47 protein-coding genes, 1 tRNA gene and 3 pseudogenes (1 of these 51 cut by a window edge) are annotated in these 57671 nt (G+C 65.0%); 24 read left to right on the forward strand and 27 right to left on the reverse strand.

The features are described from left to right. A protein-coding gene (locus Acy02nite_RS23235; RefSeq protein WP_203743852.1) for a tetratricopeptide repeat protein crosses the window boundary here: on the forward strand, nt 1-305 show its final stretch. The gene continues 1021 nt to the left of window position 1, outside the view; the window shows 305 of its 1326 coding nt (coding positions 1022-1326); its start codon lies beyond the left edge, outside the window; it ends in the stop codon at nt 303-305. Nucleotides 306-504: 199 nt separating this feature from the next. Here the strand turns inward: Acy02nite_RS23235 and Acy02nite_RS23240 are convergent, their stop codons facing one another. Next, nucleotides 505-933 (reverse strand): hypothetical protein, encoded by a 429-nt coding sequence (locus Acy02nite_RS23240; RefSeq protein WP_203743854.1) that lies wholly within the window; start codon nt 931-933, stop codon nt 505-507. Between the two features lie 272 nt (nt 934-1205). Here Acy02nite_RS23240 and Acy02nite_RS23245 point away from each other — a divergent pair, with 272 nt between their 5' ends. From Acy02nite_RS23245 to Acy02nite_RS23255, 3 genes are all read left to right on the forward strand, one after another. Then, nucleotides 1206-1646, forward strand: coding sequence for a hypothetical protein (locus tag Acy02nite_RS23245; RefSeq protein ID WP_203743856.1), 441 nt, complete (start codon nt 1206-1208; stop codon nt 1644-1646). A gap of 386 nt (nt 1647-2032) precedes the next feature. Continuing rightward, nucleotides 2033-2668, forward strand: a complete 636-nt coding sequence (locus tag Acy02nite_RS23250; RefSeq protein ID WP_203743858.1) for a hypothetical protein — start codon at nt 2033-2035, stop codon at nt 2666-2668. A 357-nt stretch (nt 2669-3025) separates the two neighbouring features. Beyond that, complete coding sequence (locus Acy02nite_RS23255) at nt 3026-3211, forward strand: hypothetical protein (protein WP_203743860.1); 186 nt, start codon at nt 3026-3028, stop codon at nt 3209-3211. 270 nt (nt 3212-3481) lie between these two features. On the opposite strand, the gene Acy02nite_RS23260 is transcribed toward Acy02nite_RS23255, so the two are convergent. From Acy02nite_RS23260 to Acy02nite_RS23280, 5 genes are all read right to left on the reverse strand, one after another. After that, nucleotides 3482-4564: a hypothetical protein gene (locus tag Acy02nite_RS23260; RefSeq protein ID WP_203743862.1), complete on the reverse strand. Its 1083-nt coding sequence runs from the start codon at nt 4562-4564 to the stop codon at nt 3482-3484. Nucleotides 4565-4577: 13 nt separating this feature from the next. Next, nucleotides 4578-4982, reverse strand: a complete 405-nt coding sequence (locus Acy02nite_RS23265; protein ID WP_203743863.1) for a hypothetical protein — start codon at nt 4980-4982, stop codon at nt 4578-4580. A gap of 33 nt (nt 4983-5015) precedes the next feature. Continuing rightward, the gene (locus Acy02nite_RS23270; protein WP_203743865.1) at nt 5016-5813 is read right to left on the reverse strand and encodes a hypothetical protein; all 798 of its coding nucleotides are present in this window, start codon (nt 5811-5813) and stop codon (nt 5016-5018) included. Continuing rightward, nucleotides 5810-6292 (reverse strand): hypothetical protein, encoded by a 483-nt coding sequence (locus tag Acy02nite_RS23275; RefSeq protein ID WP_203743867.1) that lies wholly within the window; start codon nt 6290-6292, stop codon nt 5810-5812. The genes Acy02nite_RS23270 and Acy02nite_RS23275 overlap by 4 nt, the downstream gene beginning before the upstream one ends. A 319-nt stretch (nt 6293-6611) precedes the next feature. Next, the gene (locus tag Acy02nite_RS23280) at nt 6612-6905 is read right to left on the reverse strand and encodes a hypothetical protein (protein ID WP_203743869.1); all 294 of its coding nucleotides are present in this window, start codon (nt 6903-6905) and stop codon (nt 6612-6614) included. Between the two features lie 159 nt (nt 6906-7064). Between Acy02nite_RS23280 and Acy02nite_RS46625 the strand changes: the two genes are divergently transcribed. From Acy02nite_RS46625 to Acy02nite_RS23300, 6 genes are all read left to right on the forward strand, one after another. Beyond that, a complete protein-coding gene (locus tag Acy02nite_RS46625) occupies nt 7065-7874 on the forward strand; it encodes a tyrosine-type recombinase/integrase (protein WP_239175115.1) in 810 nt (269 codons plus the stop codon). Then, the gene (locus Acy02nite_RS46630; protein ID WP_239175117.1) at nt 7859-8539 is read left to right on the forward strand and encodes a site-specific integrase; all 681 of its coding nucleotides are present in this window, start codon (nt 7859-7861) and stop codon (nt 8537-8539) included. The genes Acy02nite_RS46625 and Acy02nite_RS46630 overlap by 16 nt, the downstream gene beginning before the upstream one ends. An 85-nt stretch (nt 8540-8624) precedes the next feature. After that, nucleotides 8625-9158 carry a DUF7662 domain-containing protein gene (locus Acy02nite_RS47755; RefSeq protein ID WP_425548064.1) on the forward strand — a complete coding sequence of 178 codons (534 nt, stop codon included), beginning with the start codon at nt 8625-8627 and terminating at the stop codon, nt 9156-9158. Further along, nucleotides 9155-9364, forward strand: coding sequence for a hypothetical protein (locus Acy02nite_RS23290; RefSeq protein ID WP_203743871.1), 210 nt, complete (start codon nt 9155-9157; stop codon nt 9362-9364). Before Acy02nite_RS47755 ends, Acy02nite_RS23290 begins: the two co-directional genes overlap by 4 nt. Nucleotides 9365-9512: 148 nt before the next feature. Further along, entirely contained in the window at nt 9513-9869 is a 357-nt protein-coding gene (locus tag Acy02nite_RS23295; RefSeq protein WP_203743873.1) for a hypothetical protein, read from the forward strand. 290 nt (nt 9870-10159) lie between these two features. After that, nucleotides 10160-11185, forward strand: a complete 1026-nt coding sequence (locus Acy02nite_RS23300) for a DNA adenine methylase (protein WP_203743875.1) — start codon at nt 10160-10162, stop codon at nt 11183-11185. 50 nt (nt 11186-11235) lie between these two features. On the opposite strand, the gene Acy02nite_RS23305 is transcribed toward Acy02nite_RS23300, so the two are convergent. The 3 genes from Acy02nite_RS23305 to Acy02nite_RS23315 form a co-directional block, all read right to left on the reverse strand. Then, a complete protein-coding gene (locus Acy02nite_RS23305) occupies nt 11236-12597 on the reverse strand; it encodes a hypothetical protein (RefSeq protein ID WP_203743877.1) in 1362 nt (453 codons plus the stop codon). Nucleotides 12598-12659: 62 nt separating this feature from the next. Next, complete coding sequence (locus Acy02nite_RS23310; protein ID WP_203743879.1) at nt 12660-14660, reverse strand: helicase HerA domain-containing protein; 2001 nt, start codon at nt 14658-14660, stop codon at nt 12660-12662. Nucleotides 14661-15771: 1111 nt separating this feature from the next. Continuing rightward, nucleotides 15772-16224, reverse strand: a complete 453-nt coding sequence (locus Acy02nite_RS23315) for a Panacea domain-containing protein (RefSeq protein ID WP_203743881.1) — start codon at nt 16222-16224, stop codon at nt 15772-15774. Between the two features lie 593 nt (nt 16225-16817). Here Acy02nite_RS23315 and Acy02nite_RS23320 point away from each other — a divergent pair. Then, complete coding sequence (locus Acy02nite_RS23320) at nt 16818-18314, forward strand: hypothetical protein (RefSeq protein ID WP_203743883.1); 1497 nt, start codon at nt 16818-16820, stop codon at nt 18312-18314. A gap of 84 nt (nt 18315-18398) precedes the next feature. Here Acy02nite_RS23320 and Acy02nite_RS23325 read toward each other — a convergent pair whose 3' ends face one another. Continuing rightward, on the reverse strand, nt 18399-19859 hold the full coding sequence (locus Acy02nite_RS23325) for a hypothetical protein (protein ID WP_203743885.1): 1461 nt from the start codon (nt 19857-19859) through the stop codon (nt 18399-18401). A 139-nt stretch (nt 19860-19998) separates the two neighbouring features. On the opposite strand from Acy02nite_RS23325, the gene Acy02nite_RS23330 reads away from it, so the two are divergent. Both Acy02nite_RS23330 and Acy02nite_RS23335 read left to right on the forward strand, forming a co-directional pair. Next, nucleotides 19999-20925 (forward strand): hypothetical protein, encoded by a 927-nt coding sequence (locus Acy02nite_RS23330; RefSeq protein WP_203743887.1) that lies wholly within the window; start codon nt 19999-20001, stop codon nt 20923-20925. A gap of 147 nt (nt 20926-21072) precedes the next feature. After that, complete coding sequence (locus Acy02nite_RS23335) at nt 21073-22077, forward strand: PDDEXK family nuclease (protein ID WP_203743889.1); 1005 nt, start codon at nt 21073-21075, stop codon at nt 22075-22077. A gap of 240 nt (nt 22078-22317) precedes the next feature. Here Acy02nite_RS23335 and Acy02nite_RS23340 read toward each other — a convergent pair whose 3' ends face one another. Together Acy02nite_RS23340 and Acy02nite_RS23345 are read right to left on the reverse strand one after the other, a co-directional pair. Next, nucleotides 22318-23007, reverse strand: coding sequence for a DUF2290 domain-containing protein (locus Acy02nite_RS23340; RefSeq protein ID WP_203743891.1), 690 nt, complete (start codon nt 23005-23007; stop codon nt 22318-22320). 4 nt (nt 23008-23011) lie between these two features. Then, nucleotides 23012-25159, reverse strand: a complete 2148-nt coding sequence (locus Acy02nite_RS23345; protein ID WP_203743893.1) for a DEAD/DEAH box helicase — start codon at nt 25157-25159, stop codon at nt 23012-23014. Between the two features lie 848 nt (nt 25160-26007). Here Acy02nite_RS23345 and Acy02nite_RS23350 point away from each other — a divergent pair. Further along, nucleotides 26008-26370 carry a hypothetical protein gene (locus Acy02nite_RS23350; protein WP_203743895.1) on the forward strand — a complete coding sequence of 121 codons (363 nt, stop codon included), beginning with the start codon at nt 26008-26010 and terminating at the stop codon, nt 26368-26370. A gap of 619 nt (nt 26371-26989) precedes the next feature. Here the strand turns inward: Acy02nite_RS23350 and Acy02nite_RS23355 are convergent. Continuing rightward, complete coding sequence (locus tag Acy02nite_RS23355) at nt 26990-27751, reverse strand: endonuclease domain-containing protein (protein ID WP_203743897.1); 762 nt, start codon at nt 27749-27751, stop codon at nt 26990-26992. A gap of 71 nt (nt 27752-27822) precedes the next feature. Continuing rightward, nucleotides 27823-28566 (reverse strand): hypothetical protein, encoded by a 744-nt coding sequence (locus Acy02nite_RS23360; RefSeq protein WP_203743899.1) that lies wholly within the window; start codon nt 28564-28566, stop codon nt 27823-27825. A 269-nt stretch (nt 28567-28835) separates the two neighbouring features. On the opposite strand from Acy02nite_RS23360, the gene Acy02nite_RS23365 reads away from it, so the two are divergent. The 5 genes and pseudogenes from Acy02nite_RS23365 to Acy02nite_RS23380 all read left to right on the forward strand — a co-directional run. Next, a complete protein-coding gene (locus tag Acy02nite_RS23365) occupies nt 28836-29633 on the forward strand; it encodes a hypothetical protein (protein WP_203743901.1) in 798 nt (265 codons plus the stop codon). After that, nucleotides 29626-30807, forward strand: coding sequence for a helix-turn-helix domain-containing protein (locus Acy02nite_RS23370; protein ID WP_203743903.1), 1182 nt, complete (start codon nt 29626-29628; stop codon nt 30805-30807). The genes Acy02nite_RS23365 and Acy02nite_RS23370 overlap by 8 nt, the downstream gene beginning before the upstream one ends. A gap of 277 nt (nt 30808-31084) precedes the next feature. Continuing rightward, nucleotides 31085-31219: a zinc finger domain-containing protein gene (locus tag Acy02nite_RS47760; protein WP_425548068.1), complete on the forward strand. Its 135-nt coding sequence runs from the start codon at nt 31085-31087 to the stop codon at nt 31217-31219. A gap of 537 nt (nt 31220-31756) precedes the next feature. Further along, nucleotides 31757-31823, forward strand: a tRNA-Arg gene (locus Acy02nite_RS23375). 995 nt (nt 31824-32818) lie between these two features. Further along, nucleotides 32819-33628, forward strand: a pseudogene (locus Acy02nite_RS23380) (IS5 family transposase); the annotation flags it as partial. A 105-nt stretch (nt 33629-33733) separates the two neighbouring features. Here Acy02nite_RS23380 and Acy02nite_RS23385 read toward each other — a convergent pair. Continuing rightward, a complete protein-coding gene (locus tag Acy02nite_RS23385; protein ID WP_203743905.1) occupies nt 33734-34087 on the reverse strand; it encodes a hypothetical protein in 354 nt (117 codons plus the stop codon). 220 nt (nt 34088-34307) lie between these two features. Between Acy02nite_RS23385 and Acy02nite_RS23390 the strand changes: the two genes are divergently transcribed. Continuing rightward, on the forward strand, nt 34308-36122 hold the full coding sequence (locus Acy02nite_RS23390; RefSeq protein WP_203743907.1) for a vWA domain-containing protein: 1815 nt from the start codon (nt 34308-34310) through the stop codon (nt 36120-36122). Here Acy02nite_RS23390 and Acy02nite_RS23395 read toward each other — a convergent pair. The 3 genes from Acy02nite_RS23395 to Acy02nite_RS47235 form a co-directional block, all read right to left on the reverse strand. Then, nucleotides 36119-37090 (reverse strand): caspase family protein, encoded by a 972-nt coding sequence (locus tag Acy02nite_RS23395; RefSeq protein ID WP_203743909.1) that lies wholly within the window; start codon nt 37088-37090, stop codon nt 36119-36121. The genes Acy02nite_RS23390 and Acy02nite_RS23395 overlap by 4 nt on opposite strands. A gap of 2 nt (nt 37091-37092) precedes the next feature. After that, nucleotides 37093-37473 carry an effector-associated constant component EACC1 gene (locus tag Acy02nite_RS23400; RefSeq protein WP_203743911.1) on the reverse strand — a complete coding sequence of 127 codons (381 nt, stop codon included), beginning with the start codon at nt 37471-37473 and terminating at the stop codon, nt 37093-37095. Between the two features lie 86 nt (nt 37474-37559). Further along, nucleotides 37560-37685, reverse strand: coding sequence for a carbohydrate-binding module family 20 domain-containing protein (locus tag Acy02nite_RS47235; RefSeq protein WP_425548065.1), 126 nt, complete (start codon nt 37683-37685; stop codon nt 37560-37562). Between the two features lie 260 nt (nt 37686-37945). On the opposite strand from Acy02nite_RS47235, the gene Acy02nite_RS23410 reads away from it, so the two are divergent. Further along, complete coding sequence (locus tag Acy02nite_RS23410; RefSeq protein WP_203743913.1) at nt 37946-40387, forward strand: IPT/TIG domain-containing protein; 2442 nt, start codon at nt 37946-37948, stop codon at nt 40385-40387. Between the two features lie 60 nt (nt 40388-40447). Here the strand turns inward: Acy02nite_RS23410 and Acy02nite_RS23415 are convergent, their stop codons facing one another. The 5 genes and pseudogenes from Acy02nite_RS23415 to Acy02nite_RS23435 all read right to left on the reverse strand — a co-directional run bounded on the left by Acy02nite_RS23415 (nt 40448) and on the right by Acy02nite_RS23435 (nt 47277). Continuing rightward, entirely contained in the window at nt 40448-40639 is a 192-nt protein-coding gene (locus tag Acy02nite_RS23415; protein WP_203743915.1) for a hypothetical protein, read from the reverse strand. Between the two features lie 140 nt (nt 40640-40779). After that, on the reverse strand, nt 40780-41214 hold the full coding sequence (locus tag Acy02nite_RS23420; protein WP_203743917.1) for a P-loop NTPase family protein: 435 nt from the start codon (nt 41212-41214) through the stop codon (nt 40780-40782). A gap of 314 nt (nt 41215-41528) precedes the next feature. Then, nucleotides 41529-43460 (reverse strand): annotated as a pseudogene (locus tag Acy02nite_RS23425) (ABC transporter ATP-binding protein); the annotation flags it as partial. A 550-nt stretch (nt 43461-44010) separates the two neighbouring features. Continuing rightward, nucleotides 44011-46683, reverse strand: a complete 2673-nt coding sequence (locus tag Acy02nite_RS23430) for an ATP-binding protein (protein ID WP_203743921.1) — start codon at nt 46681-46683, stop codon at nt 44011-44013. Between the two features lie 228 nt (nt 46684-46911). Then, entirely contained in the window at nt 46912-47277 is a 366-nt protein-coding gene (locus Acy02nite_RS23435; RefSeq protein WP_203743923.1) for a hypothetical protein, read from the reverse strand. A 631-nt stretch (nt 47278-47908) separates the two neighbouring features. Between Acy02nite_RS23435 and Acy02nite_RS23440 the strand changes: the two genes are divergently transcribed. Next, on the forward strand, nt 47909-48916 hold the full coding sequence (locus tag Acy02nite_RS23440) for an ATP-binding protein (RefSeq protein WP_203743925.1): 1008 nt from the start codon (nt 47909-47911) through the stop codon (nt 48914-48916). Between the two features lie 120 nt (nt 48917-49036). Here the strand turns inward: Acy02nite_RS23440 and Acy02nite_RS23445 are convergent, their stop codons facing one another. The 3 genes from Acy02nite_RS23445 to Acy02nite_RS23455 form a co-directional block, all read right to left on the reverse strand. Then, nucleotides 49037-49438, reverse strand: a complete 402-nt coding sequence (locus Acy02nite_RS23445; protein WP_203743927.1) for a hypothetical protein — start codon at nt 49436-49438, stop codon at nt 49037-49039. 587 nt (nt 49439-50025) lie between these two features. Continuing rightward, on the reverse strand, nt 50026-50343 hold the full coding sequence (locus Acy02nite_RS23450) for a hypothetical protein (protein WP_203743929.1): 318 nt from the start codon (nt 50341-50343) through the stop codon (nt 50026-50028). 275 nt (nt 50344-50618) lie between these two features. Continuing rightward, on the reverse strand, nt 50619-51704 hold the full coding sequence (locus Acy02nite_RS23455; RefSeq protein ID WP_498063718.1) for a glycoside hydrolase family 16 protein: 1086 nt from the start codon (nt 51702-51704) through the stop codon (nt 50619-50621). A 38-nt stretch (nt 51705-51742) separates the two neighbouring features. On the opposite strand from Acy02nite_RS23455, the gene Acy02nite_RS23460 reads away from it, so the two are divergent. Both Acy02nite_RS23460 and Acy02nite_RS23465 read left to right on the forward strand, forming a co-directional pair. Next, entirely contained in the window at nt 51743-56311 is a 4569-nt protein-coding gene (locus Acy02nite_RS23460) for an RHS repeat-associated core domain-containing protein (RefSeq protein ID WP_239175139.1), read from the forward strand. 121 nt (nt 56312-56432) lie between these two features. Further along, the gene (locus Acy02nite_RS23465) at nt 56433-56912 is read left to right on the forward strand and encodes a hypothetical protein (RefSeq protein ID WP_203743937.1); all 480 of its coding nucleotides are present in this window, start codon (nt 56433-56435) and stop codon (nt 56910-56912) included. A gap of 85 nt (nt 56913-56997) precedes the next feature. Here the strand turns inward: Acy02nite_RS23465 and Acy02nite_RS23470 are convergent. Further along, nucleotides 56998-57288 (reverse strand): annotated as a pseudogene (locus Acy02nite_RS23470) (hypothetical protein); the annotation flags it as partial. Nucleotides 57289-57671 lie beyond the last annotated feature (383 nt).

Raw genomic sequence — 57671 nt, forward strand, 5'->3', positions numbered from 1 at the left:
CTGAACGCGCCGCCCGCGTGGAGCTGATTCTCCTGGCGGAGATGCTTCGCGTACGCCTGCGGCAGCGCAAACCCTTCGCCATCGCGGCCGTTCTAAGCCGAGCCGGGCGGGTTTATCTGACCGCCGAGGCCATTCGTTCGCCTAGGGCGTTCATTCGGCAGACCGTCGCGGTCGCCGACCGCGCCATCACATTTCTCCGGGTCAGGAAAGCTCCAACCGGCGCCGGCAAAGCGAGCCCCGACCAGGTCCGGTGCCCGTGCGGCGCCAAACACCACCGCTCCGACCGGCAGCAGGCTGACTCATAGCAGGCCGCACGATGGCCGCCGGCGTAACTAGCTACGGTGTGCGGTCCTGACTCGACATCTCCAGTGATCGCACCTGCTGCCGAGCCCATGAACAAGGCGTTCGCGTAGTCCGGGCACACTTCGCGATACCGACCAACCCGCGAGGCAGCCTTCCAAGCTGAGGCCACGGCAAGACGCTTCCTGGCTTCGCGACCGACGGTCAACCGCGTACGGCACCACCGCTGGCCGCGTCGCGCTCGTCGACGAGCTTCTCTCTTGCTTCGATGAGTCGCTGTAGGTGACGCCGTTGTTCTGCGCCCCAAAGGTCTCCGGAGACTTGGTGCTCCTTTTGGACTTGTACCGTCCAAACCTGACCTAGGAACGAAGCAGCGGCGAAGATTGAACCGACAACGAGCGCAATGCCAAGCTCTTTCGTTTCCTTTATTAAGGTTAAGGCCACGCCGGCAGCGAAGGCGAAAACACAGACACTGACGAGAACAAGGAACCAGCTCCTTGACGTCATTACTTTGTTGACCTTGACCGGTCCAATATGCACTTGCCACGTGGAGATGTCTTTCCAGGCCTCATTCAGCTGCCGCTCGACTTCACGTAGGTCTGCAACAACCTCACTCGGATCTCGTCGCATCACGGGGACAAGCGTACGAGCCTCCGGCAAGGCCCTCAGTCAGTTCTCGGCTCAGGGTGGCCGAGGGTAGATGGGTGACTAACTGGGTGGCAACCGCCGGTGACTACGCCGGACACCCATGGCCGATTGCGGGTTGAAGTTCGCATGTCAGCCCAGCGTCAATTACGCTCATTCAAGATCATGAGTTACTTGGGGGCCAAGGGGTCGACACGCGACCTAAGGCCTATATCGGACGTCCCTCGGTTCTTGTCACGTTCCGCGAGATCCTCTCCAGCATGAAGACCGCTGAAGTGCTGTCGATCATCGCGATCGGCATGAGCACCGTGTCGCTCGGCTGGCAGATTGTCTCGTGGCGTAGATCCGGTGCGCTGATTCGAGCTACGGTCAACCAGGCGCTGGTCGGTCATGAGGGCATCTGGTGTACCAACGTCACTGCTCGCAACTTAGGCCGTATGGCGGTCAGCGTGACCAACTGGGGTTACCAGTTGCCCGGTCGGAAGGCTGGCAACATCTTCATGACGCGCCCGCTACCGATCTCTCCTACGTTGCCCCATCGCCTGGAGGCCGGCGCAGAGGTGTCCTTCTACATGGAAACCGACGCGATTCAGCAGGTTTGCAAGCAGAAGGGCTTGCCGTATCAGCGGGTCCGCGCATGGGTCGACTTGGGTGATGGTCGCAGGATCAAGGCAAGGCGCCGGGGGATCGGACTCAAGTAGTTGCCCGGTTCGTCCGCCGATGGCTGCCTTGCTGGACATGATCCGTTTGCCGGACCGCGTGCCAGATCCGTGCCAGACAGACCGGTCGTTCGCGGTAGGCAGCGGGGAGCGACGGTACCTTGAACCGCGCCGATACAGGTCAGCGGCTTGCGGGTCAGCGATCTTGGCTGGGCACCGTCCTGGCAGTATGGGAGTCGATCCGCATATGGTCGATCGCAAAGCAAAGAAGTCGCTGCCGAATTCGTCTCTTCTGGATCAAGGTGCCGCGCGAGCGCGGCGCGGCCGGCCCGCTCGGCCTGCTGGCGGCCTCCGGCCGGCATCGGCCGGCGAGCCGGCCAGCACGGAAACCGTTCGGCGAGCTGGGCTGAGGCTGCGATCATCCGGCGATGGAGATCTGGTCCCACGGCGGCAACCGGTACGAGGTCATCTCGATGTACAGCGTCCCCGCCGATGCCTGGTACTACGAGCTGCGTGGCCTCGACGAACCACCAGGCGCCGGACCGAACCTCACCATATCGATTCCCGACGCGACCCCGGACGGACCGTTCACACCGACGCCGCCTGAGCATGTCGTGGTCTATGCCGATGGCGGCGTCCTGCCCTGGCGGATCCTCGGGAAGCTGATCCACCTTCTCGAATCCAGCGGCGACCTGGTGGAGGAGGGACGCGACCTGTCGAGCGAGGCAGTTGCGCTGCCCCTGACACTCAACACCTGGTCACACGACGGCCGGCGGTTCGAGGTCAACCAGTTCCACCACGGCGACGCCGACTCGTGGTGTTACGAGCTTTACGAGGTCGACCCGGACAACCCTGAGAACAACTACATCGAGGTCCGGATCCCCGACGCCTCACCGGAGTCCGGCCCGTTCGTCCCGATGCCCACCGATCACGTGACCCTCACCATGCACGGGCACTGGGCACTCCCCTGGTCCGTCTTCCGTCGGTTCCTCGACGCCATCCAGGCCGCCGGAGACATCGTGGAGCCCAGCGGCAACGAATCCCCACTCGCCGAGCGGCCCTGACGATCGCCGCGGGTGGTCACCGGCTCCGGTGCTTCCGGCGATCGGCTGCTGCCGCGCCGCTTCGCGGCTTGCCACCGGGACAGGTGGTCACCGGGAGCGGCAGGCCGACGGGCCGCAGGCAGCCGAGTCAGCCACGATCCCGGGCCATTAGCGGGCCAGTAACCGAGATCAACAAGGGCCGCGAGCGGGCACGGGCGGTCACTCAGTCACCCATCCTAAGTAGGCAATTCGCCTAGATCACGGCGCTGCGGGGCGATCTGGATCGACGAGGTCCTCATCGAGAACCGGATCGGGCAACAGACCGTCGACTACTACACCAACAACCTGCACTACTGGATCCTGCCCGCCATCGGCGACATGACCATTCGCGAAGCCACCGTCGGCCTGGCCGTCCGCCACGGGGCGCTCCCCGCTAACCCGGTCCGCGACGTCGGCCGACTACCGAAACCACGCAAGGCCGTCCAGCCAATGACTTTCGACGAGATCCGGCTGCGGTCGCTGATCGGCTTCGCTTTCCTCGCCATCTATTTCGGCGGGCCCTAAAGACTCGAAGTCGCCAGGCCGTCGCTGCAGACCCGCGTTCGTCCGTACGCGTCCGCCAACGGACAGAGGATAAGACAACCATGGTGAACCATGGACAAGTAACAGTCTGCAGGAGTACTTTGTGGAGGAAGCCGAGTGCCGAGGAGCGGCCGTCAGCGCTACCCCGCCCGCTGGCCACGGCGTTGGGGGTGACTAGCGGCGACGATCGGAGGAGGTGCGCACAGAAAGTCCGCAGATGTCAGCTTCGGCCCTGCCGCCGACGGCGGTGCGTCAGCGGTCGTAGAACACCCCTCGCACGGTGTCGATATCAGCGCCGGCCAGTGCGGTGAATTCGCGCGGTGATGGGACCAGCAGCATCTGGCGGTACATATCGGTCGCGTTTCGGAGCGCGCCGAGGGCCTGCGCCAGCAGCTGTTCCTGCCGATCGATGTATTCATACAGCTTATGGATGGCGTCGGTCATCGACTGGATCACCGCTTGAACGGTGGCGCCGCTGATCGACAGGGCTTCGTCCTTCTTGTCCGGGACGGTGCCGAGGATCGCCCCGAGCGACTGGATCGCCTCTGCGGCGACCGCGGAGCCGGCAGGAAGGGCTTCTGGGGCGGCGGCGACGACCACGACTGCGGCGATCGCGCCGACGACGGTTAACACGGTCTGTGTGCTCTTCTTGCGGTTCATACACCACTGGTCGAGGGAGTCGAGGACCTTGATGGTGGTCTCCCCGATGGTCCAGATGTCGGTGAGCTGCCGACGCCGGATCTCCAGGTGGGCGTCCATCACCTCGGCGAGGCTGGTCGCGAGCTGATGCTGCAGCCCGGCGGCGTCAGCCAACGCGGCGCAGTAGCCGGAGAACGCGTTGGCCGCATCGCCGGTCCAGTACTTCATGTGAATCGTCGTGATGTGACCGACGAGCTGACCGATGGTCTCACCGGCCGCGTCGGCGCCGGCCAGGGAATCGGTCGACAGCTGCCCGCCCGCTTTGCGGGTGAGTTTCAGGCTCGGGACCAGGGTTCCGGCGGTGCGGTAGAGCGGGCCGGTGAGCGACGCGTTGATGCTGTCCGGGTCGGGCACGGAGAACGCGGTGAAGTAGCCGGGCACGTCGGCGAGGGCCTGGCGGACGTACTCCTGGACGTTGGCGTTGTCCTCCGGACGGCCTGAGCTCGGCGCGGCGTAGTGGGGGTTGCCGGTGTCCATGCCCGGGGTCTGGGACTTGGTGTAGTCGTTGATGGAGCCCTGCTGGGCTTGGCTGTACGAGTCGTCCTGCCAGAGGACGACCTCGGCCGCCTTGTCGACGACGCGCTGACCCAGAGCGTGCAGGTCGGCGAAGCTGCGGTAGACGTATCCGTCGGCCATGACAGGTTCCTCCCTACCTGGTGATCCGGATCGCGGGCGGTTCCTCAGCCGGGATGTGTTCCTGCCCGGCGGTGCTCGGCGGGGTTCCGCCGGCCCAGTACGACTGGAGCAGGGCCTTGCCGGAGTCGGTGTCGGTCTGTTCGAACAGGTCGGCGATGTGGATGACGGTCTGCCCGGCGCTGAACAGGTTCTCGGCGCTGTGACCAAGGATGTTCTGCAGGTCGTCGCGCAGGCTCTGCCAGAGGGACGTGATCTGGCTGGGCGGTCCGCCGGCTGTCACCGTGAAGGCGGGCTGCTCGCTGTCGGCCGTCGCCGCCACGGCGTTGTTGACCTTGCCGTAGATGTTTCCCATCATCGGCAGTGACATCCGCCCGATGATGTACAGCTCGTTGATGTCCGCGGTGAGGTTGTCAGCCATGATGGTTCCCCCGTGTCGTCGGCTGTGTGCGGGTCAGGCGGTGCAGGCCGCGGTGGGTACCGAGTCGAGGGTGAGCGCCGGCTGGCCCAGGGCGATCGCCACGCTGATCGTGCTGCGATCGGTGGCCTTGGGCACGGCGAGTTCGAAGCTGACCTGGTCGTCCCGGATCTGCCCGGTCATCCCGTAGATGATCTTTCCGTTGCTGTCGCGCAGGATCAGGCTGGCCGTGGGGGAGCACAGCGCCGTGTTGGCCGGGTCGGTGGTGATCCGGCCGGTCACGGTCGACCGGCCGTGGCTGTCCGGGGCGCCGGCCGTGACACCGGTGACGCTGACCTGGCGCGGCCACGCGGCGAACGCCGTAGTCGGCGCCGGTGTCGCGGCCGCGAAGGCGGCCTCGACCTTGCCGACCTTGCCGGGCTTGTCCAGGTAGAAACGGCCCGCGCCGGCGAGCTGCTGCCCGGGCAGCAGGACGACCAGGTCCGGCAGCTGCTCGTCGGTCCCGGCCACCGGATTCCCTGAGGGATCGACCACCCGGATCTTGACGGCGGCGTTGATGACAGCCTCCGGGCAGTCGTTGCGGGCCACGACGCCGTACCGCACGCTCTGCCCGACGACGGCGAAACCAGCCTCGATGACCGTCGGCAGACACGCCGGCTCACTGCGGGACGGCCGCGGCCCGGCACTCGCAGCGAGCGGCGGCGTCGTGTCACCGGCAGACGGCTTCCCGTCACCCCGGTTCACAGCGAACAGCACACCGGCGGCGACCAGCACAACGATGGCCGCAGCGATCCACCACCAGCGCCGCCCGGTCGTGGAAGAAGGGGAAGTCATCGTCGCTCCCAACGTCGATCGCCGGCGGTCACGCCACGCCGCCACGGGGGCAGGCCCGCCGACAGGTCGTAGTAACGGTCGAGCAGTTGGGCCCGCGACGACCGGTAGACGCTGATCGCCGCGGCGGACGCGGCCAGCGCCTCACCGATGAACCGCTGCTGCGTCAGCTCCCGCTGAGCGCCGCTGCGGATGGTGACCGTCCACGTCGCCAGGGCACGGCTGGTGATACTGACCCAGCCGCCGGGCGAGACACCGGTGACGGTCAGCTCCTGAGCCTCCTGCTCGAAAGCCCGGTCCGACGCGTCACGGTCGGCCTCGTAGCCGTCCAGGTAGGCTGCCTCGATCTCCGCGTACTCCCGGTGATACCGCACCCACGCGAGTGTCGCCAGCCAGCCGAGTTGGTGACCTAGCGCGGCGTCGTCGTAGCCGCCGTAGGAGCGCTGCTGGAACGCCAGCGACACCTGAAGTCGTCCCTGCACTCCAGCGCGGATAAGGCCATCGGGCGAAGCAACCTCGACACTGATCCGTTCGAGCTGTGCAGCTAGCTGCCCCACCGGGACCCCCATAGATCGACAACTATCGTCGGTAGGCTCGCCGGATAGTACACCGATCGTGACCCCATCGGTTCAACGAGTGATCAACTTGGTGGCTGGTTGGGGTCAGGCCGGGTTTCCGAGGTGGTTGGTCGACTTTGCGTCAGGATGCGTCGCAGTACGGCAATCTGCTCTGCCGTGAGCGGCGGTGCCCCGGCCACGGCGATGTCAACGAGGCGCTGGGTCTCGGGATCGAGAGGACTTCTCACGCGGCCCGCCAACGAGTACCGCGCCGGGCGTTGCGCCGGCTCATCATGACCACCTCCTCAAGCTCGGACATAGCGGCGATCTTGGCGGCGAGAATCGTGTGAACCGCAACGAACTCCTCTATGTGAGCAAGCGTCATACCGATCGTGCGGCCGCGCCGAAAATGGGTGAGACGTCGGGCCCTGCAGTCATCGCGAAGCTGCCCGAGGCTCGCTCCGGTCAGCTCAGCTACCTCCGCAAGCGTGTAAACCCGGACCCGTGCGAGCGGCAGTGAAGGCTCAAGCATCGGCATGCGTGCAGTCACCGATGGTCAACGATCGCCCCGCCGATCCGACTCAGCCATGGTGGCACGGGCGCCGGTGCCGCAGCTCAGGCGCCTGCCGTGATCTGCCGGTTGCCACCTGCCGTAAGTGAAGGCGTTTCCTCCACCGCACGATAGGGAGCTACCGACATGGCAAGCCCGGTTCCGTTCAAGATCTGCCGTTGTAAGGACCCCGACACAGGCAGAGCGCTCCTGCGTCACTGCCCCAAGCTGCGCCGGCCCAACCGGTCTTTCAGCCCCACCCACGGGCAATGGGCTTACCAGTTCGAACTGCCCCCGACCAGCGACGGCAAGCGCCGCCAGCTGCGGCCGAGCACCGGCTTCGCCGACCGTCAGGACGCCCAAGCCGAGATCGACCAGGTCGCGCTGCTGCACAGCCTCGCCGGCCGAGACAAGAGACAGCGGACCGCGATCGGCGACCTCATCCAAACCAGCCGCCACACCACCGGCGTCCTACCCGACACCGACACCGACACCGTCCGTCGGCGGTTGCGCGCCGGCGACCCGCTCGCCGACACACCCACACTCGCCGAGTACCTGAACGACTGGATCACGGTCATCGAGGTCGACGACAACACCCGCCGGACCTACGCCAGCCACATCGCCACCCACCTGATCCCCGTCCTCGGCGGCGTGCCACTCGACCAGCTACGCCCGCAGCACATCTACACCCTCATCCGCGCCATCAACGAACGCAACGACACCCTGCTCGCCCAGCAGAACAGCCCCGACCCCGCCGTCCGGCGCAGCGCCGCCGGACGGCGCCCCACTGGCCCGGCGACCCGCTCCCGATCCGCGCCACCCTGCGCAAAGCCTTCAACGACGCCCTGCTGCACGGCATCGTCACCGGCATCCCCAATCCGGCCGCCCTGGTCAAGACCGCGAACCCGAGGTCGCGGCCGATCGTCTGGGAACCCGAACGCGTGCAGCGGTGGCTAGCCACCGGCGAGGTCCCCGGCCCGGTCATGGTCTGGACCGACGACCTGCTCGCCGACTTCCTCGAGTACACCGCCGTCGCAGCGCCCGACCTGCACCCGGTGCTGCACCTAATGGCCTACCGCGGCACCCGCCGCGGCGAGGCCATCGGGCTGCTCGACGCCGAGGTCCGCCTCCGCAAGGCCGAGATCGGCATCGTCAACCAGATCGCCACCCACGGCGGCGGCCGCCTCCAGCACAAGAAACCCAAAAGCGAGGCCGGGAACCGCGACGTCATCCTGGACCTCGACACCGTCGACGTGCTCACCGCCTACCGCACCGAACGAACGAGGTGGCAACTGGCCGCCGGCGCCGCGTGGCCGGACACCGGCCTGTTCTTCGTCCGCCCCGACGGCCGGGCCTGGCACCCCAACTCGGTCTCCCAGCGCTTCCGCCGGCTCATCCGACGCGGTGGCTTCCCGCCCATCCGCCTGCACGACCTACGCCACGGCGCCGCCACCATCGCCCTGGAAGCCGGCGTCGACATCAAGGTCGTCTCCGAACAACTCGGCCACTCCACCACCACCCTGACCCGCGACACCTACCAGAGCGTCACCAAGAACCTGCACCACGACGCCGCCGACGCCGTTGCCGACCGCATCAGAGCCAAACGGCGCGCCGCCGCCTGAGCCGACGGCGGCCGCGGAGTCCGACCGTCCGGCGCTTCCCCCACGTCGGCGCGATCTCGCAAACTGTCACCGGGGAGGCCACGCTATGCCAAGCAAATATCACGCGTTGATCGTCGTGCTGAGCACGGCCGCCGGCCGCGGCCAGAAGGAGGTGGACCTCGGCTTCGACGAGATCGCCACCTTGGTCCAAGGCCTGCCGCCCTCCGCAAGGCTGCGACAGTGGTGGGCCAACGCCGGCCACCCTCAGGCCCACGCGTGGCGCACCGCCGGATACCGGGTGCAGCCGGTGTACCTGGACCGGCGTCGGGTTCGCTTCAGTCGTCTCTCGGCACCCCTGGCCACCGACCGCCGCGACCTCACACCGCCCGCGTCGGCACCGGCGCGGGAGCTCCCGGTGGGGCCACCGGTGACGTCCGGGTCCGGCTGCGGTGGGCCGTCGCCGGGGCCGTGGTGCTCGACGGCGCTGGCACGCCGGCGTTTCCCCGCGTGGTCGCGTCGCACGGTCTCTACCGGCTCACGTTCACCGGACCACCGGACCGGGTGTAAATCGGTGAGAGCGAGAACCTGCACCGTCGGTTGTCCGGCAACTACCGCAACCCCGGACCCAGCCAGCAGATGAGCACCCCGATCAACGTCCTGCTGCGCGGGCACCTCGGCAGTGGCCGGGCAGTCGCGTTGGCAACGGCGACGTCCGCCACCATCGTGATCGGCGACGACGAGCAGCAGCTGGACCTGTCCGCCAAGGCTGGCCGGTTGCTGGCCGAGAGCGCCGCCGTCGTGCATGCCCAGGTGGCCGGTCAGGCGCAGGTCGTGAATCTCGGATGAACGGCGCCCATGATCCGCAGCGACTTGCCACCCTGCTCGAGGCCCTGGGCGTCTACCGGGCTGCGCGCCAGCTCATGCTGGACGCGATGGGCCTGCCGGCGTCGAACCGGGATCCGCTGGCCAGATCAGCGAGAACCTGGTCCAGGCGTTGCTCGGCGGGGAGCTCGCGGTCAGCCGGGTGCAGGCGCACTGGGACCTGACGCTGCACGGCGGTGACAAGGTGCAGGTGAAGTACCTCGCCAACCCGGCCAGCGGCTGGGTCAACGAGCACACCGTGCACGCACATCCCGAGGTCGCGTACTACGCGCTGGTGCTATTCGAGGCGTTCACCGTGACCGGCGTGCTGGTCCTGCCCATCGCGCAGCTCAGCGCGGTCCATGCCGAACTGGGCAAACGGCACTCGCGGGGCGAGGGCGAGCTGCAGCTGACCCGGCGCAACTGGCAGACGATCCTCGACGATCCCGAGCGGTTCCGCGCGCATGGGGTGCGGATCTGGCCACCATAGACGGGCCAACTGTGCGCGGAATGCCGCTTGTGGTGCGTCGACCATGCCTCGTGCATTGCGCCTGACTCAGGCGGCACTGGCGGCGTTCAGTCTGATCCCGGCTGGTCTGCCGGTGCGCTGACGGGCATACGAAGCGATCCGCGAGAATCGAGAAGAGCAATGAGGCGCTCACCGTCCGTGCCATCCTGAACATCTCGGCGTGGCGCAAAAAGCTATTACCGCGGTGAACGAACAAGCGGCATAATATAATATGATGCCACCTATGTCATCGAGGCGTAGGGGCTAGGTACTTGGACGTCGAAGCGGGACCAGGGTCCCCAGAAAAGAGATTCGCCGCCCTGCCGCAAGCGGCGGGAAGCAAGTCTAGGGTCGTCGGCCCGGGTAACGCCCCGACGAGGTACCTGAGCCCCCTGCGCTATCCGGGAGCCAAAAGTGCCCTGGTGCGCCGCATAAAAGAAATTATGAGCGCGAATGCCCTGCGGCCGGCCGTGTTTTTGGAACCCTTCGCCGGTGGTGCAGCGACCACCCTGCGGCTCTTGGTCGACGGAGTCGTTCCGCATGCGTTGATCGCCGATGCTGACCCACTGGTTAGCAACTTCTGGATCGCAGCGGCGAAGCGGCCTGAATGGCTCGTAGAAAGAATGCTTGATGAACCGGTAACACTGGAACGATGGGACTACTGGCGTGGTTACAGCGCCTCGTCGCCTGATGATCCTGAGCTCGCAGTTAAATGCTTGTTTCTCAATCGAACAACATTCTCAGGAATTCTGCACGGCCGGGCGGGCCCTATCGGAGGCCGAAAGCAAGAGTCAGAATATAAAATCAACTGCAGATTCAACAAGCCGGCGCTTGCGGAGAGAATCCGCCTAGTTGGAAGCCTATACGAATCAGGAAAACTTTTAGATGTTTGGCGGCAAGACTGGAAGGCGACGTTCGAGAAATTCGCGAGCACGTACGGCAAGTATGGGTCAGATGATGTCGTCTCTTATCTGGATCCACCGTACGTAGACAAGGCTGCGAGACTTTATACCACTGCATTCGGCGACTTCGACCATAAGCAGCTCGCCGAATATTTGAACACTTCACCGAAGTATCGCTGGGTACTGTCGTACGACGATCACCCCGACATCAGAGAGCTATACGGCAGTGCCACGATAAAGCCAGAAGACTCCACAGCGCCGAGGTGGCGTATACAGCGACGGCTCGTGCAACTCCTGTACTCCGCTAGCGGCAGCACCGGTAGAGGCCTCAAGTCCGAGCTGATCATCTCCACTTTGCCGAAATTCCCGGCCGGAGAAGACTTCAAGGACCTGTGAGCACTACTGTTCCGCTTCTCGGAGGCTAGATGCACTTAGGGGGCAAGCGGCTAGAACGGCGATCGGTAGCGAATCTGCGAGTTTTTGGGAAGGCCTATCCCCTTTTGCGCCATCGCGCGCAGAACTGAATGCCCAACGCCAAGTGGGAGCGACGCGGCATTGTGAGCCAGCGCAACAGGGATGAGAGCGTTGGGGTACAGCCGGGTCCTCACCTTGTCGAGAACCTCGCAGATGACCCTGAGTGTCGGGTAGCTGGACAAGTCCTCTGAGCCGTCGCCTCGGTAAGGCAGGATCCCGGATTTCGGCGGAACAGTGATAACGAGCGGATCACCGGAAGATGTGCGATAAATGAAACGACGCCCATAGAACTCGTCGACTCCGTAAGCATGGTTCTCCGGCCGGCCCGTAATTTTATTGATGTACTTCGTGGTCAAGTGCATCACGTGGTTCACCGGAATGAGATCCTTGATGAGGTCCGCATGTTCAACAAATCGTCCGGACTTCTCGATTCCGACCAGCAGCGGCAGCGTTAGACCTTTCTGGACTCCCCACTCGTACAGTGCGGCGTTATACTCCGTCAGTCGCCGCTTGAGAGGTGCCACAGCGCCGAACAGCGCCAGCGGTCCGTCGGTGATAAATATGGTTCGGCGGAGAATTTCTTCTGCGTCGTCGTATTCGGAGACGAAAGAGTCCATGTAGCCGAGAGTCATGAGTCGCTCGGCCATCACCATGGCGCGGGTCATCGATGTCTGATTCGACCCTTCTTCGACGTACTCGTCGTGCGTGCGGAGTACGTCGCCTAAGTACAAGTCCGCCTTGCATTTGGGGCAGGAGCCGCCATCGCGTGTCACCCGGGGCTCGGTGCCGGCGATGAACTTAGTCGCACAGGAGGGACAAACCCGGACAGGAGCGTCCTTGGCCGGGCTTGCTGGCCGGCCGTGCATGATGAGTAGCGCATCGGCCAGCGTGAGGTCCGGGATCTCCGGGTTGTCGATGCTTCGGTTATCGATAGTGCTTTCCCGCAGGAACCTGTCGATCTCGACTCGCCAAGTTCCTCGTCCACTATTTCCGGGAAGAACCAGACCGGAGCCAGGGAGGGCCGCATCAAAGGCGTACGACTCATATGAACGGCGAAGCTCGATGGGATTAATGGTTCCATTCGAGCGGCTTGACTTCAGCTTATTGATGTCCAGCAACGAGCCGGCAACCCGAATATAGCCGACCTTGATCGTTGGATACTCCCTGGTGGCCTCTACCTCTGAATCTGAGCCGTCAACTGTGATAGCCATGGTGACGTCCGCGCCGCCATTAACCTCCGGCAGCGCCTCGACAGGGACACACAGAGAGGTGACCGACGTTTTATCCTGAGGCTTTGCCTGGGCTACTGTCCATCGTTGGAAAGCGGCCTTCACTGCGGCGCTGTTTACGGTAGGAACATGGCCCAGACGGGAAGCGCGTTCCGTTGGGTACGGCACTATTCCCGTCCCTCCGACGGTCCTGCTGCCAGCGGCGTGAGCCCTGCCGCTATACGAGCTTGATTGATCATGTCGTGATCGAACCGGGCAATCTGGATCGGAACGATGTACTTACCCGAGTACGTCTTCATTCGAACGAAACCCACGTCTTCGCAGCGACGTAGGCTCTCGGCCCAAGTCTTGTAGTCGTAGTAGTGAGACAGCTCGCGGGTCTCGTTGTCCGAGTTCAGATGGGCGACGAGCCAGTTGGAAGTGTTGGAGAGGATACGCTGGTCGACGCTCGTAACCTCCTGGGTGGCGTAGACGAGGCCGATGTCGTACTTAGCAGCTTCCTTAGAGAGGCGAACCCAAGGATTAGAGGATGTCTCTTTGGATCCTCGTTCGAAGAGGTTGTGCGCTTCTTCGACTACTACCTGGAGGCGGACATTATCGTCGTCGTTGCGGAAGCGGGCGTTTGCCTGATTGAGGATGTGATTGACAATATTCTCGGAGATGATCCGGGGAGCGTCGCCGGCACCGTAGGACAGGTCAACGATAGACAATCTGCCGTTGGTCATGTCGTCCCATACCTGTTCCTCAACGCGCTGCTGTGAGTTAGCGGTGTGGAATTCCGTCAACGTTCGGATCGCAGCCTTGACGCTTGCCCTACTAAGTACCTCTGCGATAAACCCGAAGGGGCGGACGTCTTTTTCGTTCTTGCTGGAAGTGTTCCAGCTTCCCTTCTTCGCCATGAACAGTGTGACGGCTCGGGCCGCCTGCGGAGTGCGGATCTTGTAGTAAGTTCCCCCGCCGGGCGGGCGTGAGATCATTCCCCGGTGGCGTTGATCACTCTCGAATTCGTCACAGTCCTGCTTCGACCACACGAATTCGATCTCGGGACCCGTTTGTGAGGCACTGGAATCGGAGAAGGAATCAGCGCGAAACTCGCACAGGCTGAGCAGGCCATAGAATCCGAGCCTTGCGCGGCTCCAGGCGGCCCACTCAGATGGGCTCGTGCGGGGTGGCTCTTCCCAGTTGATCGAAGTAAAGTTTTTCACATAGGCATACGAGCCATACTGCTCTAATACCGAGCTGTTGACGAACGACGCCGCCACATCGAAGTATGCGAGATCGAAAAAGTTCATACCCAGTGGCCGGATCTGCGGATCGCTGTTGTCGGCGCCGAATCGGTAGATGCGAACGGTCGCTTCGTCGCCTAGGCGGCGTAGCCCGGTTCCATCCTGCTTGTTCACGTTGGCATATTCGCCTTGAGGGTCGAAGATGACCTGGCCAATACGCTGGCCGCGAACGGACGCGTAGCGATGAATGGCAGTGACGAGTGTCTTGATCGTATTCGATTTTCCAGTCCTCGTCATACCAAAAACGGCTGTCTTCCGGGAAACGAAGTCGCTGATATGTACTCGCACTGCTGCCTGATCGGTGCCGGAGACCGCCGACCGCCGGCGAGTCGAGGAGAAGCGGACGACACCCAGCGGTAGTTCGTCTTCGCCGCCGGTGTCGGGAAAAGAAGCCAACCACGACAGAACCTCAGAGCTAGGCAGGAACACCTCGTAACGTGCAGCAGAGGTGACGTTGTCGATGTCGGCACCGAACTCGAGCGGCCCGCCGTTCGCGGGAGCGTAGAACGTCCCGAGCACCTCACAGTCGAAAGCCGACTGCTGCAGCTCGTCAAGTGTCAGATCGTCGGTTACAGCGTCAAAGGTCTGCTGGCTGTTGGTCGCGTCGCGTACCACCGCAAGCCGCGTCTGGACCAGGTCTGCCTCATGCGGCAGTGGCGCAGTCCCTCGCACTCTGAGGAGAATCATCTCCTCGTCGTCGAGGGTGAATCCTTCACCGGTGGCCTTTCCCGCGACGGCGAGCAGGTAGCAGCCCAATGGAACTCCGCCGGCCTCGCCCTTCCGGTGATCGTCGGTCAGTACCAGGGCCCGGGAATAGTCGAGCTGGTAGATCCCGCCGATGGGCGAACAGCCCTTATTGATGAGAGATGCGAGCGGGCTCATACTCTTCGCCCTATTCGCGGCCCGCTGCAAGAGACTCACCACAAGACGCCCTTCGTCGAAAAACCTGCTGACCAGCTAGCTCAAAAGCTGCAGAGAGGATGCTCTGCTGTGAGCCCCGAGCCACGCGAGAGAGCGTAACCATCGCCACCGGCAGCCAGCTCTTGCCGAGTGCTCCAAGCCCGGCGGCTACTTCCGGAGATCGAATGCACAGGAACAAGCTCCGCTCATCGATTGCGATCGAGAACCCTCATCGAGGCGCTGATTGTAGCGGCGTGGTTGCTGTTCGGAGGTAGGTCGCTTCAGGGGAAAGGGCGTGTTGGTATATATTGCCCGAAAGGTGATTTTAGTCCGTTTTTCGAATGGCGTGCTGTTGGGCGTGCGGTCGATCTGTGGCACGCCGCCATCAACGTCGCTAGTCGGATCATCATTGAAAGGGTCTCGCCGATAATAATTGCATCGCAGAGCGGAGGTTCGGCCTGATGCGAAGCTACGGGAGGCTGATCACTGCCGTTCAGCAGAGGGCGGATCTGAGGTTAGGATGCCGCCATCGCTTGAGCAGCGCTCCAGTCATCCGCATACTTGTCAGACGGCTACCTGAAGTCGTCTTAGTCAAATGCTTCGACTAGGTGTTTCGCTTTTGGCTCGGCCAGATCTCATGATGAGGATCCCACCACAAGGCGAAGAAGAAGCGGTCTTGGCGGAATCCGTAAAGACGCCCGGGACCGTCGATCCGAAGCCTGGCGATCCTGGTCTGGTCATCGAACCTCAGTTCGACGAGGCGGGCGCGAGCCTTATCATTCGGGAGGTCCGGAACATTGTATTCTTTACCTAGCTCTCCGCCTGAAAAAACCTCGTTCGGATACATGGACTCGAGTTCGCGCAACTTTTTTAGAAGCCGGACTATCGTTGCGGACGGCGAGTTCACGAGGCACCAAGGCCCGTCGAAGTCGAAATACGTCCACCGTATCGCCAACTTTTCATCCGACGGAGGCAAGACGCTTGGCGGTCGACCTGCGGCTCCAGGGACCCGCTTGCCAGTTGGAACTTGGAGCGCTGCGGCACCCGGAACCTTCTTGTTCCGCGAACGATCTCGTCCCACAAGCGATACCCGCTAATTTTCCGCTGAAGTCAAACCATCGTAATACTCGGCGATCGAAGCCGGCGAAATCTCCGCCGTCCCAGGTTCCATGGGTGCCAGGCCGGCCGATCTTCGAGCCTCTACCCAAGGAGTCTCGCGGTGCGTGAGCTCGCTCAGCTCATGCGCGCCCTTGGTCCCATAAAACTCAAGCACGGCGTCGATGCTTTCCTTCTCGCCGGAATCTAGCTCATCTGCATCGCCAGGAATGTCGCTGGACGATACGGTGAACTTTCCTCTATGCACTCGGTAGAGGCTCGGCGCGACAGGGCCGTTAGCCCACGCTTCAATTCTATCGTCGAAAAGCGGTCGGCTCTCCCACACCATGTGCCACGACTGCGCGTAATAACAAAGCTTCTGCAACTTCATCGCGCTCATAGGGCCAGCCTTATCCAAGATGTAGGCTGCCACGTCCAGCACCTCGGCCACGGTTCCCCCTTCCCCGCATGAGATGACGACGGCCGCCGCGACCGAAGTCGTCGAACTTCTTGGTGGTTGCATTAAAGGCCGTGCCCCGCCGGTCCTGGCTGTCCTGTTGCCAGTATGCCTCAACCCACCCCGCCAGAGCAGCCGCGATCCCGCCCAATCGCAGTGCGGGGGCAAGTTGGGCGTCTGCGCCCCAGGGCCGGGAAGTCGGTGACTGGGTGGTCGTTGCGAGTGGGGCGAAGCGGAAGGGTATCCGGGCGCCTTCGGCGACGGCAGGTCCACCGCCGATGTCGGCCAGCAGGAACCATGCTGGCCGACAGGAGAGACAGGCGCGTTGAGAAGGGTTGAGAAGGGCGGTGTCCGACGTCGATTGCTCCGTGACCAGCCGCGGGTGAGCACACCGTGGCGACCACCAGGGTTGCCGCATCGTGTAAAGGCAGCTCAATATCCTGTTGCCTTAGCCGGGTAGCAACAGCCTATCTTGGAGTGGCGCCGCGGAACCTTCCAGCGGCCACGACGTCGGCGTCCGAGGCCGTCGCCTGCGATACTGATCTGGAGGCATGGTGGCTGCACCCTGGCCAATCGAGGAACGCGATTTGAGCGAGCTTGACCTCGACCTCCAGAATGTCCGGATTCCGGGTGGCGAGCTCGACGAGTCCGCGATCGCAAACTATCTCGTCGAAGCGGCCGACCTTCTGGAGCTGATACAAGACATTCTCCGTGACGGCTATCTAGACAATGAGCTGCCGGTCGTAGTAGTCGAACGCGGGCGATACGTCGTACTAGAAGCAAACCGACGAGCCGCCGCTCTCAAAGCGATCCTTAAGCCGGCGCTACTCGGCAAGTCGGCCCTCAAGGTCGAGCGCCTACTGGAACGTTATCCCCAGGCCGAGCCGCTATCCCGGGTGCGTGTGATGGTCGCGCCGTCCCGGGCGGCGGCGCAGCCCCTGCTAGCCCGACTCCACACGCGCAACCCGAAGAAGGCCTGGCTTCGTGAGCAGCAGGCCGTCTTCTACCACGCTCAGCTGTCCGCGAACGTTTCCGTCAATGATTTGAAGTTGCTCTATCCTAGCGAAGCAAAGTCTATTGTCGGCTTCATTCGTATGGGAGAGATGCGTGAACTAATCCGTGGCATCCGATACGACGATCACGAACTCGGCGAATTCGTACAAGAAAGCCGTTTGAAGATGACGGCGTTTGAGTATGCATACGACTTGCCGAAAGTTCAGCAGGCGCTCGGCCTCTCGTTCAACAAGGATGGACTGCTTGCCTCCAAACGGCTGTCAGCGGGGCAACGCCGTGGCTTGCAGTACTTGCTGGGGCGCTTCAAGGCTAGGACGCTCAACACGCGCTCGGCGGAACTACAGAGGGCCAAGCCCGAGCACGAAACGTTTGCGAAGGAGCTGGCCCGCATCGTCGCCGGCAATAACGACGATGCGGCCGACATCCTGCTGAGCGAGTCCTCGCCAGCTGCGAATACGTCTGACGGCCGACAGCGTGGAGCCGAAGTCACTGGCGGCGAACGACTGGAAGCTCCCACCACAGCCGGTCGCCCCGATCCGTCAACCAGCGGTGCGGTTGGCCAGGCTGCCGCTGGCAAGCCCGGTAAGCCAGATCGGACTGAACCGGCAAGTCCTAGCCCACGTGGCCCCAACCGCGGCGACACTCGTTCAAGGCTAGACATGGAAGGATTCGAATACAAGGGATCTTCGTCTGGCCTGCGGCGCCGCTTCGAAGAGCTGAAGCGCCTAGACCTCCGAGACTTTCCGAACGCCGCGTACGACCTGCTGCGCACGGTGCTCGAATGTTCAATCAAAGACCACTTCGTGACAGCACGCCAAAACCGGCTGGCCGGTAGGAATCTCGCATTTTGCGTCACCGAACTCGCCAAGGCCTATCAGAGTGACGCCCGCATGACGGCGCTGATCAATACAATTAATCGCAGGGGTGCCCTGCCTGCAGCGCAGTTTGCCGGCACCACGTCCGCGCTCAATGTAGGAAACCACGAGCCCGACGCGTTCGCCAGCAGTGCAGATGTTCACGAAGCCTGGGATCGAATCAAACCCATCCTGATTGAGATCGTCGGCAAATAGAAGCATGCGAAGGTATTAACCCGCCTCATGTCCCCAATGAACCTTTGGCCGCGAATCTGCAAGAAAGCTGACCGTGGCAGACCGTTATTCCTTCACGGGATTGTGTGGGCTCCATCCGTCCAAGTGCGGGCGTAAGTCCTCCGTGCTCGGCTCCATGGCGAAGTTAATAGTTGCGAGGGCGGGCGTGCCGACAGTGGGATCGATGTTGTCGGCCCTGGCGCGTGCCCAGGCCAGCCAGGCGTTGAGCTCACCTCTATAAGCCGTTTGATCAGCAGCGGCATGTTCGAGGGCGTTGCAGAACTCCCGCATGTTGACGGCCTTCTGCCACTGCTTCATCGCGGTGTTGAACGTCGTCCTGCGGTGCTCCTCGATGGCGAGTCGACGGGCGTTCGTGATGGCGTGCTCCCACCGAGTCCTGCGCTCGGCATCGCGGCGGCGTCGTTCCTCGGATGCCCGGTGTTCAGCGAGTCGCGTTGCGGCCTGGCGTTCCTGCTCGCGCTTCCGGAAAGCCGCAGCAACCTGCTGCTGCTCTTCGACGGCCTTGATGATGCCGGCGACGATGCGGCTAGCCTGCTGTTCCAAACTCCTGGTCGGGGTATCGCGCCAGGTGAGGCGCCGGTCGGACTGATACTTGCTGACCTCGAGCCGGAGTCGGCCGGTGGGAACGCTGTCGAATTCCGGGATGTGTGCCCAGGGTCGCAATCGTTTTGTTCGCCGTTCCTCGACGGTAAGTACATGGGGCACCTGGTCGTACTCCTCGATGAAGTCGAGCGAGCGCCGGGTACTACCGAATTTGACGTACGGTTTGGGAGCCTTCGTGGTGAGGTTGATGCCGACGCGGCATCTCCCTGCTGACCCGGCGTCGTTGATCGCCTTGAGCACCGCGAGCACCCGCGGGACCGATTCGGGTGCTACCCGCAGGTTGGTGGGGTCCTGTTCGAGGGCGCTGTAATCGGCGGACGCTGTGGCGCGATCGTCGCCTTGGCCGAGCCGTAGCCGATTCCAATCGGTGTCGTAGGGCTGCGCTGCCGAATACAGGCAGATGACGAGGTCACCGGTGTTGCGGCCGGTGTGCCGCAGGTCGTACCCGTCCGGCACGAGTTTGTGCTGTTTGGCAGCGTGGATGGCACGTCGATAACTCGCCCGGCTATCGGCGTCCGGGCCCGGCACGACCACGGTGCCGCCACTGGTCTGGAGCCGCTCGATCAGCACGGTCGCTTCCTGGATCAGTGCTGACTGCGCCGTCGGCCGCCGGCCACGTCCTTCGGGAGCCGCCGGCGTCGCAGGGCCCTCCCAAGGGGCACTGCTCGCTGCGTCAGTCGGCTCCGGATAGCGGCCGTTGCCGAGGTAGTAGCGGCCGCGTTCGGTCAGGGCCGCGGACCACCGGCCGCTCCGACGTGACACCATGACCAGGCGGCGACCCTGCAACGCCCGCGCGGTGAGCTTCGCGCCTTCGCCGGGCATCTCCGCCTCGGGACATCCGGCCCCCACCCAACGCAGCACCTCGACCTGATGCGACTTCAGTGGCGCCGTGATGTCGACCATCGGCTAGTTATATCGAGCCACTCCCTGTCGGCATAGGCCCTCGTCATCCGATGGGCGTAAGCCATCGGTTGATGTCAGAGTTGTCCTGTACACCCGGGTCACAATGCTTCGCGCAGGTCGGCATCCGAAGGGGATTCAGGTGGCGTTCGATGCATCGCGGTACGTCGTCGGCGACGAATGGGCCTACCGGCTGCGAGACACGGCACCCTCCGAACGCGTGCGCATCAAGGCTGTCACACCGAAAAAGACCACCGCGAGCATCGAGGTGGAGTTCCCCGACGACAGCTACCGCGTACAAATCGTGCCATCGTCGCGGCTGAGAGTCCGATGGGCAGATGTCGAGGCGTACGACGCTCAGCAAGCGAGTTGGCAGCGCATCGCGGACTTCGACCTTGACTCAGTCGAGCGCAGCGCAGTCCTCACCGTCTACTCCGTTCTCATCCCGGAGGAGGTGGCGGAGCTGGACTGGCGCCCGGTCGAAGACGCAACGATCATCAAAGACGTCGGAGCGTTGGACGACATCCTCCAGGCGCCCGCCGAGGAGATCCTCAGCAAGGTCCCCTGGTTCACCACAGACGACGGCACAGTTGCCTCACCCGCCGGCACGCTCCTGATCGCAGAGATCGCCTGCCGTGCTCACTCGCACACGATCCTGCAGTACGTGATCGAGGAGGAGGCTAAGGTCCGACATAAGTGCAAACACGGCGGCCCCCATCCCTTCCGCAAGGGCGAACATTCCAGTCCGGAATGGGAGTACGAGTGGTACCGCAAGTACGTCCGCCCCGAGCACGAGCTGCTACGGCAATGGTGCGGCCATCGCGCCGTTGCCGCCCACGAACGCCTCACGGCCGCCGAAGCGGAGAATCACCGCCTCGATCTACTCGTCGTACAACTCATCAAGGCGCTCGACCTTGCCGGCGACACCACGCGGGCGGAGCAATTCGCCGAAGAACATGAACGAGACCGGATAACCCCCTACCTCGCCCGCCCCGTCATCGACCGTCCGCTGCACTGGTCCGAGATACCCGTGCGCGAGGTCAAGGTCTACCGGCGGCGTCACTGGTAGAACCGGCGGACACAGTCGTTCATCCCCGACACACCTGTACGGCACAGCACGCCAGCCGCCACGCCCACGGACCAGGAGTCTGGAACCGACTGGCATGGGTAGGTCAGACAGGTCATGGCTGCGAGCGTCGCTCGATAGTCTCCCAGGATGGGTGCGCTCGGCCGGCTGATGGCTCAGGAGAACACCGCGAGTGACCTGCTCGCGTACCTCGTCGAACTCGATCCGATTCCGCTCGCCGAGGTACTGAGCCTGCCCGCGGGGGAGTACACCGCGCTGCGCGAGGCGAGAGCCGGTGGGCGCCGTAGCCGCCTCGATCTGCTGGTCTGTCGGGTGGGTACCGCTGAGCCCGTCGCGATACTGGAATTGAAAGGTGCTTCGGGCGAGCACGGAGATCAGCTCGAGCGGTATGCAGAGTGGGCCGCAAACCTGGCCGAAGCTCCCCGCCTTATGTACTGCACTCTCGACGGCGGAACCACTGGTGCGCCACCCGCACCATGGCAGCCGCTCAGTCTGATCGACTTGTTCGGCGCGTGGCAAAGCAGCGCACACCCGCATGCCGCCTGGCTCGCCGGCGAAATGACAAGCCTGCTCCAGCAGTGGGACCGCCAAGCGGACGGATTGATCGGCTCAGCCACCGGCTGGTACATCCCCGACCTGATCACCCGGCGTATCGCCGCTGCACTCGGAGACGAAGCGGAGGCACTGCGCACCAAAGCGGGCAACCCGATGCTGCTGGCATACCGCCGGCATCCCGGACACAACGACGCCTGGCTGGGCGTGGACCTGCGGTGCGAAGGCCGCGACCGTCCCGAACGCCCGTGGCTCTTCCGCCCCTACATCGAGGTCAGCTTCAACGACCCAACGCCACAGGCACAGACGACGGCCCGCCACCTCGCGGTCGATCTACACCACGCGATGACTCTCGACACGATCCAGCGAGTCGTGAAGAACTCGGCCGTATTGACCGCAAACAAGCACGGCGGGCTGATGGGTTTTCGTGACTTCGCACCGGTCTTCTATCACGACAAGCAAGTCCGCCTCGCCACCCAATTCAAGCTCGACGTCTGCTACGTCGACCGCCACCAAGTGGCCGACATGATCCGAGCTGTAATGGATCACCTCGACAGCGTTGCCGCCGAACTCCACGCGTGAAGCGGAACGAGACAGCTGCGGCGGACAGCCAGCAGTAGCTACCACGCGATCAGCGCCTCACCACGGGTTCAGGCGGGCACCTACAGTGCGGCGCCGGCGACCTACATGGGCGACGGCGGCGGGCATTCAGGCAAGGGTTTGCGTGGCGAGCACACTTCTTCGCTGTAGGCCTTCCCCGGAAGGAAGTCTGAAACCGGGCGGTCAAACGGCGGGCTTGACAAACGGCACGCGTTCGCGGTGTCAGGCGGTCCGGCGAAGCCGCGAATTCCACGATATGTGCATATCGTCTACCTCTGTGGGCAGAATGATCGGCTCACCCAGATGTTGGTACGGGGCAGATTTGAAAAACCCGGGATGAGCGTCCCACAACGCTGCGTAGAAATGCTGGAAGACGAACGCTACAAATCTATGGACATGCACTGGCGCGACGCAAGCTATTCGGCAGTCGACGGAGTTGAAGGTCAGATGCGCAATGGGGTGACCGATCCGCCCCGCTCGAGGGTCGAAGTCGAACCTTACCGGTGATCGCATGGAGATCGCATCGGTTGAGCGGTACATGTCGATGATTTCGTCGAGCGGGAGCCCTTCGGTGAGCAGGCTCTGATCGAAGTCCCAGGGACAGGGGATGTAGGCGAGCCGGTGGTAGCACACACGGCGTTCAGAGATCTCATACGAGATCTGTAGGAGGGAGCCGTCGAACAGTACACACGTGTATTGACCGTCGGTTACCCACCTCCGGTAGTCGTCGATGGTTGCGTGGCCGTGCCCGTCCAGGAAAGCGGCCGCCGGGTCGGTGGCGTGCCATGCTATCCGCCGGTCCGTCATGGAGAGCGGGTTGCAGTACAACGCGAGATCCGCTTCCAGGAGGAAGTCGGTCACGTTGGTGATCTGATCGGCCAGGAGTCGCGCCGAGAATCTCTCCGGGGCCATGGCGCTACTCGTCGAAGTCAGCCGCGTCTTCCTGGAGACTGCGAGCGAGTTGAGTGCGTAGCGCTGGGGGGATGTCGTAGAGGCCGAGTTCGCCCTTCTCCACGGCTTCGAGGAAGGTAGTGATCCCCTCGGTGGCCTTGCGGACCTTCTCCTCGTCGCGGACTGAGCGCCCTCGGTGGACGTGGCGCAGTCTTTGCAACTCGACGTCGGTGGGGACAGTGAACGACAGCCGGTACTGGTTGTCGATGATCTTCCGGGTCTCGTTGCAGATGGTGGTCATGTCGTCACCCCAGCCGGTGATCCGCACCCATGCCCGGCTGCGGGTGATGGCAGTGAAGATGGTGTTGCGTCGGCTGACCCGGTTGAATTGGGCTGCCCCGTATTGGGCGTCGAGGACGTACACCATCGGTGCCTCGTTGCCTTTGGCGCGGAAGATGTGCGCGATGGCCACCGAGTCTGGACGGAATACGGCATCCTGGCTGGTGGTCACACCAACCAGGTGACTTTTAATGTTTTTGCGGCGCAGTTCACGCATGATGCGGGGGCCGCGAGACTTGGATCGGTAGGTGTCAGGTAGGACGATCAGAATGTCGTCGAGTTCCAATTCGTCTTCAGTGATGTTGGTATGGATCTGTTCCGCGATCCACTGGTCTTGGCTGCTCTCGTCGTCGAATGAGCGGATAACAACGGCGTCTTCGGGGCGCAGGTACCGATCGAAATATTCAGGTGAACTGTCGGGCCGGCGGGCGAGGGTCACGGGTCCACCCGGCTGCAACGAACCGTTGATCACGTCGTAGCCGACGTCCTTCCACAATTTAGGATCGTCGGGGTGCTGCAGCAGGCCGTCGGGCTCGCGGTAGACGCCGATACCTAAAGCGTGCGCCGTGACCAAGGCCCACGGTGTATTGCGGTAGCACACAGGAAGCACGATGTCACGCCGCGGAGCATCTTCGGGCGCATCGAGGGAGATGACGCTGGCGCCGTCGGCGCCGGTTCCGAACAGTTCCTCGGTCGAGGGCATCGCTGCCTCAGAGAGCTTTTGGAATTCGTCGTAGCCCCAAACGATCCTTTTTGGGTCCTTTGTAAACAGGTAGACCAATTGGAAGAACTCAGGTGGAAGGTCCTGAGCTTCATCGATGAGGACCGCATCAAAGATCTGCCGTACGTTCTCGTTGCGAGCGATATCTAGCAGTTCCGCGCAGACGCCGCGGAAGGCGTCTTCCATCCCGTACTTTCCCCGGGCGTACGCGTAGTCTCGTGGCGTCTCGCCGAGCGCCATGGCGATCAGGCTGTAGATGCCTGTGCGGCCCGGTGACCCCCACGAGTGCATGATCCGAAGGTGTTCGAAATCGGGCTGATCGGCGGCGTGTTCAAAGGTGAACCGCGTGACGAGGTCGGCAATCTGTTGATACAGCGCCCGGGTGTGGAAGGTAACTGCGATATTCCAGTCGGGATGCTGAGCGTGCCAGTAGGCGGCCTTGAGTGCCAGGACCACCGTTTTGCCTGATCCCGCGAGTCCTCGGATGCGCTGCGGGCCCTCGGGGCTCTCGATCGCCGCGGCCTTTTGCCATCGGTCGAGGTTGGCGATTCCCTTCTCGATCTCTTTCAGCACCGCGCCGCGGCTGGAACTAGTGTTGACGCCTGCTCGTTTTTTGGCGGGTTTAATCGTGGCGACCCGCTGGAGTGCGGCCTCGAGGTTGTGTTTAACTTCCGGTTCGATGCCGTCGAGCCCAGCGACGAAGGAAGAGATCTCCGTAAAGTCGCCGTACCAGCCGTCGACGCCGTCGGGTGCGGCGACCGGTGCGGCGAACACCGTGGCTGTCTGAGGCTCTGCGGCCAGCTGCCGGCCTGAGCGAAGTCCTTCGTGACGGCGCAGGCTCGCTACCAGTGTGGAATAAAGCCGGTCCTGCGCGTCGACGTGACGCTTCCAGTCCTCGGCCGTGGTCGGCTGATCACCGGCGATGAGAAATGCGACAAGGCCGTGTTCTCTGCTCACCAGCAACGCGTCGACCTGAACCTTCTCGTCGGCAGTCGCTAAAACCGGGTAGGCCAGGTAGATAGTCCCGTCGGCGACTACGGGTTTCAGCGCTTGCGCGAGGCGGCGCGCGGACTCACGGTCGCGGCTCTCACCGTAAACGACGTCCAGGCTCACCAGGTCCTCCTGTAGCGAATGCTGCCTAAGCGATCAGGGTAGTGCAGGTCGTCAGGCATCCCGGCAGCTGTGGTCCTGGCGTCCTCGACCAGGTGACCGCGCCGACGGACACCGTTGCTTGGTGTGCCCGAGCGGGCTCGTGGGCAAGAAATGGGCGCTGCCGCAGCGTTTGGCGGGCAGGCGACGGTCGCCGTAACCGAGGGCTGTCTCTGCCGGTTGGTGGCAACGATCGCCTGGTCGGGAGTCGACGCCGGAGTGCGCTTGACTGGAACCACACCCGCCCTGGTGCGGAAGGGTCCGGCGGAAGCCCGGCCTGTTCGCTCGACAATCACCCCCGCAGGATCGCAGGGGGGTATGACATTTGCGTGCGGGCGCAGGAGGGCGGGCGTTGCCAACAGCGGCAAGGTCAGGCCGAATAGACCGGCACGGGCGACCCCGCGACTCAGGGAATCGGCCGAGACCGCGTACCTACAGATCCCGAAGTTCACCCGCACATGCTGCGAAACGCCTTCGTCATCACCATGCTCGCCGCCGGCGTCAGCCTCCGCGACGTCCAGCCCGCCGCTCGGCACGCCGACCAAACATCCGCTACGACGGGCCCACTAAGAACCTCGGCCGACACCCGAATTACATCCTTGCTGGCCTTCATGGCCCCGGAACGTAGTTGCGATCAGCACGCGACCGTGCCGATGAGAGTGCAGCACGCAGTGTTGAAGAAAGCGGCATTACTCCGGGTATCTCGGCCAGGGTCGGTTCGACCAATTAGATCATAGTAATCGATATTAAGGGTTCGGGGCGCCGTTGGCTCTAGGATCAAGTGGATCTGTATAGCGCCTGGAGTTCAGACAGTGGCCGACCCTACCGATTCCGAACACGGTGACGAAGCGACATCTCAGAACTGGGAGGCCTCCCCGCCGGATTTGCCAGAGGCAGTGCATCTATTGAACTCCACAGCGTCAGACTTTCTAAACCTCGGCGTTCGTAGGCGCTCGAAGATGGCGATTAATGTCGTACTGGATGGCATCCTTTTGATATTTTTCACGGCGTTTTCTTATGGGATGGACGCCTTACTGCATTACTTTGACCTGGAGGGTGTATCCGCAACTGCGCGAGATGCAATCTCAGTAATATTCGCGATTGGCACCATAGGGTTCGCTTTACTAATGATGATAGCGGACCTGATTGAGATCGCCAAGGAGCTGTTCGGGTGATGAGCGAAAGATCTTACCTGCTCAGACGACGCAAGCTAATCGTGGAGAGATACTCTCCGGCGACCGGTGAGGTTCGGAGGGGGATACCCGCCGACCTTCCTCCGGCCGATTTTGCCGCTGTCTTGCTGTGGCGAGTAATGGCCGGGTTGGCGGTCGGGGTCGCCGCGTCGGTTACGGGTGGTGCAATTTTCGTATTGGGGACTCATATTCCGCTCTCCGTTCTGGCTGCGATGCTGCTAGTGACGCTCTTAGTGGCAGCCGGAGCGATTCGTCAGCTATTGCTACGCGAGCGCCGCCGGGCGATGAAAACCATTATCAACGCCTATATTGAAGCTAGAAGATCAGAACGGCGGCGCTCGTCTGAACGCAGAAGTTCTCGCGGATCTGGATCAGGATTGGATCCCGATGATCCATCAAATTCGGGGTATATTGCGCCACCGTAAATCAGAACCCGAGGCCTGTGTCTTTATCTCACAGCACCTATCAGCTCAGAAGAGAAATCGCGCGAGTAATACCCTCTGGCCAACTGATCAGTGATGCATTCTATGCCCAACAGGTTTATTCTCTTGCCGCTGACTGGGCTACCAGCCGTGTATCGGGCAGTTCGCGGTCAGGCTTGTCAGGGTGAGCAGCGTCGGGTCCGGTGTTCCGGGCAGTATCGGAGGTAGCTGGTGTCTACGATCGCTGCTTCGCGGGGTGGGATTCTCCACCCCTTCCAGTGCCAGGTGTTGCATGGGGTGCATAGAGGCGCGCGGACGAACCCGTGCTCATGGCAGTGGTCCCAGATGTGCGCCCGCCGGATCAAGCACGAGGCGCAGAAAAACTCGTTGGCCTTGGGCCAGTTCTTTCGAGCTTTCAACCCGATCGCATATTGGATCAGTTCCAGCTCGCCGGTGTAGGGCTTGGCTGCCTCTTTCCACGATCCGGGCGGCAGGTGCATGCGGACGGAGCGTTTGCCTTCCTTGCGCTCGAAGACCTGGAAATCAGTGACAGGAATCCATCTTTGGCCTCCGAGCTGGCCATGGGTCTCGCCCAGGCACGAGCAGTCACAATCAGGTCCCTCGGCGGTCTGGCACAGCTCCCCGCACTTGCTCAGCTTCTTGCCGTCCTTGATCACCAGAACAGCTCCGAAGTTGTCGACACTGGCCCACACCACGTTCTGCAGGGAATGCCGGGCCAGCTCCCACCGGCCGTCAGGAAGCTGGATAGGGTGCCTCACCCGGCAGGTCCTGCGGAGCCACCGAGGCGGATCATCGAACTCAGGGAACTCGGCCTTGTAGTTGTCGCCAGCGATGCCACTGGTCTGGTCACTCTTGTCGGGAATCCAGACAAGAGCTGCTCCCTCCCGCCGAGCTGCGTCTATCCGGTCCCTCGATGACACCCCGACTCCTGACTTCTCACCCGGAGGGCGTTCCCGCCCTGCCCGACCTCGCAGGTTGACGCGAGTGCGGCTCAGACGGCGATGAACAGCTGAGGCAGATCAGCGATGACCTTGCGGGCCTCCACGTGGCGCTTGCGCCGGGCGACCTCCTCAGCGATGGCGGCGCGGTACTCGTCGAGCAGCTCGTTGTTGCTGGCGCCGTACTCGGCGATCTCGGCCTGCAACGAGTCCATGCAGATGTCCAGGTTCCTCTCCGCCTCCGGCAGGCCGCTGGAGTAGTTCCGGGCCCGGTCCCGGGCGCGCATCGCGCTCACGACTCGCCGGCCGGCTTCGGAAAGATCGGCTCGCACCGGCAGGGAGGGATCCTGGAGAAGGATGCCTCGCTTGGCCCGTTCACCCCGGTCGTAGCCCGACGGCTCCCTGGTGAGTTCGAAGAGCGGCAGTTCGCTGGTGAATAGCGAGGTGCTGCCGTGAAGCACGATGTCGCGCACGGCTGCGGTGATAAGTCGGTCACCCTCCTCAGGCCAGAACTCGTCGTGCACTGCTTGCGTGGGGACCATGCTGCGCAGCAGGTCGGCGTCGTGCTGCCAGACCACATGCCAGTGGCTGGGCAGGGCGGCACACTTGTCCGGGTGGTAGTTGACGACACCCCAGGGCTGGCCTGCCAGAGTGCCGTCGTAGCCGAGCAGTGGCTCTTCTCGTAGCTGCCGGAAGACGGCGAGGGTGACCTGCTTCCCGGAGACGGTCAGCGTCTTGATCTCCACCCGGGCGGTGGCGATCGCGGCATTGTGGACGGTTAGCGGCGGCTTCACCATCGACGACTCCCTCTCCCTAAGTATCGACAACATTACTTTGGGTCAATTGGGTGAGGGAGCCCGTTCTTTCTCCGAGTCGGCCGCCGTCCCGCATTGGGCCACTGCGGGTCGGGCCGGAACCTGCCGACTCGCGGTGGGCGGGATCGGCGGTCGGGCGGGGCAGCCATGACGCGACACGCGAAAGCAATAGCGGGAAAATTCGCGGAAAAATAAAGTACGTACGCTAGAGTCCTCATCGGAACGCAAGTTCAGTCTTTGGGGAGGGCTAGTTGAGCGAGGAATCGCCGGTGTCGGTGTGGGCGCGGTCGCACTTCGGAGATGACGCCGCGGCGGTGCGGCGCGGCCTGGTGGAAGGTCTTCATCATGCGCAACAGCGAGCCGTGTTGATCCAGGAGATGTCGGGTCTGCCGTCCAAGCAGCCGTACGGCGGAATGTGGCCCGGCACCTACAAAGCCCTGGAGGAGCAGCTCCTGGGCCTGGAGGGGGCTTACAAGTTCCGGCCGCCGAACGCCTCGTACAACCTGATGGTCGTCCGTGAGCGACTGCTGTTGCCGTTCAAGCTTGCCGACAATCTGAACGTGCCGGTGAAGCAGGCCCGCCTGGCTACGAAGATCGGCCTGAACCTGTCCCTGGCGCTGTCCGCGGCGCAGCCGCCGGACGACCTGCTCAGCCTTCTGGACGAGGACTTCGAATTCGATCCGGTCTCGGTGGTCAACGAGCTTATCCACCTGAGCCCCGCCACTAAGATCATCTACGTGCCCTATGTTGCTCACGCCGATGCTGGCCTGCTGAAGTCCTGGTGGGGCGAGGGCCTCATGCAGTCCGACGGCACCATCGCCTGGCTCGCCGACCAGCCGGAAGAGCTGCCGGCGGCTAAGGGCGCCACCGCTGAAACCCCGACCGGAACCGTCTCTGGTTTGACGAAGGTCGGCGGCTCCGGACGGGCCTTCGACGAGGGCGACATGCCGGCGCTCGACTTCCCCATGCACCCGCGGCCCATGACGGCACCGAAGGCTGAGCAGGAGCCGGAGACGGGAAAGCCCACCGCGAACAACGGCGATGCGTAAGCACGAACAACTCCGACTCATCACACCGGGTGCTGCCGCTGGTGGGACGGCAACACCCGGCGCCATCGCCGACGGATTCGATCCCGGCCGGCTCACCCAGGCCCGACAACTCGCGGCCATGACCAAGAGAGCACTCGCCGACAGAATCGGCGTCACCCCGGCCGCGATCGGGCAATACGAGCTGGGCCTCACCAAACCCCGACCCGAGCTGATCGGTCCGCTCGCCGAAGTCCTCGGCGTCCCCCCACAGTTCTTCCTCGGCGGCCGCCCTCACGCCCGCCTGGATGCCTCCATGGCACACTTCCGCAGTTTGCGGGCGACCCGGGCATATCAGCGGGCGAAGGCGATCTCGTTCACCGAACTGGCGTGGGAACTGACCTACGCGCTGGAGAAACGCGTCCAACTTCCCTGGATCGACCTGCCCGGCTTCGCTGGTGGCGAGGTGCACTCCGGCACCGAGCTACCACGCGACCCGGCCGCCGCCGCCCAAGCGCTGCGCGTTCACTGGGACCTCGGCACCGGGCCGATCAGTCACCTCGTTCGGCGGATGGAGGCCCACGGCATCGTCGCCGTCACGCCGCCAGCCGACGAAGACGCCACCACCGTCGACGCCTTCTCCACCTCACGCCTCCCGCGTCCCATCGCCGTCCTGACGCCCAACCGCGCGGACAACGTCTACCGCCACCGCTTCAGCGCAGCACACGAACTCGGTCACCTCGTACTCCACGGCGACACCGCCCCCGGAGACGTCCAACAGGAACGCGAAGCCGACACCTTCGCTGCCGAGTTCCTCACACCCCGCAACAGCATCCTGCCAGCCCTTCCCGGCCGCGCCGACCTCGGCAAACTCGTCGAACTGCAACGCGAGTGGGGAGTGTCGGTAAAGTCCCTGCTCTACCGATGCCGAGAGCTCGGCCTTCTCTCGGACTCCGCCTCCAGCCGCGCTCATCAACGACTACATCTTTTGGCAGATCAACCCGGCTTCCGCGCCGACCCCGCATCCGCCTACCCAGGCGAACAACCGGCCATGCTCAGCAGAGCCTTTGACCTAGCCTCCGACAACGGTCTGACGATGCAGGCGCTCGCCGAAGAGCTCGCGTGGCCGCTGCCCTGGGTGAGGATGTTGCTCGGCGTAGCCGATCAACGGCCGGTTCTAAAGCTGGTGCGGGGCTAGATCAGATGCTTGCTATCCGGGTGGCTGTCAGTGACAGACTCGGGCGTAGAGGCAGGGTTGTCGCCCGGGGTGCTGCCTGCCGTGGTGATCCGTCGGTGATCGAATGTCGCCTCGACTGCGGCGTCGACGCTATCCGCGCGGCGGAATTGGCCTCATGGTCTGGCCTAACCAGCCCCGCCCGGTCGTGTTCTACGGAGGGTGATGACGGTGCCGGGTGATCCGTGGGTGATCGGATGTCGGCGACCGCCAGCAGGCCGACCCCACCGCGGCTCTGCCGATCTGGACGTGGGCAAACCAACCCTGCCCACGCTGCCACGCCCCGGCCGAGCGCCCATGCCGCACTACCTCGGGACGACCGAGCACCAACATCCATGCCACGCGCTGGCAAGACCTCTCCAGTCAATATTGGTGAACCATTCGCCCGCCGCCGCAGTGAGTTCGCGGGACTCGTTCAGCCGAGCCGACCGGTGTACTAAATCGGGCCACAGATGTAGGAGCCGAGGTGCCGCACGAGGAGCCGGGCGACTCCGCCGAGGCTGGATTGTTGGATGACCAACAGCTCGGCCGCCTGTTCGAGAAGGCTTCGTCCATGAAATACGTCGGCATCCAGGCGGTTGGTACTGCGGGTGGTGATCCGCCGGTGATCGGATGTCGCCGTGGCGAGCGTCAACCAGCGGCAGTCCCGTCAATAGGGCAATGGATTTGGGCCCTGACCAGCGCTCCTGGGCGGCCACTACGCAGTGTTATGGCGGCACGTGGTGATCCGTGGGTGATCGGATGTCGACGACCGTTTCAGCACGGGCGCGGCAAAACCAGCATGCTCGAGCTGCGGCGATCGGTGCAGGAGACGAGTCAATCATGGGATCGGCCCCGACCTGCGGAAACGCAAAGTCCCACTGAGCTGGTAATATGCCTTTGATAACGGCTTTGAGTGCGCACGTTGCAGAGTGTGCTCGCGACCACTAGTCATCTGACTGCGGATCAGAAGGTTAGGGGTTCGAGTCCCTTCGGGCGCACAAAAGATCAAGGCCGTGACCTGCGGAAACAAGGGTCACGGCCTTTTTGCGTCCCATATTCAATCCATGAAATCCCACTTGGTGGGAGCATGGTGATCGGATGGTGATCGCGTGTCGCAAACGTGTTCCGTCCGTAGTGGAATCCGGGGTTGAGCAGGACTTTGCTCCGCGAAGCACGGCCGGACCTAAACCCCGTACCGATTACTGTGGGTGACACCCGGTGGTGTTTGTTGTCCCGGTCAGGTTGCCGGCGGGCCGCGCATGCGGTGCCTGGCGCCGGGTGAGCCGTCTGCGGGTGCTGGGGCAGTGCCGCCGCTGCGGTCGAGCGTGTCCGGCGGTGACGGCGGCCGCCATGGATTCAGATGCCGGGAAGCCGGCGTTACCGCAGTGTGGTGATGGCCGCGGAAGACAGCAGACAACCCGTCCGGCTGTGCCGGACATCCGGTTCACGAGCTGCCCGGGAAAGTCTGCGCCGGAACCAGCGCCAGGTGGTTGCCGCCGACTCGTGCTCGGGCTGTGGTGATCGGGCCGAAGTCCTGCCGCGCCGGTGCTAACCGAAGGCCCATGACGCCGGCCGCCGGCTGCGCTTCTCGGCCAGCCGCAACTGCTCGCGTAGTTCCTCAAGGATCCGCTTGGTGACCTGGCGTTCTCGCACTGCTGGAACTGCTAGTACACGGTCTGCCAGGGCGGGAAGCCGATCAGCAGCTAACGCCGCGAGCAGCCGCTGCGGACCACGTACAAGCTCGCCTCGACGATCGCCGTGCGGGAGGCTTCGGGATCCTTCCCGGCGACTTGATCAGCGGGAGCATCTGCTCGACCAGGTCACACTGCCCATCGGTCAGGCCAGACGGATACCGCCGCAAGATTCACCGGATCAGTTTCAGAGACTGTCGGGTAACCGGTTGAGTTCGCTGGGTTACGGCGCGACTCGTCGATGCGAAATCCTCGACAAATAGGTCATCCCCGCCAGGATCGGGTTGTGTGTGCAACTACCGATTGACGGGGATGACGCCCGTTCATGCTATCCGTCGAGTTTGACCGAGGCGATGTGGGCGGTCCTCGAACCGTTGATGCCGGTGCGTGACCTGCGTAAAGGCGGTCGTCCGCGGGTGTACTCGGATCGGCTGGTCCTTGATTCGATCTTCTACGTGCTGCGGTCGGGCGGGGCGTGGCGGTTGATGCCGCACGACCTGGCGCCGGCGGACGCGGCGCATCGCTGGTTCACCGCGTGGCGTCGGGATGGGACCTGGGACCGGATCCATGACGCGTTGCGGCGGCGGGTTCGCGTCGCGGCGGGACGTGAGCCCGAGCCGACCGCCGCGATTCTGGACGCCCAGTCGATCAAGTCGAGTGAGGGTGGCGAGGCCCGTGGATTCGACATGGGGAAAAGGACATCCGGCCGCAAACGACACCTCGTGGTCGACACGATGGGCCTGATCCTGGTCGTGATCGTCACTTCCGCATCGGTCAACGACCGCCCCGGCGGACGCCGGATCCTGCAGCATTTGGCGCAGACATTCCGCGCCATCGCCCTGGTCTGGGCCGATGGTGGATATGCCAACAGCATCGACTCCACCTTGCTGAGCTGGGCGAACGACAAACTCGGCATCGTGCTGCAGATCGTGAAACGCACCGACGACGTCAAAGGCTTCAAGGTCCTTCCGCGGCGCTGGGCGGTGGAGAGGACCTTCGGCTGGCTGGTCCGCAACCGCAGGCTGGCCCGGGACTATGAACGGCTGACCGCTAACTCCGAAGCCATGATCAAGGTCGCGATGATCCGGCTCATGACGATCCGCCTCGCCGGCCAGGCGGTCCGCTGGAGCAACGCCATCGACCGCGAAGCCGCCCGACGCATCGACGCCGAGCGACTAATCACAGTGTGACCAGCCGGTTACCCGACAGTCTCTCACTCACCCCGTTGCAGACCGAGCGACAGTGGGCGGTCGGCGTCGATGACGGGGCTGGGACATAGCCGTGTGGCGGCGGGCGTGCAGATCGCGGTGCCAGCGCAGCACGGTCTCCGGGCGCACCAGCAACCGGAACTGGTTCAGCACGGCTCGCGGTAGCTGGTGCAGCAGCGCTGCCAGCCAGGCCCGGTCGGTCGGGTGGAACCGGACCCTGTCGCCGCCGAGCTGCCGTTCGAGGACCATGATCTGGTGGCGCAGGGCGAGGATTTCGGCGTCCTTGTCGCGGTTGCCCATCGGTAACAGCCGCAGTAGCGCGAGGGTGTTGGTCACCCCGAGGTAGGCCAGTCGTAGCAACACAACCGATCATCCTGGCGGAACACTGTGCATCGGCCATCGCTGAGGCTCGGTCGCCGAACCAGTCAGGGTCTCCGCTTACCTATGTCGGCAGGCGTGATGGCTGTGACCAGATCGGATGAGGCTTTCGGCACGCGCAGCGTCACGCCAGCGGATGACCGGGCTGACGGTGGTGCGCTCATCACCCACAATGGATCGGTCGCGGCCGGAGTGCCGTCGCTAAGTGGAGGTGGTCCCGCTGGGCAAGCGCGCCTACGCAGTCGGCCTCGGTGCCGGCCTGGCTGGGATTCTCACCGTCGCCCTGCTGTGGCAGGGCTACGAGAAGACCGATCCCGCGGATCCCCCGCCGACCGCGGCCTGCGGTACCAAGATCACCGTGATGTCGTCTACCGAGAAGTCCAAGCTGCTGGAGCAGATGGCGGCGAGGTTCACGGCGCAGAAAAGCTGCTACACGGTGACGATTAAAGCGGAGGCGTCCGGCGACGCGATGGCCGCGCTCGCTGGCAGCCTCACTTCGGGTTCCGGCTCCGGCGACGACGTCCCGGAGGTGTGGACCCCGGCCTCGTCGGCGTGGTTCCGGCTGCTCGCCCAGCGCACCGGCCGCCCGGAGCAGGAGCTGATCACCGGCAACCTCGGTGCGGTCACCCAGACGCCGTTGGTGATCGCTCTGCCGAAGCCGATCGCCGACACCCTGAACAAGCCGGGTGACCCGGTCACCTGGGCGAAGATCCTGACGATGGCGAGTGACCCGGCGGCCTGGCAGGCGGTCAGCGGCGGCAAATTCGGCCCGTTCACCCTGGGTAAGACCAACCCGCATCTTTCCACCGCCGGGCTCACCTCGCTGCTCGGCGAGTATGCGGCGCTCTCCACCACCAATCCAGGCTCGGTCAGCCCGGCGGACATCGCGGACACCGCACTTCAGGGGAAGCTGGAGACCTTGGAGCACGCGACCATCCACTACGGCGAGACCACTCTCGACTACCTGTGCAAACTGGCGGCGGCGGACGCGGAGAGCGGCACCAAGGCGCTCACCTACGTCAGCGCGGTGCCCGTCGAGGAGAAGTCGGTATACGAGTACAACACCGGCGACCGGGACTGGTGCGACAACAAGGCAAAGCCGGCAGTCCCGCTGGTTCCGGTGATCCCGGCCGAGGGCACGATTATGTCGGACTCGCCGTACGGGGTGATGGCCGGTGCCGACGCGGAACAGGCCGCCCTGGCCGGGCAGTTCTTCTCCTGGCTGCGGGACTCTGCCCAGCAGCAGTCGTTCACGCAGGCCGGTTTCCGTGGGCTGGCCGGTGACCTCGATGCCGCGGTCGCCTCGCAACTCACCGTGGCACAGTCACCGCTCACCAGGTTCGTTGCGGTGCCGTCCGGGCCGGTCCTCGACGGGGTACTCACCTCGTGGGAGAAGATCCGCAAGCCGGCCCGGGTCCTGCTGGTCGTCGACGTCTCCTCGTCGATGAAGTACCGCCTGGACGCCGACGTGGACGCCAAACCGGGCGAGGACAGCCGGCTGAAACGGGTGAAGGACGCGCTGACCGCAGCCGTCGCCGACTTCGGCAAACGCGACGAGGTCGGACTCTGGACCTTCTCCGGGGACAGCAACAGTTCGGCCGACCCGTACACCGAGGTGCTGGCACCGGGGCCGATCGCCGCGCAGTCGGAGCAGCTCTCCCTGGAGTTCCAGAACATGACGGCGAATGGGGCGACGGCGCTGTACGTCACCACCAGGGCCGCCCACGACTGGCTAGAGAAGAACACCGAAGGGTCGTACATCAAGGCGGTCATCGTGCTGACCGACGGCGCGAACGCCTACAAGGGTGACCGCTTCTACACCGAGGCGCAGCTGCGGAAGGCCATCGACGCGACCGGTGTCGGGAACCCGGTGCGGGTCTTCACGATCGGTTACGGCGCCAACGAGCAGATGCTGGAGCAACTGGACGTGATCGCCTCGGTCAGTGGCGGTGGCAGCTACCCCGCGAAGGACCGGGAGGCGATCCAGACCGTTCTCCGCGAGGTGATCAGCAACTTCTAGCGGTCGCCGGCGAGGGCGGTAGTCACATAGCAGAGGACGGCGCCGGTCAGACCGGCGACCGCTCCGGCCACTCCACCCGCCGCGACCGCCACGACGCCGCCGCCGGCCGCGCCGAGCAGCACGGACACCACAGCTGGCCCGGGATGCCACAGGCGCGGGGCCAGCCGCCGTGACGGGGCCTGCCGGTCCGGGGGCCGCGGGGCGGGCGGTGGTGTCAGGGGCACCCTTGGCGCCTCCTGGTGGGCACGGTTGTAGACCAGTGTCAGGTCGCCGACGGTCCCGTGGTCACGCCGGTCCGGTTCGCCGAATCCGCTTCTGGCCAGCTCGGCGCGGACCTCCCGGAAGATCTCGTCGACGGTCAGGAACTCCCGGTCCTTCAGATACTCGACGCCGCTGGTCAGCACCTCCAGCAGCGCACCGGTGAAGGCGGTGTGCCGGGCCTCGGCCGGTGCGGTGCTGGCCTCGTTGCGGCGCGAGGAGGTCAGCACGTACGCGCCCTTGATGTCCTGAAGGGCGGCGTCGCCGCTCATCACCACGTGTGCGTTGCCCGAATAGCAGCAGTCCAGGATGACGATCTTGCGACGGGCCCGGCTCTCCAGCACCTCCTCGCGGATGTACCGGTACTCCAGGGCACTCGACCCGCTGTGTTTACGGGAGTCACGGCCGGTCAGATAGAGCGCCGGGATCTTCTCACTGAGGAATCCGTGACCGGCGTAGTAGAAGATCAGCGTGTCGGTGGCCTCCCGGGCCGCCTGCCGGAGCTGTTCGGTGATCTCCGACGTCTGCTGCGGATCGCTGACCACCCGGACGTTGGCGACCGGGATGCCCCAGAGCCGGTGGTCGGTGAGGGCGGTCTTCAGATCGGCGAGGTTGTTCCTGACCGCGGGCAGGGGCGGATAGTCACCGTGGCGGTAGGTCGCCGTCCCCGCCAGCACCACCCGGGATCCGGCGATGTCCGGAAGTGACACGGTCAGGCGCCCCCGTCCTCGTCGTCGAGCAGCCGGACGATCCGCTCGATCGTCTCGGGATCGCCGGTGATCTCCAGTTTCCGCTCGCCCCGGAGGATGGTGACCTTGGGCTGCCGCTGGACGGGCCGGCTGTCGCGCCAGGCCACGATCGCCACAACGAGGGCCGCGACGTCCAGCCCGGTGTCGGCCACGAATTGGAGGGAGTCCCCGACGATGCCCATCCGTTCGGGGTCCGCCGTGGCGTCAGAGGCCCCCGGCAGGGTGTGCGGGCCGACGCGCGGGTCGTCCCGCAGCCACTCCCGTAGCGAACGCAAATCCTCGAGATCCGCGATGTCGTCAGCGGAGAGTTCGAGCCGGAACGAGGTCACCAGGTCGTCTGCCACGGTTCCCGAGCGTACAAACAGGACTCCAGAAGCCGAACGGCCCGGTCACCCTCAGGAGGGGTGACCGGGCCGTCAGCGGTGGAGCCTCAGCTGCGCCAGGTGTCGGTCAGGGTGACCTGGCCACTGGCCGGGACGGTGGCGGTCCGGTTACTGCCGGACTCCCACGTCTCGCTGCCGTCGGTGTTCTTGCGAATGTACTTGTATTCGAACACTGTTCCGCACCGGGTTTGATGGAGACATCTCCGGCCAAAGAAAGAGCAGGCCACGATATCCAAAGTTCGATCAAGCACCGATGCGCTGACCACTGAGAAGGCTTTCCGATCTAATGTCCGACTAATCGCTCATCTGACATTAAAAGCGGAATGTGGGGCTACGCTCCGTGCGACGGCCCAGCGATCCGCTTGGGCCTCCCTACCCCTATCGCCATGCGTCCGGCGAACCATGCGTGCCGCCGGTCCGCAGGAGGACCCACATGCCCCGCAATCAGCGCACACTCGGCGCCGGGCTGACCGTCGGCGCGATTAGCGCCGCCATGCTCGCCGCGCCCTCGGCCGCGCTCGCCGCGCCCACCCTCGGCCCGCTGGTCGTGTCGCCCGGCGCGTCCGCGACCATCATGGATCCGCAGGTCACGTTCGTCTCGTCGCCCACGGTGCAGTTCTCGCTGACGTCGTGCCCGGCCAAGCTCGGTGCCGCGACCGCGACCACGGCCGGCCCGTGGAACGCCACCAGCGCCAGCCGGCCCAGCCCGAACATGGTCCAGTTCACGGTCCCCGCCAGCGGGGGGCCGACCGCCGGGCCGAACGGCGCCGTGCGGCCCTACTTCGCCTGCGCCTACGACGGCAACGTCGCCGGGACCAGCAACCTGCAAGCCGGCGCCCCGATCTACGTGGGCGCGCCGACACAGGCCGGCCCGTCGAACGGCGTCTCCGGCGGCGGGAACCAGGTCACCGTCACCGCCGCCCAGCCAGTGTTCACCGGGGTCACCGCGCCGGCCGCCGTCTTCACCACCGGCACCTGCAACAGCACTCTGGGCAGCACCAACGCCACGAACCTGGTCGCCACCGGCGTCACCAAGCAGACCGCCAGCAGCTTCACGTTCACGGTCCCGCCGGGCGTGGTCACCACGGGACCGAACGCCACGGCGTACAGCATCTGCCTCTTCGACGGGTCGAGCGCCTCAGGCCAGCTACTGTCGATCGCCTCCTACAACGTGACGCTGCTGAATGTCACGCCGGCGAGCGGCTCCTATCTGAACAGCAACGGCATCACGGTGTCGGCGAACAGCGCTTTCCTGTCCGGGGTGACGACGCCGGCGGTGCTGCTCGTCGGCAGCGGTGGTTGTCCGGGCACCTGGTCGGCAGCGCCGATCAACGGAACCGCGCCGATCCAGATCAACGGCGCGGGCGTACGCCGCCTGTCGAACAACCGTGCCGCGGTGACCATACCGCCGTTACCACTGAACAACAGCCAGCCGACCAGCTATCAGGTCTGTGTCTACGCCGCTAACACCGCCGGACAGTTGCTCGGCTCGGGCACCTACACGGCCGGGATCGTCGCGATGCCGACCGCGGTGTTCCCGGCCGCGGGCCCGGCCGCCGGTGGCAACACGATCACCGTGGTCGGCACCGACTTCCCGACCGACCCGGGGCGTATCACCGCGACGCTCGGCGGGGTGCCGCTGACCGGCATCCAGTCGCTGAGCGACAAGGCGTTCACCGCGCAGGCGCCGGCCCACTCGGTGGAGGCGAACGTCGCCCTGGTCGTGAGCACGTCGGCCGGGACGAAAGCGCTGCCCGGGGCGTACTCCTATCTGAACCCGATCAAGGTGGGACCGAACACCGCACCGAGCAACACCGCCGCTGTCGACGTCTCCGTGCAGGGCACCGGTTTCCTCGGCATCAGCTTCGGAACTAGCGGAAACACCGGCCGGATCTTCCTTGTCGACGGTGTCTACAACGGCGCTGACGCGGGCGCCGGAGCGCGCGCGAACGGCCCGGTCGCCGAATGCCTGAACGTGCTGCCGCTCAGCGACGACGAGCTGATCTGCACGCTGCAACTCAACCGGCGACTCAACGCGCAGGGCACCGACTTCTTCAACCCGATGACCTACACCAACACGCTGACCACGGATGTCTCGACGGTCGCCGGCAGCCGGGTCGTCGTCTCGTCGACCGGGAAGTTCAACGCCAACGACGTCGGCCAGCCGATCGTGCAAAGCGGCAACGGCAACATCCCCGCGAACAGCATCGTCACGTCGGTGCTCAGCCCGGCCAAGGCGATCATCTCAGCGCCGGCCGTTGCCACCTCCGGGTCGGCGTTCACCGCCACGATCGGCAACAGCACGCCGGTGCGCACGCTGACCGGCGCGCTCACCACCACCGCCGGCAGCCCGACGGTCAGCCTGGTCAGCGGCGCGTTCACCCGGGCCGACGTGGGCCGGCAGTTCTTCGGCACGCCGGGCGTCCCGGCCGGCACGACGATCACGTCGGTCACCCCGGGCGGCGCCAGCGCCACACTGTCGGCGCCGGCGAACCTCAGCACCACCGGTCAGATCACCGGCCTGTCGATCACCGACACGTCAACCTCGATTTCCGGTACGGCGCTGGCCTCCACCGACGCCGGCGCCATCGTCCTGCCGAACACCGCCGGCGTCCCGGCTGGCGCCGTGATCAGCGCTGTCACCCCGGGGACGAGCGCCACCCTGTCCCTGGCCGCGACCGCCACCGCGCCGAGCGTGACCGTGCCGGTCAACCGCCCGGTGACCGGCTCGCTCTACGCGGCGGCGCCGGTGCCGGAGGGCGCGTACAACCTGGTCGTGGTCAGCAACGGCGCGCCGGACGCGGCCAACAACGACCCCGACTACTTCCAGACCGACGTGACCAGCAGCTCCACGTTCACGGTCGCCGCCTTCTGATCAATCTGCCGCGCGGCCCGCTTCGACCTCGAACAGCCATTCCAGGTCGAAGTGGGCCGCTCACAGTTTCTGGCTCACGCCTGTCGGTGAATCGGTGTTGTCCTGAGCGACAACCCGGCCATGGCCGACGAGGCCTCGTCGGCTGGCTTCGACGGACTGAGCAGCATCGCCGGCCTCACCGCGACGCTGTTCACGATCCTCACCATGCCAGTTGGCGGCTTCTCCGCACAGCGTGCGCAGCGGGTCGGGCACGGTGTCAACGCTGAGGCTTCGGCGAGACCGCTGGTGTGCGGGATCGTCGTCACGACCTGCTCGAACCGGCGGCGATGTCGGTCTGGAAGGTCTCGGCCTGCAGGTGTTACCTCCTCGAAAGCCGATCAGCACCAGGCCGCTCACTGGTGGCCTCGCTCTGCGTCGTCGAGCTCGCGGATCAACCGGTTTGCGCTGCGTCGGCTGGTCAGGTGCAGCACGGTGGCGTGACCGGCGTGCTCGTCGAGCACCCGCAAGACTTTCGGCAAGGTTTTCCGACGATAGGAGACGACGTAGTGCAGAAACTCACAGTTAACCCGGACGTACACACCACCTGGGTGCTGGCCGCCGCCATAGCGCAATCCCCTTAAGATGATCCCTGCCAGGCATACCAGCGGATGCGGGTCGAGCACGATGATTGTGTCCGCAGCGGCAGCCCGAATCGGCAAGCTAGCCGAGCCGTTCCCGTCGACCACCCACCGCGCGCCGGCCACCACCTTGCGCTGGGCCGCGAAGAATTCTTCCTCACTAACCACGTTCCAACTGGCGTCATAGCGCAGCTCGTCAAGATGGATCACCGGTACACCGAGGAGATCCCCCAGCTTGTGAGCCAGGACCGTCTTGCCGGCCCCACCGGCGCCGAGAATCGCAACGCGGTGCATAAGAAATTTGCCCCATTCGCCTGGTAAGACGACTCGGCCGACGAGGCCTCGCCCGGCGAGATACCGGCGTCGGCCGACCGCCGGGTGGCTGCCCATTTCCGGTGGCGCTGCCTTTCGGGACGCTGGGTTGCCGAAGTGGATGCGCTCGCCGAGGTGTCGAGCCATGTCACGCCGGCGCGGCATGGCGGCATCAAGGAGCTGGACATGGATGATGCGGCCGCGTTCGCGGCGTAACCTGCGGCCTGAAGTGAGAAAAGTTGCTGGTAGAGGCCCGCCAAGGCCATCAGCTCGTGGTGGGTGCCTGCCTCGATCACCACACCGTGCTCTAGAACGAAGATCTGGTCGGCGTGGGTGATGTTGGCTAGGCGGTGGGTGATCAGGATGGTGGTCTTGGTGCCTTGCCGGCTGCGCAGGGCTTGAAAGAGCGCGTCTTCGGCGCGTGGGTCGAGTGCCGAGGAGGGCTCGTCCATGATCAGTAGCGGGGCGTTGCGGAGGAACGCCCGGGCGGCGGCGATGCGCTGCCACTGTCCGCCGGACAGATCCTGGCCCTCTTTGAATGTGCGGTCCAGCAGGGTGTCGTAGCCGTGTGGCAGTTCGGTAATCATGTCGTGGGCGGCGGCTTCGCAGGCTGCCGCCTCGATCCGGGCTGAGTCGGCGGGAGTGTCGATGTCGCCCATCGCGATGTTCGTCGCGGCGCTGAAGGGCCACTGATGATGATCTTGGACTGCGACCGCGATGTGTCGTCGTAGGCCATCGGTGTCCCAGCTCGCGTATGGGCGACTGTTCCAGCGCAGCTCGCCGCTGGTGGGCTCTCTCAGTCCGGAGATCATCGCTGCGAGGGTTGACTTGCCCGATCCGTTCTCTCCGACCAACGCGATCGTCTGGCCCGCGTGGATCGTCAATGTCACCGCGCCGACTGCGGGGCGGTCCCGGTCCGGGTAGTGGAAACACACGCCGCTCAGCGATAGCTCCGTCAATCCGTCCGGGGCTGGCCGTATATCGGCATCGTCGGGTTTCGGCTTGCCGGGCAGGAAGGCTGCCGAGCTGGCAAGGAAGCGGATGTATTCGTTGAAGAATTGTCCAGAGGAGAAGACCCGGTCGACCTGGAAGGTCACTTGGGCCAGTGCCCGCTGCGCGGCCTGCACAGCGATCACACACGTCGCGGCAGCCGCGAGCGGAATCTCGCCGTCGACCAGCAGCATGCCCAGCAGCACGTAGACACCGGCCAGGGCAATCCCGCCGATGGCCGCACCGATGCTGGTGGTCGCGGTGACTCGCTGCGCCACCCGGAGTTCCTCGCCGATCTGGGCGCCCATCACCTGGTCGTAGAGGCGCAGCAGGAACCCGCGCAGGCCGTACGAGCGCAGTTCGGCCGCCGATTTGCGGTCGGCCATCAGCCGTTGAAGCACCCACTGCCGACGCCGGCGGGTCGAGCTGGCCAGGTAGCTCTGGAAGCGCACGTGTCCAGCCCGTAGCGCCGCGTATCCGGTCGAGACGGTTGCGACGAGCAGCGCAGCCAGCAGCAGCGGGTGAATTGTCACTACGGCGACGATCACTGCCAACAGACTGACGACGCCGGCGAACAGGTTCATGGTGTTCTGCACCAGTTCGATCGCGGCTTCGGTGCCGCGGGTCGCGCGTTCCATCCCTTCGGCGAAACCGTCGTCGTCGAACGCTCGTAACTCCACGCCGGTGGTGTTTTCGAACAGCTCACGTTCGACCGCGAGGTGCACGCGCGGCGTCAGCCCGTTCAGGGCGTACCCGACCGCCAGTCCCAGACCGCCACGGATCATGGTTACGGCGGCCAACCAGGCCAGTGCGGGTAGGGCGGCCCGCACGCGGTCTGGAGTAGGGCCGCCGGCGAACAGCTCGATCAGCACCCGCTGCGTGGCCAACAGGCCGAAGGCCGCGAGCACCCCCGAACACGTGGTCGCTGCCACGATCAGGGCCGTGCGCACTTTGTCGGCATCCCATGCCACCCGGAGCGCCTTGCAAATCAGGCCAGGTAGTTCGCTGAAGACGCCGAGGATGCCGGCGTCCGCTCGCGCTCGAAGTCCGGTCTCCCACCAGCTTGGCCGGAATTCAGGCAGTACCGGCGATGCGACAGGCCGGGTGCCTTGAGGAGAGGTCTGGCTGTCAGTGTCCAGGCTCCTAGCGGTCACTGGGTCCGCCCGCGGCTGGTGCCTGCCCGGTCGAGGGGATGCCGGCCTGTCCGGGGTCACCACAGCTGTAGCGCTTCCAGGATCGTCGCGGCGCGGGGTAGTTCTGGGGTCGGCTGGCCGGTCAGTAATTCCGGTTTGAGTGGTACGTGGGTGTCGAGGCGGATCAGGTCGCGCCAGATAGCGACCCGGTGCCACGCATCGGTGATGCGTGCTGGAAGACCTTGGCCCGTATCAGCCGGCCTGCACGGTTCCTGTTGCGGTATTGATCTGCTCGGCTAGGAGCCGGGACGTGCGCTGCGAAGTCGGCGGCCCGGTCGGTACAGCCCCGCCCCCGACGGGGTCACCGACCTGGGCTGCCAGACCAAGGCCTTCGACGGCAAAAAGGGCTGATCAGGCACTCTTGATTCTCGGTGACGTCCGGGGCGCCGAACGGCGCCGAGAAGCAGGGTGTGGACAGGCACCGAGGGTGCAGGCCTCGAAACCCACTCGTCTGTGTGCGGCTGCCCGGGGCTTCCTTCTGATCGGTATGTGTCGGGGCGTTGTCGTGGTTCTATCGGTCGGCTGCTGTCGTGGTGGGCGGGGCAGCGCGTACCGCTGGCGGGTCGGTGGTGTTCGGGTCGGCGGTGGGCAGGGTGAAGCAGATTCGGGTGCCGCCGCCGGGGTTGTCGGTCACGCTGATGGTGCTGTGGTGCCGGTCGATGATGCGTTGGCAGATGGCGAGGCCGAGGCCGGTGCCGGGTCGGTCGCCGTGGTTGCCGGCGCGGCGGAATGAGGCGAACACGTGTGGTTTCTCGGTGTCGGGGATGCCGATGCCGCGGTCGGCGATCTCGATGCGGGCACTGTCGTCGCCGGGGCGTTGGTGGGCGGAGATGTCGATGCGGGCCGGCTGGCCGGGCATCGTGTACTTGATTGCGTTGCCGATGAGGTTGTCGAGCAACTGCCGGATCATGGCTTTGTCGGCTCGGACCACGGGCAGGGGGCCGGTGTAGATGTCGGGGAACAGCACGGGTGGTCCGTCCGTGGTGGGGTGGCGCAGGTGGTGAATGCGTTCGGCGATCACGTCGGCCACCAGTTCGTGCAGATCGACGGCTTCGGGCTGCAGTGGGGCGTCGCGGGCGGTGGCGTAGGCGAGTAGGTCGTCGATGAGCCGGCGCATGCGTTCGACGCCCGCGCGGATGCGGTGCAGGCTGTGCCGTAGCGCCGGGTCGGTGTCGGCTGGTAGATCCTCGTCGAGGATTTCGGCGTGCCCGGCGAGCGCGGCCAGCGGTGCGCGCAGGTCGTGGGCGGCGACGCCGGCGAAGGCGCGTAGATCGGCTTCGCGTTCGCGTAGGACGGTGACGTTGTAGGAGGCGGCGACCGCGCCGATGATGGTGCCGCCGGTGTCGGTGAGCGTGCGGGCATGCAGCAGCACTGCTGTGGTGCTGCCGTCGGGCAGCGCGACGACGGCTTCCATGCCGTCGACGTCTTCACCGCGCAGTGCCCGCGCCAGCGGGGTGTCGTCGGCGCTGACGGGGCGGCCGTCGAGGTGGCTTAGGCCGGCGAAGGCGGTGGCGAGGGTGGCTGCGTTGCCGTCGGCGGGCATGGTGCGTCGGGCGGGAAGGTTGGCGTGCACGATCGCGCCGCTGGTGTCGCAGGTGATGACGGCAACGTCAAGGGCGTCCAGGATTTGCGTCAAGTAGGCCTTCTGCTGTTCCAGGGCGTCACGGGCGGCGCGTAGTTCAGCCTCAGCGGCGGTGCGGGCGGCGAGTTCGGTGCGTAGGGCGTCGGTGGCGGCGGTGAGTTGCGCGTCAGCGGCCTTGCGGGCGGTGATGTCGTGGTAGACGGCGACGGCGCCGGTGTGGCCGGTGTTGCTGTGCAGCGGGCGGGCGGAGACGCTGATGATGAGGCCGTCGGGGTGGGCGGTGTTACGAACCAGCATCTCCACCTGTTCGGGCTCCTCGCCGTGCAGGGCCTTCAGCAGCGGTATGTCGGCGGTGGGGAACGGGGTGGCGCTGTCGGGCAGGTAGAGGCCGTAGTGCTCCTGCCAGGTGGCGGGTTGGGCGCCGCCGGCGCCGAAGATGGCGTTGGCGGCGGGGTTGTGCAGCAGCCACCGGCCGTCGCGGTCGATGACGGTGACGCCGTCGCTGATGCAGTCCATGATGGCGGTGAGCAGGTCGGCCTGGTCGCGGGCGGCCTCCTCGGCGGCCGCCAGGTCGGCGGTCGCTGCCTGGACCTGGGCGCGGGCACGGGTGCGGCCGGTGGCCAGCGCCCATACCAGTCCGGCCAGCAACAGGGTGAGGGTCGCGCCGGCGCCGGCCGCCACTGTCGGCATGCCGGTCGCCGCGCCGGGCAGCCTGCGTCCGGCCGCTGCGATGTGCAGCTGCCAGATGCGGTCCGCGACGGGGATCTGCGCGTCGAAGGTCAAGTCCCGGTCGCCGGTGGCTTGTGCTTGGTGGGTGGCCACGGGCTGGTAGGTGCCGTCGGCGCGCTGTGCCCGCAGGGTCACGTCGACCAGGTTCTGCGACACCCGGGTCAGGGTGGCGCCGATGAGGTCGAAGCCCCGGATGCCCAACATCACCCAGCCCTGGAAGGTGCGGGCGGCATCGGCGGCGTAGACCGGCGCGGTGAAGACGAACGAGAGCTGCCGCTGCTCCGGTGGTAGTTGCTGGTCGATGATGAGCTGGTACGGGTCGGACAGGGTGACCCGGCCGCTACGCCGTGCCTCCGTCAGAGCCCGGGTCGCTGACGCCGACTGGGTCACGTCGATGCTGTGCCGCGGCGTGGTGGTCCCGTCCAGCGGCTGACTGAAGATGGAAAAGATGTGCTCACCGGCAGCGCTCTTGGGCTGCAGGGCCAGGTCGGGTACGCCGCGGGCCCGCCAGCGTGCCTGCACGGCGGTGAGGTCGCCGTCGGCGACCGGCACCAGGAACGCGATCGAGGTCGCCCCGGCCAGGCCCATGTCGGCCAAAGGCTGGGTGACCTTGGTGAACGTTGCCGCAGTCAGCGGCTCGAACGCGCCGGCCGCAGCCGCGACGGTGCGCAGCGAGTCGATGTAGCGGCCCGCCTCGCCGGCTACCGCCTCAGCGATCAGGGTGGCACGCCGTTCCAGCTGCTCCGCGGCGGTAGCGCGCTGGCCGGACGCCAACGTCGCACCGACCGCGATCGACAGCAGCACCCCAGTGACCGCTACCAGTGCGGTCAGCGTCAGCGCCGAACTGCGGACAACGGCCCAATACCTTTCCACGTCACCCTGTTCGGCACCGTCGGCACGTCCCTGACAATGAACACCTGTCGACCGGCGGTTCGCGCCGAACCGCCGGTCACAGCGGATCGCGTCGTGGCCGCTGGCTGTCAGACGCTGGCGCGGACAACACGTAGCAGGACACGCTGGTCAGAGGCGGGCCCGGACCGCTCCTCCCGGGAGAGAGAGGGATCCGTCGCGGCTCCCGGGTGCCGGGCCTGAGCTGCGCGGTCAGGTGATTCGTGGATGTGCCACCGCCGTACGGGCTTCGGGCATCGTGGCGTACATCGGCAGCCGTTGTGCGCCGATGTATTGCAGCCGTTGTTGCAGCACCGTTGCCGTGGGCAGGCACAGCGCGAGCCGCACCGGTGGCCTGATGACGGCCGCGGCTCGCCGGGCCGCCAACCATAACGGCAGGCTGGTCGCCTCGTCGTCCGACAGGCCGTGCAGGTTGACGATGATGGCGGCGGGCCGGCCGGCGAAAGCGTCCCGCAGCGCGGCGGACACGTCCAGGCCCAGTGTGTGCGACCACGATCCGTGGACCGCGATCTCGACCACTGCCGCGACCTGGTCAGCGATGTCTGCCGATGGGCACACCGCCACATGTGACCCGGTGACGCGCGAGCGGCGTAACGGACCGGAAAGCCTCTGCACGGGTGTCATCGGGCAGGCCGTGCCGGCGTGCGGACACGGATCAGCAAGCCGGCAGGGCGGCGGCCGTGACGGGCCGCAAATACGCGGGGGTTCTGCAAGTGCCGGATACCGGCGGACGGCAACGATGCGATGGCCATAGCCGATACGACAGCGGAAGGCGAGGAACTCACAGCTGCACCCCAAGACGGATTTGGCGCGGAATTGGAACATGCGCTACCGGGGGTCTGGGGCAGCAGGAACAGTGGCTCGGCCACCGCATTCATAATCTACGGCAGTTCTTCCCGGTCAGGTGGTTCATCACTCTCAAGAGGGGTTGTCGCAAGGGCGCCTCCTCGCTTTTGCTGGGCGCGGCTGCCTGCCCTCGCTACAGGCACAAGGGCGGATCAACGGCGACCACGGGCGACCGGTGAGTGTGGGCCGTCGTGGCGTGGGTACCCGGTCGCCGTGCCCACCGGCGAATTCTGATCCCGCCCAGGTGGGCGATGACAGCCGCCGATCACCTTCTACGGGAGGATTTGGGAGAGATTTCGATCATGACCTCTGGCGTACGGACTGTGGCTGTGCTGGCCTGGCGATGACTGTGGATCAAGCAGCCGACCAGCGTGTGCTCGCCTTTGCCCACACCGCGCTGATCATCGACGCAGATCTCGACCTGCCTCGCGTGCTTGAACCCGAACTGCACCGCTCGGCGGAAATCTACGACGAGGTGCTGCTGGTGGTCAGCGCGCGCACCCGCGCCGTGCTGGCCGATGCCGCCGCCGACGTGCCCGGCCATATCCTGAGCTGGGGTGACCCGGCTTCGTTCTACCAGCGGCTGGGCTCTGCGTACGAAGCGTTCCGCCGCTATCTCGCCGCACAGCACCAAGCCGGCCGACGGGTGCACGTGATCGCCGAACCGGACCTGCTCAGCACTGTTGACGCGCGATTCCACGCTGACCGGGCCGCGGCCTATCTGGCCTACGAAGCGGTCGGCAACCACACCTTCGCGATCGGCAGATCTGCGGTGACCTGCATATGGGACCACCGTGACCACGGGGACGCCATCATCGACGCGGTACGGGCCACCCACGCTTACGAGCTCACCGGCACCGGACCGGCCCCGTCACCGCACTACCTGTCCCCGGAGCGATATCTGTCCGAACGGCACGACACGCCGATGCGGTCCGCGCCCCCGCACGTCGACCGCGACCTGACACTGCACGACGTCGCCGAGCTGAGCGCCTTACGTTCCCTCCTGGGCGCCTGGGCCGCCGATCGAGGCTTTGCCGGGGAAGCGATCGAAGACCTCACCGTGGCGGTGGTCGAGGTGGCCACGAACGGACTGCGTCACGGCGGAGCCCCGGTCCACGTTCGCGCCTGGCACCACGGCGACACTCTGGTCGTCCAGTGCGACGACGCGGGGAACCAGCCGATCCCGGCCACCGCCGGCTATTACCGCCCCCACCCGCTCGCCGCGACGACCGGCGGGCGCGGGCTGTGGCTGGCCCGCCAACTCGCCGACGTGGTCACCGTGTCCGCGGCGCCCGGCCGGACAACGGTTCGGCTGCTCTTCCCGCGACGGCTCATGCAGCCGCAGGCGTAACGTCGCCGCACCCGTTGCCGGGACCGCTCGCACCCGAACTCACGACATCTCAATACGCGATGCCGTCAGTACATTGGCGCCGACTCATTGGCGCAAATCGAGTAGAAATTGAGGCAGAGGTCAGCCGCAGCCGTCGCCTCCAAGGTAGGCCCTCAGATCATCCCTGGAGAGAATGCCATCTCCCCGCCCTCCCTGCGCAGCGGTCTCCATCTGATGGAAGAGATCCTGGTGGTTGATGAGGTAATTGGCAGCGGCCCCCAACTCAGCCGGGAAGTGGTTACGGGGATCCGCAGCCGCAGCCAGATCGTCCAGCGAGATACGCCCGTCAGGCGTATTGTGCTGTGCCGCAGTATCGAAGCCGGTAAAGTTGGTGAGGACCGTCTGCGCTATCCCTTCCTCCGGGCAGGGTGCGGCGCTCGCGCTGCTTGCTGTCGTGAAGAGAAGACCGGCGGTGACTACAACCGTTGTGCCAGCAAAGGCTCCGGTCCACCATCGGCGTAGTACCCCTGTTGCCTGGATCAACGCTGCCTCGTTTCTAGGTGTCAAGTTTCTAGGTGTGACGCATGTTGATCGATCCGCATCGCTAAATGGAATGTTGCTGACTCATGTAGCGTCTGGTCGGGCGATCGTCGGTTGTTTGTCTGATTTGCAGCTCAGGAACCCTGACAGCAGGCATACGGCCCGCAACACTCCCTGCGCCGGCACACATGGATCCCGAGCCATATCAAAGGCCCCGACGGCGCCGAACTCTTGGAGACCACGATCGTCAACGTCTGGCGAAGGTAAACAGCCTGGCCCGCGGCGTAGGCGGCATTCGGCCCCGGACCGCCGCGGAGGACGGGGCGGGTCTCCGTGGCTGCCCCGCTGCGCGGGGAACCCCCTCTTGCCGTCACTGGCCGCGGCCTGGGAATAGCACCTGGGACAAGGGCGGTCCGGAACCCGGGCGTCCGCCGGCCTGGCGTGCCGGTGTCCCCGGCCCGCGGGCCCGTGAGCCGGGGCGGCGTCGGCCAGCGTGCGACCAGTGTGCCCGGACTGCGCTGTGCTGCGCTTGGTGGACGCGTCGGCCGAACTGCGGCGCCTTTCGCCGTAGAGCTGCTGTGCTAACAAGGTCAGGCTGCCGTGCCCGGTCGAGCGGGCACGGCACCCCCAAGTCGTGACTGCGATGTTGCCGGACAGCGCACCCCGGCGGGCAGTTCCCGGCTGTGGAGGTGGTCCTCGAGGATGCTGTCGCGCTCATCGCCGGGCCACAGCATCGTGTCGGTGAAGGCGATGCCCAGGTAGGCCAGGCCGGTGCCGGCCTGCCGGGTCGGGTCGATCGCGTCGCCGTCGGCGGTGACGCACCAGGCGTGCGGCAGGTCCCAGAGGCCGCCGCCGGCGCGGGTTGTGGCGATCCCTTCGGCGTAGAGCAGGCCGTGCTCGCGGGCCACCGACGCGGCGTTGCGGTAGCAGTGCTTGTCGGGTGCCTGCCGATCGGCGCGGGCGTGGGCCGGGGCGAGAACAGCCGGCCCTGGGCGAGGAGTAGATGCGACCCGGTAGCAAACGCCCAGCCCCCGGGCGCGCCCGATATGCCCGTCGACGAGCTCCGTATAGGAGCGTATGTAGACGAGCAGTGCTGCCAAATCTCCCGTCGACCGGGGGTGCATGCTGCCGGGTGGGGCCGTTGACCAAGCTGCTGGAGCGCCCGAGCAGCGCCCTAGAACTTTTAGTCCTTCGGCATGCTTTGGACGTGGTTGATGCCGCTGGCGTAGAGTCCGTCCACCGCCTCTTTTACTTCCGCGGCGGACATTATCTTGCCGTCTCGGGCGTAGACCCAGTTGACGCGCATGTCCCAGGTGCGAGGTCCGGTGAACGGCAGGTCGATGAACCAGCTGCTGAACTGGATCTTCATGCGTTCCTTCGGGGCAGACTTGCCTCTGCTGGTGAACACCTTTTTACCGTCGATGAGGTAGGTCACCTCGTCGCCGGTCGCGGTGATCATGAGGAGGTGCCAGCCGGCGAGGGGCCGGCTGACCGCCCGGGTGTCGCGGTCGCCCTGCTTCGTGCTGCGCCAGCTCACCACGTCCATTTTCGGCCCTGTTGCTCCCCAACCGCCGTTGGGCTGGTATTCGTAGTCCAGCTCGCTGTACTTCGGGGACTGTCCGGACGCCGAGATCGTGTTGAACGCATGGTTCACGTGATCCCCGTCGGAGCCTTTGGCCGGTTTGTCGGTGAAGAAGACGCGCGCGGCAAGAGTTCCGGTGAAGAAGACCGGTGCCTTGGTGCTGAGCTCGGCCTGGCGGGTGTGGCTGCTGGCGCCGTCGGTGCTGGCCTGTAGTTGCAGTGCCTGGCCGCCCATGGCGCTCTGGTCGGCAGGGAAACTGGTGGCGTTGGCGTTGTAGGTGCCGTGGATGCCTGGACCGCCGCTCTCGGTGCGGGCCATCCAGCCGTTGGCAGCCAGCGCTGGGTCGTCGCGACCGGTGTAGTGGAAGTCGTCGAACATGATGCCGGGCGGTGGCCCGGGCACGGCTGGTCCATCCTGATCCGCCAAGGGACCCTGCCGACTGGGTTCCTGGCCCCAGGCCAGGCTGCCGCTGAGGTAAGCAGTGACCTTCTTCGACGGCTGGTATCGGATGGCTTTCGGATCGAATGACCGGTCGTTGTCCTGCGCGAGTTTCTTGTGGTCGAGCCGGTAGAGCTGCAGTCCGATGCCCTGGGTGCTCTTACCCGGAGCCAGTTGCCCGGCGGTGGACGTGAAGCCGATCACTATCTGGCGGTCCGCAGCGGCGGTCGGGTTGGACAGCGCGCCGATGGCCCTATGTCAACTCGCTTACTCCGACGTTGAACACCGTGCTCACGGACCCCGAAGGAAGTCCAGTCGCAGGAGTCTTCGAGTGGTACGCAGCCGGCGGGGCGAAGATCGGCGGCAACACGTCGGCCACCGTAGCGTCCGGATCAACGGCCAGCACCACCGTGCCCTCAGGCGCCTTCGTCAACGGATCGTCCTACTCCTGGCGCGTGGCAGGCAATGACGCCACAGGCATCTCGCCCTGGTCGTCCTCCTGCGAGTTCACGATCGATACGACGGCTCCGACAACGGTTCCGACCGTGTCCTCATCAACCTTCCCGGCTGGTGGAGGCGGCGGTGCCGCCGGCGCTCCGGGCACCTTCAGCTTCGGTGCGAACGGCGTCAGCGACGTCGCATCCTTCCTCTACGGCTTGGACACCAATCCGCCGAATACGGTGGTCAACGCCAGCACCGTCGGTGGTAGCGCTTCGGTGTCGATCACGCCGGCGACCGCCGGGGATCACACCCTCTACGTGCGCTCGCGTGACCGGGCAGGCAACCTGTCCGCCGTCACCACTTATGTGTTCACCGTCGGTAGTGCGCTCGGTACCATTTCATCGCCGACTGCGAACGACCTGAGCGCGGGCAAGGTTGTCCTGAGCGGCAGCGGCGGATCCACTTCCACAGGAGTGACCTACCAATGGCGTCGCAGCGAGACTGACACCTGGACCACGATCCCCACGAAGGACGTCACCACCACCTCCGGCGGTGCGATCAGCTGGCCGATCGCGAGCAGCGGAAGCGGCAACTTCCCCTCGTTGCCATGGAACGTCGAGACCACCGTCAACGACGCCGAGGCCGGGCCAGACGCCCTTGACGGGCCGTTGCAGGTACGCGCCTCCTTCACCGGCGGCACAGCTGGGCAGAGCCAACCGGTCCGATTCGAACTCGACCGCAGCCGTGCTCAAGCTCCGAGTAGCGGCATTGGCCCTGCCGAGGTAAACCTGCTCACCGGCAATGCCACGGTTCCGGAGAACGACGCCAGCGCTGCTGGCGGCCTAGGCGTCACTCGGGTCTACAACACACGTCAGTCTGGTGTGTCGGACGCCCTTTTCGGCCCAGGTTGGGCCTCAAGCGTGGAGGTGCCGACCGGTGGCACCTACCGCAATGTGACAGTGACCGGGAGCCTCGCCCAGGTAGGCCTGCCCGATGGCGGCACTCGGGGCTTCACCAAGAAGGCCGCCACTTCGACCGGCGCCACCTTCCAGGGCGAGGCCGACAGCACCGACATCACGCTGGAATATCTCAGTGCCTCGAACAGCTACGTGTTGACCGAGCAGGACGGTGACAGCACCACGTTCACCCGAAGCAGCACCGATCCGGCCGGCCTTTACACGCCGTCCTCATCGGTCACCGGCGGAACCGATGCCACCACCGCGATCACCTGGCAGAATACGACCGTCGACGGCAGTGCGGTTGTCCGCCCGGTCCGTGCAGTCGCCCCGGCACCCGCTGGTGTCAGCTGTAGCAGCCCGCTGACCACGCGTGGTTGCAAGACTCTGACCTATACCTATGCGACCAGCACTACCGCCACTGAAGCCGTGCCGGGCGACTACCTCGGTCGTCTCAAGGAACTCGCGTACACGGCGTATAACCCGGCCACATCCGCGATGGCCACGGTCGTTCTGACTCGCTACAGCTATGACGCCAACGGCCGGCTGAACGCCGCGTGGGACCCTCGTCTGGACTACGCAGGCCTCAACGGCACGGAACACCAGGCGACTACGTACGCGTACGACACCGACGGGATCCTGAACACGGTTACGCCGGCAGGCGAGCTGCCTTGGCAGCTGTCCTACACCACCGTTCCGGGTGACGCCGGCAAGGGCCGTATCAACAAGATCGGCCGTTCGGCGCTTAACGCCGGAACCGCAGTCACCACCGTCGTTTACAAGGTGTTGACTACAGGTTCCAGCGCGCCCTTCGACCTGTCGGCAGGAAACACCGCACGGTGGGGGCAAAGCGTGACCCCGGTGGACGCCACCGCGGTCTTCCCTGCGACGCAGGTACCAGGAGGCAACCAGGCGACCGGGACATTGCCCTCGAACTGGGATCAGGCAACCGTCACCTACCTCGACGGTAATGCCCGCGAGACCAACACCCTGGAACCGGGCCAGCACCTGTCCGCCACCTGGTACGACACCTTCGGCAACGTGGTGCAGAAACTCAGCGCCAGCAACCTGGACCGCGCGTTGTGGGCATCGACTTCTGATACTGCCAGCGTCGAGGCGACCATCGCCGCGAACCTGTCCGCCATCACGCTGTACAGCAGCGACGGGCAGCGCGTCACCGACGAGTTCGGTCCGGAACGCGACGTTGCCCTTAATGACTGGTCTGATGTCCGAGGCCGGAGCCACACCAAGTACACCTACGACCAGAACGCTCCCGCCTCTGATGAGTCCTATGACCTGGTCACGACCCAGGTGGAGTCCGTGCGGTATTGGGACAGCGCGGGAAAGGCGGTGGACGCGGACAGCCAAACCACCCGCACCAGCTACGACTGGGACCTGCGGCAGCCCGTCAGCACCGTCGTCGACCCTGACGGCTTGGCCCTGACCACCAGAACAACGTATGACTCCGTGACCGGCCAGACGTCCTCGGTTACGTCGCCCGCCGGCGACGGCAGCACCGCGGCCACGCGCAAGATCGTCTACTACCGTGCCGGGACCGGATCCGGCGCCAACGAATGCGACAACACCCCGGAATGGACGGGCCTGGCCTGCCTGGTGACACCAGCCGCGCAAGCCGACTCCGGCCCTGAACTACCTGCGACACTCACCACCTACAACATGTTCGGGCAGACGGTTAGGGCGGTAGAAAGAAACAGTTCGGGCACCGTCCGGACCACGGCTATCACCTACGACGCAGCAAGCCGACCAGTCACTCAAACAGTTTCCGCCGCCTCCTCGCTGGGCACCGCGGTTGACTCACGCCGCGTTGTCTACGACGCCGCGAGCGGACGGCCGGTACGCACCGAGCAGCTCAACACCTCAGGTACGGTCGTTGCCCAGCTCACCCGCGCCTACGACACTCTGGGACGGGTTACGTCGTACACCGACGCCGACGGCGCAGTTACCACACATTCCTACGACGTTGCCTCGCGGGAAGTCGGCCTTACAGACGGCAAGGGTAGTCAAACCTTGGCCTATGACAGCCGCAACCTCGTTACCAGCGTTACAGACAGCCAGGCCGGAATTTTCGCCGGCTCGTACGACTCTGACGGGCAACTGCAGAGCGAGACGCGCCCCGACGGCATCATCGTCCACCACTCCTACAATGAAGGCGGCGTACAGGTAGGCCTTTCCTACGAACAACAAAGCGATGGCGCCGAAGTCTACGGCAGCTGGTCCGGTCTGGACGCCCACGGTCGAGAGAAATGGAGAAGCGACACCATTTCTTCCGGAAACTACACCTATGACAACGCAAGCCGTCTCCGCTCGGCGAGCCAGACCACCGCAGCCCAAGGCTGCGTGCGGCGCGCGTACGACTTCGACAACAACAGCAACCGCACCGCGCTGCGCACCTACGCAGCCAACACGAACGGTGGCTGTCAAGACACGAATGTTGCAACCAAAAACTGGTCCTACAACTCCGCCGATCGCGTCACCAACAACGGCTACAACTACGACGGCCTCGGTCGCACTCTCACAGTGCCCAGCGCCGACACCACCGCCGGCAGCGGAGCCGTCACGCTGGAGTACTACACCAACGACATGACCCGCTCCATAACGCGAGGGCAGGCGTCCAACACCAACGAGCTCGACGTACTCACCAGCCGATTCCGGTCAAGCACCACTGCTGACAACGGCACGACCGCCACGTCGATCAACCACTACAGCAACGACACTGACAACCCGTCGTGGACGGCCTCGACGAGCGGATACACCCGCGTCATCAGAGGCGTAGACGGTCTTGCAGCCCTCTACAACAGCGCCAGCTCGAGCATCCTGTGGCAGATCACGAACCTGCACGGTGATGTCGTGGCCGCGCGCGTCAACGGGACAGTCGGCCTTACCGCAACGTATGTGACCGACGAGTACGGCGTACCTGTCTCCACGCCGACTCCCCGTTACGGATACCTCGGCGCCGCGCAGCGCTCGGGCGACAACACCGGCGGCCTTATCACCATGGGCGCCCGCCTATACAACCCGTCGACGAGCCGCTTCCTGTCCACCGACCCCATTTACGGAGGAAATGCCAACCCGTACGACTACTGCTACGGCGACGGTGTCAACTGCACCGACCTCTCCGGAAAATATTCCTGCAAGTACCGATCTTGGTGGCAGGACAGTTCTCACAAATGGGCCAGTGTCAGTTGTCGCCTGTCCCACCGCGACATCGACGCAGACTGGGGATTCTTTCTTCCCATAATCGGCGGTACCCTGGGGACCCTCATCGGCGGCGTCCGTGGAACGGTTATCGGGGGGCTCATCGGAGGCGGGGCGGTCTGGGTATACAAGAGAAGCTGCACTCGCGACCGGGGAGCGACTTTCACTGCGGCGGTAAGGGCTCACAAGGTGTGGAAGGTCTCCTACCCGGACCGCTGGGGCTCGGTCCTCTACTGCACCTGATCGTTGCGTCGGCGTCGTCGGCCAGCACAAGTCTGGCTGGCCGACGACGCCACCCTCGGGTTAACAACAGCGACCGGTCTTCAAAACACCAGACCGATGATCGGCAAGAGGAGATCTCGCAATGACCTACACGGCGCCGGTGACTTTCCAAACGACTCTCGGCCAACGCCTTCAACGTGCTGGTGCTGCAGGCTTCGCGGGCATGGTGACGGTAGCAGTGTTAACGCAATTCTTCGCTGCAAGTAGCCGACCAATTACTCACAGAATTGTGATGGGCCTAATCGCCTTTGCCGTACCGGCGGTGGCCGGCTACGCCAGCCTCGTATCAATACGCGTCGTCGCTGACCGCGACGGCATCTCCATCACTACACGCAGTCGATTGTCGAAGACATTTACGCCCTGGACACAAATTTCACACGTGCAGACGAGGCGCCGCTTCGGACAAACCAAATTAGTAATAGCGACATTGTCCGGAGCGAAGATGGTGCTCCCAGTGCCGTACAGCGGTCTCCTGCTCGAACGAAATCGTTGGTTTACGGAGAGTACTCAATCAATACTAATTCTCAGAAGCGAGTCGTTAGAAACCGGCAGCAAGGAGTAGATTCCGAAGCCAGGCCGCGCTGTTCAGTGAGTGTCTGAAAAGGATGGCGCTCACCCCGCTTCAGGCAAGCCGACGCGGTTTCAGGCTACGGCCTTTGAAGCGGTCGGCTTCCGCGGCGGCGAGAGAGGTGCCCGTCCCCGACATCAGCGGGTGGGCTGAGGTCGAGGATCCAGTCACTGAACCGGCGGATGGTGGAGGTGATGTACGGGCTGACGGTGGCGAGGTCGTCTGGGTCGATGTTCCAGCCCTCGCGGCTCAGCTCGTTTGCGGTGGCGGTGGCGGTGGCGGTGGCGGCGAGGTCCAGTGTGGTGGAGCAGATCGCGCAGTTCGCCAGCAGTTCGTTGAACTTCACGATCTTCTCGTGGTGGTCGGGGTCGTACGTCGCGAGCCGGTCCGCAGGCCACGTACACCTGGCGCCGGGACAAGCCGAGCTCGGCGGCGGCCTCGTCCGCGTAACGGTGGCCGACCTCGTCCAGCTCGGCGAGCCGGCCGATCACCTCAGCGCGGCGAACCGCGAGATCCCAGGCCGCCGAAGACGCCGTCAACACGCCCCGCTCGGGCACCGGGTGCGCCTTGTCCACCGTCGATCCTCCCGTGCCGTGCACAGGAGCACGAATCAAGATCGACGTTAGTGCATACGAGTCCGATCAGGCCAGAGGTCCGTACCCGACTGCACCGGCCCAGCAAGGACGACTCCCGACCGTGCAGTCGACCTCGGAAACCGACAAATACCGCCCGCGCCACTACGCCCGCGGCCGT

This window comes from Actinoplanes cyaneus, from assembly GCF_016862095.1.
Lineage (GTDB): Bacteria > Actinomycetota > Actinomycetes > Mycobacteriales > Micromonosporaceae > Actinoplanes > Actinoplanes cyaneus.

Coding starts and splice junctions, on each gene's coding strand:
- Acy02nite_RS23245 (WP_203743856.1), top strand. CDS start 1,206: ATGAAGACCGCTGAAGTGCTGTCGATCATCGCGATCGGCATGAGCACC.
- Acy02nite_RS23250 (WP_203743858.1), top strand. CDS start 2,033: ATGGAGATCTGGTCCCACGGCGGCAACCGGTACGAGGTCATCTCGATG.
- Acy02nite_RS23255 (WP_203743860.1), top strand. CDS start 3,026: ATGACCATTCGCGAAGCCACCGTCGGCCTGGCCGTCCGCCACGGGGCG.
- Acy02nite_RS23260 (WP_203743862.1), bottom strand. CDS start 4,564: ATGGCCGACGGATACGTCTACCGCAGCTTCGCCGACCTGCACGCTCTG.
- Acy02nite_RS23265 (WP_203743863.1), bottom strand. CDS start 4,982: ATGGCTGACAACCTCACCGCGGACATCAACGAGCTGTACATCATCGGG.
- Acy02nite_RS23270 (WP_203743865.1), bottom strand. CDS start 5,813: ATGACTTCCCCTTCTTCCACGACCGGGCGGCGCTGGTGGTGGATCGCT.
- Acy02nite_RS23280 (WP_203743869.1), bottom strand. CDS start 6,905: ATGCCGATGCTTGAGCCTTCACTGCCGCTCGCACGGGTCCGGGTTTAC.
- Acy02nite_RS46625 (WP_239175115.1), top strand. CDS start 7,065: ATGGCAAGCCCGGTTCCGTTCAAGATCTGCCGTTGTAAGGACCCCGAC.
- Acy02nite_RS47755 (WP_425548064.1), top strand. CDS start 8,625: ATGCCAAGCAAATATCACGCGTTGATCGTCGTGCTGAGCACGGCCGCC.
- Acy02nite_RS23290 (WP_203743871.1), top strand. CDS start 9,155: ATGAGCACCCCGATCAACGTCCTGCTGCGCGGGCACCTCGGCAGTGGC.
- Acy02nite_RS23310 (WP_203743879.1), bottom strand. CDS start 14,660: ATGAGCCCGCTCGCATCTCTCATCAATAAGGGCTGTTCGCCCATCGGC.
- Acy02nite_RS23325 (WP_203743885.1), bottom strand. CDS start 19,859: ATGGTCGACATCACGGCGCCACTGAAGTCGCATCAGGTCGAGGTGCTG.
- Acy02nite_RS23335 (WP_203743889.1), top strand. CDS start 21,073: ATGGGTGCGCTCGGCCGGCTGATGGCTCAGGAGAACACCGCGAGTGAC.
- Acy02nite_RS23340 (WP_203743891.1), bottom strand. CDS start 23,007: ATGGCCCCGGAGAGATTCTCGGCGCGACTCCTGGCCGATCAGATCACC.
- Acy02nite_RS23360 (WP_203743899.1), bottom strand. CDS start 28,566: ATGGTGAAGCCGCCGCTAACCGTCCACAATGCCGCGATCGCCACCGCC.
- Acy02nite_RS23370 (WP_203743903.1), top strand. CDS start 29,626: ATGCGTAAGCACGAACAACTCCGACTCATCACACCGGGTGCTGCCGCT.
- Acy02nite_RS23410 (WP_203743913.1), top strand. CDS start 37,946: ATGCCCCGCAATCAGCGCACACTCGGCGCCGGGCTGACCGTCGGCGCG.
- Acy02nite_RS23440 (WP_203743925.1), top strand. CDS start 47,909: ATGACTGTGGATCAAGCAGCCGACCAGCGTGTGCTCGCCTTTGCCCAC.
- Acy02nite_RS23465 (WP_203743937.1), top strand. CDS start 56,433: ATGACCTACACGGCGCCGGTGACTTTCCAAACGACTCTCGGCCAACGC.